Source organism: Sphingobium boeckii, assembly GCF_014199215.1.
GTDB classification, from domain to species: Bacteria; Pseudomonadota; Alphaproteobacteria; order Sphingomonadales; family Sphingomonadaceae; genus Sphingobium_A; species Sphingobium_A boeckii.
Window position 1 is genome coordinate 1 of the sequence record NZ_JACIJC010000009.1, and the last position, 57,061, is coordinate 57,061.

Here is a 57,061-nt window from a genome sequence, read left to right on the forward strand (position 1 = left end):
GCCATCTTGACCCACCAATGAAACTCGAAACATAACCTACAGACGGGTCACTTCTCGATGAAAACCCCGGGTCACTTCTCAGCAGCAATCAACAGCTGAGAAGCATGGCGATGTCCCGTCACGACTCCCGCCGGGTAAACAACCGGTTCGGGGAGGGGACGAGCCCGAGGCTGCGGCAAATCCGGGAAGGTCTCGACGCGTTGGGGCTGAAGAGCGACGCTATTCTGCACCACGCGACGCCCCGGATATTCTACGGGTGTGAGCTGAGCCCTGGTTCGAGGTCTGCGTTGCTGAACCTGACGCCGGCGACTGACACCTACGCGACCTGTCCTGACATCGGCGCCGCTTGGCGACGTCGGTGGGTCATGAACCGGGCCCGCCGCGAGGAAACGCTGCAGGCGCTCGAAAGGCTGGGACCAACCAGTGTCCGTGCGAGCCTGCATGCCGACGCGGATGGTCAGTTTCTGCTGCCCATAGATGGCGGATAAGGCCGGCACGCGCTCACGCATCGCTTAGATGACTTGTGACAAAACCTCTGATAAGAACGCGATCGAACAGAGGATTTGTCACATGTCGCCCGCTCCGGATTCGCAGAGGATCCAACTCAGCAATCTGCTCGATGGCCGGAGCATGATGCGCGCGCAGGAACTGCGTGAAGCTGGCATCAGCGCGCAAACGATCGCGCGCGCCGTCGAGACCGGGGAAATCGAACGGATTTCGCGCGGGGTTTACCAGAAGCGTGGATCTGAGATCGAGGAGAACCAGATCCTCGCCGAGGCCGCCATACGCGTCCCCAAGGGCGTGATCGCTATGGTGTCCGCGCTCGCCTTTCACGGCCTGACTGATCAAATGCCGCGCCGAATCTGGATGGCCATCGGCGCCAGCGACTGGGCGCCCGTGCAGTCCTATCCCCCGATGCGCATGGTGCGGTTCACCGAACGATATCTGCGGCAGGGCGTCGAAAACCATATGATCGCTGGCCTTGAGGTCCCGATCTACTCCGTCCCCAAGACCCTCGCCGACCTCTTCCGCAACTCGAAGCTGGTTGATCGGTCGGTGGCCGTGGAAGGCCTGCGCGCCACCATCGAACAACGCAAGGCGACCCCGAGCGTGATCGCTCAGGGCGCGAAGGCCGGCGGCGCGTGGAAGATCATGCAACCCTATCTCGAGGCGCTGACGTCCAATGGCTAAAACACCGACCAACATGGCCAAGTCCGTCAAGGATCGGCTGCTCAACATCGCCCGCCAGGAAGGCCGGGTGTTCGACGTTCTGTTGGTGCGGTTCGCACTGGAACGCCTGCTCTACCGGCTGTCGGTCTCGGAGCATCGCGAGCGTTTTGTCCTGAAGGGCGGCATGTTGGTCACGGTCTGGGTCGAGGACGACAACCGGGTGACCCGGGATGCAGACTTCCTGGGTCACGGCGATCCCGACCCCGAACGCCTGGCCGCGGACTTCCGGGCGATCATGGCCATCGAGAGCGATGATGGCCTCGTCTTTGATCTCGACGCCCTGGCTGCGACAGCCATCCGCGAAGAGATGGAATATGGCGGCACCCGCCTCAAGACGTCAGCCTATCTCGAGAAGACACGCATCCCTGTGACAATCGATATCGGCTTTGGCGACGCCATGGCCGATGCGACCCAGCAACTCGACTATCCGACCTTGCTGGATTTGCCCGCGCCCAACGTGCGTGCCTATCCGCCCGCCACGGTGATCGCCGAGAAATTCCAGGCGATGGTCGCGCTGGGTGTCCTGAACGGACGGATGAAGGACTATTACGATCTTTGGGCGATCCCGCGCGCGCTCGACATTGCCGCTGACGATCTGGACGCGGCCATCACCGCGACATTCGAGCGACGTCAGACGGCGATCCCGACGGAAAGGCCACCGGGGCTTTCGGCCGAGATGGTCGATGATGAGGTCAAGCAGCGCCAATGGCGCGCCTACGCAGCATCGGTCGAGCTCGAGAATGTCTCACTGGAATCGATTATCGACAAAGTCTGGGGGCTGGTTGGTCCGTCGTGCGCGCGGATAGTGGCGCCGGGGCACGCATGATTTCCGCTAAGGGTGCGGTGCAGCCGGCCGGAAGCCTGAAGTCAGCGGCCCGGCAGGTCGGCGACGAGGGTTGTTAGCATACCATCGATGTCGCCGGCCCGACCCGACAAGCGGCCGTCGATGAGGTGCGAGTGACTTTCCCGGGTTTCGAATTGGTACGAGGCCTCGAAAGTCTCTATTGAAGCAGGATCCGCCTCCACGCCGACTGCGATGAGTTGCTCGTAGGCGTGAACCATGAAGTTGAAGAGGCAGGGATTGATGTTCACCGCCTCGCCATACCAGTGAAAGCGGCGTTCGCAGGCTGCGCGTGTTTCGGCGCGCCACTTCTGGCCCACGGTATCGATCGCCCGCTCGACCTGATCGCGTCGGACGAGGCAGAGGAAGGCCAAGTCGCTGACGGCGGGTGAGGGGATTACACGCACGTTGGCTTCGATTTCGTCCTGATGGTGCGCGAAATTCCGAAGCGCCTTAAGGGCGGCGAATTCGTCCAGATGCTCGAAGTCCTGGACCTCGGCCTTCCTCAACTTGTCATTGAGGCTGTGCATAGCCGTTAACGTGTGGAACAGGGTGTCCGCTCCTGGAGACACGGCGTGCGCCTCATAGGCGCGGAACAAGCGGGCGGCGGCGTTGCCGGCCGATTGCAAGCTGGGACCTTTATCGTCGATGTTCATTGTCGCAGCTAGACCCGAGGGGCATGCTGCCTCAAGCGCTATGACCGTCCGGTTCCTGAAGAGCGGACGGCGGCTTCTGGCAAACGGACGCTCATGACCGGATCTACAAATGGCCTGGACTGGTCGATAATAGCCGGCTGCGATCCAAAGTGACCGTGGCTCGCCCGCCCCAGCCTGAACGCAATGCTCGATTGCCACTACGATTTCCACTAGGGTGCTGACGGTAAATTCCGATTGCCAAATGAATCGGCAACTCCGGTTTCTGGGAGGGCCGATGGTACGGGCGATCTCGATAGATGGCGAAATGACGAAAAAAAATGCGGGCAAATTTTCCCTTAAAAATCAACAGCGTAACTTTTTGACGGTAAGTGTGGCGGCATTTCTACCGAAACGGGGAAAATTTATGTGGAATATCAGCATCTTACCCTATGTCGGAACAATCGAATGGGAATGACGCGCTTGGCATAATGCTCGCCGGATTGCTGCAGGCTGCGATGGTCGCAGTACGCCGGTGCCGGCAGCCCGCGACGCCGGTCGTGGCGCTATCGTGGGACTATGGATCGCCATCCATATCTCGCGCTTTCCGGCCTATCCGCCGGCCGCGCGGTACGAAGAGCTTGAGGGGACGGTCTCGGTGCCATTCCGGGTCAACCGGGAGGGCAAGGTGCTCTCCGCCGAACTCCACCGCTCGTTAGGCTATTCGGCGCTGGACGAGGAAGCCCTGCAATCCGTCCTCCGTGCCCAGCCAATGCCTGTGATGCCGGTGGACCGCCCGGATGAGGTAGCACCAGTGGCATTCCGTATCGAGGCGTAAACAGGGGTTAGCTGGAAGCCGCTGGTGGCCGCCGTTGAACGCTTGCCTTGATCAGATTTTCCATATCGAAAATGATCTGTCGCCCCGCCAATCCATCATCGGTCTTATCATCCGGATCCGCAGCAAAATGCTCGCGCATTCTTCCAGACATGACGACGAGACTGTCGTAATTTTCCTTCCCGACCTTGGGCTCGATGTTTTTCAGACCCTCCAGCAAGGCGAAAAATGTCGTATCAATATTCTGGCCAACAAAATAGCCGGATTTGTCCTCAAATTTGGGCGATTTGAGCATCATCCAACCAAGAAGATCCATGATGTCGCTAACGTCTTCAGGAATATATGGTGAATAGGGGCGTTGCATCATCTTTTTCCAGGACGTTTAATTAGGTATATACTTGGAACACCTCTTTGACTCGGCCTTATAATTGCAGTGGCATCCGGTTTGAAATCTCCGTTGAAAAAACCGATAATTTGCTTCGTTTTCCCTGTTTTTGGAGTTAGCGTCCAGTCTATCGCGAGTTTTCCGACGCGTGCATCTGGTGTTGTATAGGTTCGATCATTCCCTGAAGTATCATATTCTCGACCAACGACGCGAACCTGACTATCATGTTTTGGCGAAATTCCGATCCTATTATAAAATTGTTTTAACTCATTGCGTACTTGACGATCAACATAATTTCCGATGGCTTCATGTGGAGACAGAAATACACTTAATTTTCCAGATTTAAGATGCTGTATACCGTCTTGATATGCCTCATCGACTTTTTGTTGCAAAAATCGTATCGTTTCGATCTGTAGAGGTCCAACTTCTCCAAGAATACGATAGATTGCTTCGGCTCTATCTATTCTCAGACATTGTATTTGATTCTTTTGTCCTTCCATTGTTTTAGGGAATCCCAAAGATTCAAAATGATAATTCGGATCAATATTTTGGATTTGATCTATCAAAACATTGGAATATTCCTTGGTCAAAGCAGATGTTAGTGCGTCGCCAGGCCCAGTAAAATCGAAGATATTAGCCGCAATTGCGATAATGGCTCCGCTAGGTGCATTCCTCAAATTAGGGAAAATGTGTTGCAACGTCAGCGGATCTTGAAATGCGCCGCTATTGTGCCCTCTCCGTGCCCGAGGGTTGGGGCGATATTGCGCCGGCTTTAACAGATTTTGATAGGTGGACTGTTGATTGGAACTAAGATGGGCATTTTGTCTTGTAAAGATTAATTCGGATCCCAGAAAGCGTGGATCCTTAAGAGTGGATGAGTCTCGTTGATTCGAGACAAGAATGTGACTGAGAGATCGCGGACCGCCAGGCGCGAATGTAAATCGACCATTCAGTGGATCATGATAAGGATTGAATTTTACTTCTAGATGCTTAGGCTTAAACATTGACTCCGGCACGCGCCGGCCCGTCCTCAGATAATATGTGAAAGCCTTTCGTGCCGCCGACTTGGCTTCAACTAAGTTGTTGCTTGGCCCCATAGCGATTCTCCTTGCTCATTAAGAACAAAACAGGAACAATCCAACAAGTCAAGAGTTCATCACCGGCGATCGCCTGCCAATCCATTTGCCCCCCCGCCCCCACACGCTATGATCCGCCGATGAAACCCCGCTACCGTGTCGTCCATCAGCGCAAATCCTTTATCGAGGCGCTCTTCAAGGGGCGGACCTGGACAGACTGGTATATCGCGCAGAAGCGCCGCTGGTATGGCTGGCGGGAAATCGGCATTTTTCAGACCGTGACCGAAGCGGAAGAGGCGTGCGAGCTTCATGCGGGCGGGCGGCTGTTGAAGAATGGCACCCGGATCGTTTCTGAATTCAGCGAATTGGAGAAGTGACCCGTGACGACCATGTACGGCATCAAGAATTGCGACACGATCAAGAAGGCGCGGACCTGGCTTGAGGATCGTGGCGTGGCTTATGTCTTCCACTACTACAACGCCGTCGGCATCGACGAGCCGCGATTGCGCGGCTGGGTGGAGAAGCTCGGCTGGGAAACCGTGCTCAACCGCGCCGGGACCACATTCCGCAAGCTACCCGAGGCTGACCGTGCGGATTTGAATGCCGACAAGGCGATTGCGCTGATGATCGCGCAGCCGTCGATGATCAAGCGTCCGATGCTGGAGCATGAGGGCGCGCTGCTGGCGGGGTTCAAGCCCGATGCCTATGCCGCCGTCTTCAAGGCGTAATATGTGCCGGGTAGCGCCGCGCCTATGTTCAAAACGCTCCTCACTCTCGCGGCGCTGGCCGTGACCGCGCCGCTGGCGGCCAAACCGATCGTGATCGCGCATCGCGGGGCTTCGGGCGAGCGGCCCGAACACACGATCGCCTCCTATACGCTCGCGATCGCGCAGGGGGCCGATTTCATCGAACCCGATCTGGTATCCACCAAAGATGGCATTCTGGTCGCCCGGCATGAAAATGAGATTTCGGGGACGACCGATGTCGCGGACCATCCCGCGTTCAAGGATCGCAAGGCGACGAAAACGATCGACGGCGAAAAGATCAGCGGCTGGTTCACCGAAGATTTCACGCTGGCGGAGCTGAAGACTCTTCGGGCGAAAGAGCGGTTGCCGATGCTGCGGCCGGACAATGCCAAATTCGATGGGCAGTTCCAGATCCCGACCTTTCAGGAAATCATCGATCTCGCCAAGGCGAAGGCGCAGGAGACCGGACGGCGGATCGGCCTCTATCCCGAGACCAAGCATCCCAGCTATTTCCAGTCGATCGGGCTGGCGCTGGAAGAGCCGCTTGCTGCGATCCTCAAGACCAATGGCTATGAGGACAAGGACGATCCGGTGTTTATCCAGTCGTTCGAACTCGCCAATCTGAAGCAGTTGCGCGAATTGACCGGGGTGCGGCTGATCTTCCTGATGTCCGGCGAGGGCGGGCCTCCGGGAGACAAAAGCTATGCCGCTTATGCCAGTCCGGCCGGACTGGCCGAGGTGGCGCATTATGTGGATGGCATCGGGCCGGGCAAGGAAATGATCGTGCCGCGCGGGCCGCTGGGCGGATCGAAGCCCGCGACATCGCTGGTGGCCGATGCTCATGCAGCGGGGCTTCAGGTCCATGTTTGGACATTCCGGGCGGAGAATTACTTTCTGCCGCTGGAATTGCGCAAGGGCGTGAACCCGCGCGCGCGTGGTGATCTGGCGGCGGAGCTGAAGCAGTTCGCGGCGCTCGGCGTCGATGGCGTGTTCAGCGATTTCCCAGCGATCGCGGTTGCCACATTGGCAGAGTGATCAGCGCGGTCGATTTCCACAGGCCGAACATCATCGCCGCGCCCACGATCCCGTCCGTGGCGTAATGCCAGCCGAAATGGATCGACCCCACCCAGATCAGGACGGTGTAGACGCACATCGTCCAGCCCAGCCAGCGGCGGATCTGGAAGCCGCCGATCGCAAACAGCGTGGCCATGGCGACGTGCATGGAAGGCATGGCCGAAATGCCGCCCACCGCCTCAAGCTCCGGATCAAGGAAGGTGGAAAGCAATTGTGGCTGATAGCCCAGCGTGCGGATGGTCACGCCCGCGTCCTGCGCCTGCGCGGCAAGCTGGACGAGTTGATGGTTGAGCAGCGCGAAGCTCTCATTGGGGCCGATCAATGCGTTGTAATAACAGGGGCCGGCCGAGCCGAAGAGCCACGCGGCCGCGCTGCCGATCAGCATCCATGACATCAGCCAGCAGGTGACGAGGCGCAGCCGAATCTCGTAATTCTTCGCCATGGTGATCGCGATGGCGGGAAAGCAATACATCAGCACGAACCACATGTTGGTGTAGCAGATGTCCAGCAATTTGGCGGCTTGCCAGCCCGGCAGCAGCGCGTGCGTGATCGTCCAGGGATCATGACCCAGAAACAGCCAGCGATCGAGCGCCGCCAGCGCCGGATCGAACGGAAAGCCACGCGGCGGCATGATGAACTGCTTAAAGATCATGAAGGATGTGATCGTCATCCCGGTGATCAGCGCGGTCACGCCCAGCCAGGCCCCATAATCGAACGGCTCGATATCGGCATTGGGCCGTGCCAGCCGGATGCGATGCGTGGTGAAGCCGATGCTGAGCGATGCGCAGCCGGCGAGCAGGAGATAGAGGCCGAGGAAGATCAGGAAATCCTCGTAATCGGCGTCGGTCAGATTGAGCAGGATGAACCCTGCCACGCCGATCAGCGCAAGCAGACGCACCATGCTTCGGCGCTGATGAACCGGCACATCCATGATCTTGCGGGGATTGAACAGTGTAGAACGCGACCCAATCTGCCCTGTCACTTCGCTTGCCTTTGCCGGACCGGGGACAATCTCTCGCGGCTCCGGGGCGGGTTTTAGCAAAAATGCAACATTGGGCAAGCTTTGCGCGATGGATGGAGTGCAGGGCCGCGATCAGGATATCGCCGTCTCCGCGCAGATGGTCTGGCGGTGGTGCGGTGCTGCGGTTAAGGAGAGAGGATGTCCACCACCTACACGCTCGATACGTCGACCAGCCGGGCCAATCCCACGCCCGCCCCCATGAAGCGTCTCACGGTGCCCGCCATTCAGGCGCGCAAGGGCAAGGATCCGATCGTGATGCTCACCGCTTACACGGCGCGCATGGCGCAATTGCTGGATCCGCATTGCGATATGCTGCTGGTGGGCGATAGCCTGGGGCAGGTGATTTATGGATTGCCTTCCACCTTGGCGGTGACGCTCGATATGATGTGTGCGCATGGTGCCGCGGTCGTACGGGGGAGCTATCATTCGGTGGTCGTCATCGACATGCCCTTCGGCAGCTATGAGGCCAGCCCCGAACAAGCCTTCCATTCGGCATCGCGGATCATGGCGGAAACGGGGGCCGCCGCGGTCAAGCTGGAGGGCGGCGAGGCGATGGCGCCCACCGTCGCTTTCCTGTCGTCCCGCGGGATCCCCGTGGTCGGCCACATCGGGCTAACGCCACAGGCGGTCAATGCGCTGGGCGGCTATGGCGCGCGCGGAAAATCCAATGCCGAACATGCCAAGATCTTGGCCGACGCCCGCGCGATCGCGGGCGCGGGTGCCTTCTCGATGGTGATCGAGGGCGTGCTTGAGCCGCTCGCCCGCGCCGTCACCGAAGCGGTCGAATGCCCGGTGATCGGCATTGGTGCCTCGGCGCAATGCGACGGCCAGGTGCTGGTGGTGGATGATATGCTGGGCATGTTCGAGCGGACGGCGCGCTTCGTGAAACGCTATGACAATCTGGCAGGGCGGATCGGCGACGCCGCCAAAGCCTATGCCGAAGAGGTGCGCAGCCGCGCATTTCCGGGGGTGGAGCAGACCTATCTGCCCAAGGATTGAGACGCTTTCGTTTCCCTGGCTTTGCGGCTAGGGTCCGCCGAATTTCAAGCCTGTCCGGAGAATGTCGTGGCGTCCCAGCCCCCAAGTAACGAAGCCTTTCTGCGCGAGGTCGATGACGAACTGCGCCGCGATCAACTGGCCGGTTTCTGGAAGCGCTGGGGCATTGCGGTGGCGATCGCCGTGCTTGTCGGCTTGGTCGCGTTCGGCGGCTGGCTCTGGTGGCAGCATGAGCAGACCAAGAAGAATGACGTGCTGGGCGAGCAGATGACCCAGATTCTCACTGATCTTGAGGCGGGCAAGGAACAGGGCGCGGAAGCGCGGCTCAAGCCTTTGCTGGAGTCCGGCAATCCGGGCTATCGATCGACGGCGCGTTTCACGATCGCCGGGCTGAAATTGCGCAAGAATGATATCGCCGGGGCCGCTGCCGACTTCAAGGCCGTGGCGGACGATGCCGAGGCACCCAAGCCCTTCCGTGATCTCGCGCTGGTGCGCCAGACAGCGACTGAATATGACAGCCTGAAGCCGGAGGTGATCATCGCCCGGCTCCAGCCGCTCGCGCAGAAGGGCAATCCCTGGTTCGGCAGCGCCGGAGAGATGGTGGCCGTGGCGCATATGAAAATGAACAAACCCGATCTCGCCGGGCCGCTCTTTGCGGAGATTTCGAAGGACAAGGGCGTCCCCGAAACCATCCGTTCACGCGCGGTGCAGATGGCCGGGGTATTGGGGGTCGACGCTGTCGATCAATCGACCGGAGAAGGAAAATAATGCGCGTATACGCGAAGGGCTTATTGATCGGCACGCTGGCGCTCGCGCTGGGCGGCTGCGGCATATTGGGCGGCGGCGGGGACAAGAAGCCCAAGACCCCGACCTTTGGCGATCGGGTTCCGATCCTCACCTCCGAAACGGAAGTCGAGGTCGATTCCGGCATTGCCGATGTCGCGATCGTGCTCCCGCCGGCTGCGCCCAATACCGATTGGGCGCAATCGGGCGGCAATGGCGCCAAATCCATGGGGCATCCCACATTGCCCGATACGTTGAGCGTGGCCTGGACCGCGGATATCCGCGGCACCGACGCTTACGAGCGCTTGGGTGCCGCGCCGATCGTGGCAGATGGCAAGGTTTTCACGGTGGACACCCGCGCCAATCTGCGCGCGTATAATGCTTCCACCGGTGCGCTGGTGTGGGCCACCAAGATCGGCGATCCCAAGGAAATCGCGGGCGGGCGTTCGATCTGGACCGGCGAAATGACGGGCAATGCCGGCGTGCTCTTCGGCGGCGGGGCCAGTTTCGAGGACGGTCGCGTCTTTGCGGTTAACGGGCTTGGCGACGTCGGTGCCTATGACGCCAATACGGGCGCGCAGATCTGGCTCAAGCGGCCGGGCGGTCCTTTGCGCGGTTCGCCGGGCGTCGGTCTCGGCAACGCTTATGTGGTGAGCCAGGACAATCAGATCTACGCCCTGAAAACAAGCGACGGCAGCCTTGAATGGCAGCGCTCGGGGACGCTGGAATCCGCTGGCGTGTTCGGCGTTGCGGCACCTGCCGTGGGCCAGGGCACGGTGATCGCTGGCTATTCCTCAGGCGAGCTGAGCGGCTATCGCTACGAAAATGGCCAGGAAGTGTGGCAGGACGCCCTCTCGCGCACCAGCATCTCGACCGCCGTGGCCACGATTTCCGATATCGATGCCGATCCCGTGATCGATCAGGGCCGCGTCTTCGCGATTGGCCAGGGTGGCCGCATGATCTCCATCGACATCCTCACCGGCCAGCGCTTGTGGGAAATCAACGTGGCGGGCATCGCAACCCCCTGGGTGGCGGGCGAGTGGCTGTTCGTGGTGACTGACGAGGCCAAATTGCTTTGCATTTCCCGCGTCAGCGGCAAGGTGCGCTGGGAAGCGCAGCTTGAGCGCTATGGCAATGAAAAGAAGAAGACCAAGCCGATCAACTGGACCGGCCCTGTGCTCGCGGGCAACAAATTGGTGGTCGCCAGCTCCGAAGGCAAGGTGGTGTTCGCATCGCCGATGGACGGTTCGGTGGTAAACACGATCAAGCTGAAGCACGGCGTCGATCTGCCGCCCGTGGTGGCAAACAACATGCTCTATATCCTGGACGATGGCGGCAAGCTGACGGCCTGGAAATAAGATCGCCATCTCTCTTGCGGCAACGGCCGCAGGAGAGACGCGCGCCGCGCTTGCGGATAGGGGTTATGCTGCGGCGCAATCGCGTCTATGGCGTCGCTTATGCCAAAACACGTCCCTACCGTCGCGATCGTCGGCCGTCCCAATGTGGGCAAGTCCACATTGTTCAACCGCCTTGTCGGCAAGAAGGTCGCGCTGGTCGATGATCTTCCCGGCGTGACGCGCGATCGGCGCGAGGGCGAGGCGCAGCTTCTCGGGCTCGATTTCACGATCATCGATACCGCCGGCTTCGAAGACGAGAATGCGCTGACGCTGCCAGGCCGTATGCGCGCGCAGACCGAAGCCGCAGTGGCGAGCGCCGATGTCGCGCTGTTCCTCTTCGATTCGCGCGTCGGCATCCTGCCGCTGGACGAGGAAATCGCCCGCTGGCTGCGCGCCGGCAGCACGCCCGTCGTGCTCGTGGCCAACAAGGCGGAGGGCAAGGCGGGCAATGATGGCGTGCTTGAATCCCTCTCCCTCGGCTTTGGCGATCCCGTCGAGATGAGCGCCGAGCATGGCGAGGGCGTGGCCGATCTGTTCGAGGCGCTGCTGCCGTTGCTCGAACCCGAAGGCTATGATGACACGCCCGATGAGCCTGCGCCTTATTATGACGAGGAAACCGGCCCGCTGAAGCTCGCCATCGTGGGGCGGCCCAATGCGGGCAAATCCACGCTGGTGAACCGTATCCTGGGGGAGGAGCGGATGATCACCGGGCCAGAGGCCGGGATCACGCGCGATTCGATCGCGATCGATTTCATGTGGCAGGATCGGCCGATTCATCTGATCGACACGGCCGGGATGCGCAAGCGCGCGAAGGTTCAGGACAAGCTGGAGAAACTCTCTGTCGCCGATGCACTCCACGCGATCGATTTCGCCGAAGTCGTGGTGTTGCTCCTCGATGCCACGCTCGGGCTGGAGGTTCAGGATCTCAAGATCGCGGATCGCGTTCTGGAAGAGGGCCGTGCGCTCGTGATTGCGCTCAATAAATGGGATGTCGCCGAAGGACCGAGCAGCCTGTTTAACGGGGTGCGCGCCGCGCTCGACGAAGGTCTGGCCCAGGCGCGCGGCGTGCCGCTGGTCGCGGTGTCCGCCGCAACAGGCAAGGGCGTGGATCAGATGATCGCCGCCGCGTTCGAGGTGCGCGAAATGTGGTCGAAGCGTGTGGGCACGGGCGCGCTCAACCGCTGGTTCGAGCGCGCCGTGGAAGCCAATCCACCGCCAGCGCCCGGCGGCAAGCGCATCAAGTTGCGCTATATCACCCAGGCGAAGACCCGCCCACCGGGCTTTATCCTGTTCGGCACGCGCGTGGATCAGCTCCCGGAAAGCTATCGCCGCTATCTGGTGAACGGCATTCGCAAGGAATTGGGATTCGGCGCGGTGCCCGTGCGATTGACGCTGAGAGCGCCGAAGAATCCCTTCGACGACAAGTGATCTCGTTGCTCGATGCGCGCGGTATGCGCTGTCCCTGGCCGGCCGTGCGACTGGCGCGCGCTGTGCGGGAGGCGGGTGCCGGCGCTGTGATCCGCATCGTGGCGGATGATCCGATCGCGCCGAAGGAGATCGCCGCGCTGGCGGCGGAGCGGGGGTGGAATGTGATCGAGGTGACCACCGATATTGGACCCGGCTTCGAAATTACCGCCTGATCGTCAACCACATATTTACCGGGTTTCTCTACGAAAGATTGCAGGGGGCATGTGCGCATGACCCGCGTAAGGAGCCGTTGACGTGACGCCGACAGTGGAAAACAAGATCGATTGGCCCGCATTTCTGGAGGCCCGGCAGGAGCTGGGCGCCGATTTCATCCGCATTCTCGGCTATTTCCGGGAAGATGGCACCAAATCCGTGGCGGCGATCGAAACCGCGATGCGCGCGAAGGACGCCGCCGCGATGGTCGTTCCGGCGCATACGCTCAAGGGCGAATCACTTCAATTCGGGGCCGAGACCTTGGCCGGTCTCGCGGAACAGATCGAAGCCGTGGCGCGGCATTGCGTCGAAGTGCACGAAGCGCCGGACGAACTGCTTGAGCAGGTCGTCCAGCTTCGTCCGGTATTCGAAGAGGCGCTCCTCCTGTTCGAACGCGAATGCAATCCGTTGGTAGAGCGCCGCAATGGCGGCTTCGGACGCAAGGTAGACGCCAACAACCAGAGCTTCGGTCGGATCTGAAACAGCCTCTCCCGTTGGAGAGGCTCAATCGGCCTCAATCCTCTTCAGGCGCTTTCGACTGAAGCTGGATATAATTTTGAAGACCCATGCGTTCGATCATGTCGAACTGCTTCTCCAGGATATCGACATGATCCTCTTCATTGGAGAGGATATCCGCCATCAGATCGCGGCTCACATAATCGCGCACGCTTTCGGCATAGGCGATGCCATCCTTCAGCAGCGGGATGGCTTCGTTCTCAAGCGCCAGATCGGATCGCAATATCTCTTCGACATTTTCGCCGATCTTGAGCCGGCCCAGAAGCTGGAAATTGGGCAAACCATCAAGGAACAGGATGCGCTCCGCCAGTTTGTCGGCATGTTTCATCTCGTCGATCGACTCATGGCGTTCGAAATGCGCGAGCTTGGCCATGCCCCAATTGTCGAGCAGACGGTAATGCAGCCAATATTGATTGACCGCGGTCAACTCGTTCTTGAGCGCCTCGTTCAGATATTCGATGACTTTGGTATCGCCCTTCACGGCCGCGGCTCCTTGAATTTGAAGCGTTGATTATACGGGCGTGGCGGGGCTAAAGATACCCGAAAAATGGCGGAAAACAGGGATTTATGGTGGGGCTATCGTCAGGCAGTCGCAAGCTCGGCCTTGATAATGCTTTGCGCAAACGGGACGCATTGGCCGCACCGGGCCTTGCGGCCGAGCGCCGCATAGGCGCTGCAGGCGTTGCTCGCGCCACCGCTACGGACGGTTTCGCGCAGGTCTTTCTCACGAATGGCATTGCAGATGCAGACGACCAAAGCGATTCCCTCCAGCTCTCCTGCGAAAGAGATAAGGATAATGATAATAGATCGCAATAGTTAATTTGGTGCTGTGCGTCGCATGGACTGAATTTTTCCACGCGCCAGCGAACGCCAGAGCCATTCAAGCGGGCCATAAGCGAATCGCTCCAGCCACGGCTTCGACCACCAAAGCATCACCGCCCAGCCGATCAGCACGAAGCCATAGACGTGAAAGCGCGAGACATGTCCGAACAGCCCCAGGCCATAGCCATAAAAAAGCGCTGTCATCGCGATGCTGGTGCCGAGATAGTTGGTAAAGGCCACCCGGCCCGCGGCGGCGATCCGGCGGAGCAGGCGGCTCTGCGGTCGGGCCAGAATGATCGAAAGCGCCAGTGCGGCATGGGCGATCACCATGATGATCCGGAAAGGTGTGGACCAGACCAGAACCGCATTGAACGTGGTCACCGGATCGAAACCGCTGGCCAAGCACCACAGGCACAAAGCGATCATCGGCGGGAGACCGCACAGATAGGCACGGATCGCCACGCTGCGATACTGGCTGCGGCTCCATTGCCCGGTCAGGAATCCGTTGCGGAGCAGCGCCATGCCGATGAGCATCAGGCCCAGCGTTTCGAGACCGGTCAACAACAGCGTGGTCAGCGGCGCGTCGATATTGTCGGGTGCCAAGCTGTTGGCGAGGATCTGCGTATAGCTGCCGCGATAGATTTCGATCTCGTGGTGGATGGGCGCTGTATCGGGCGCTCCGATGCTGGCGATCATGCCGCGATAGCTGGCGATCTGCCCCGCGGAGGCATCGGCGGCCATGGCCCCGTGCTGCATGAAGATCAGTGCCACCCCCATGATCGCCCAGAAGACGAAGCTGGTGAGGATCAGGCCGATGCCCAGGCGGAGCAGCGCCGGGGCATCCTTGTGGCTGAAACCATAGGCAATCAGCCCGACGACCGCATAAAGGAAGAGAATATCGCCATACCAGATCAGATAAAGATGGATCAGGCCAAAGATCATCAGCCAGAGCATCCGGCGGGCATGGATGAATCCGCCGCTTAACCCCTTGGCCTCAGCGCCGTCGATCACGAGCAACATCGACGCGCCGAACAGAAGCGAGAAGAGCCCGCGCATCTTGCCATCCACGAGGATGAAATTCACCGCCCACATGCCCAGATCCGCGGCGCTGGTCCCGCCCCAGGCGAGCGGATTGATATAGGCCGGCTGAGGCATGGAAAAGGCGATGATGTTCATCGCCAGGATGCCCATCACTGCAATACCGCGCAGGGCGTCGAGCGTCAGATGGCGGACGGGTGGGCTGGGGGGCATGATTTCCACGATACCGGCCTGTGAACGGCGGGCGGGCTTGAGGCAAGAGCTTGCAGGCGACCCGGCTTTGGGCGAGAGCAGGACGATGAGCGACACCCCCGGCACCTTCACCCAGATCGCGCCCGATGGCCGCCGGGAGACGGTCACGCGACCCGTTGCGATCGAACAGCCGATCGCGATCGAGATGAACGGGCTTGGTTATGCCGTGATGATGGCGACGCCCGCCCATCTGGAGGATTTCGCCTTCGGCTTTGCGCTATCCGAGCGGTTGATCGAGAGCGCTGCCGATATCGTCGCGGTGGACGTTCATCCTGCCGAGACCGGGACGATCCTGCGCATCCATCTGATCGAGGCGCGGCGACCGCTGGTGATCGAACGCGTGCGCCACCGCATTTCCGAATCCTCGTGCGGCTTATGCGGGATCGAGAATCTGGAACAGGCGCTGCGGCCTTTGCCCGTGGTGGAGGGCCGTGTGCCCGCGGCCCCGGCCGTGTTCGCCGCGCTCAAAGCCCTGCGCGCCGCACAGCCGCTCGGCAATGCGACCGGCGCGGTGCACGGCGCGGCGTTCTGCGGCGCAGACGGCGCGATCCGGCTGGTGCGCGAGGACGTCGGCCGTCACAATGCGTTCGATAAATTGATCGGTGCGATGGCGCGCGCGGGGATGGGCTGGGACGACGGCTTTGCGCTGCTGACGGCGCGCTGTTCCTATGAACTGGTGGAGAAAGCCGCGCTGGCAGGATGCCCCGCGCTTGTGACGATCTCCGCCGCCACCAGCCTGGCATTGCAGCGCGCGCAGGATTGCGGACTGGCGCTGATCACGCTGGCGCGACCGGATTCCTTCCTGCAACTGACGTGAGGGAAGCCTCACAGCCCTAACCCGCGTCGCTATGCCCCGCTTCGCCGACCGCGTTGAATTCGGTGGCCTGGGTCTGGTGCGCGGGGGTGCCGCCCTGCTTGAGATAGGCGATCGCGTCCGCGGCGATCGGCGAGAGGCCCGCGCTGTCGGCGAAGATCATCGATTTCATCCGCGGATCCCAGAACATCGCGACATGATCCGCCAGCGCGGCGACCGCCTTGTCATGCGGCATCATCGCCATGTTGCGCGCGATCTGATTGGCCATGTAGATCAGACGCTGCTGGGTGGTCATGCCGGTCATTGGACTACGCCCTGTCCGTCATCCCCGCGCAGGCGGGGATCCCGCTTCCTTTTTCCCTGGTTCGAAGAAGAAGCGGGATCCCCGCCTTCGCGGGGATGACGGGGGAGGGGGCGCCTAGAAAAGATCACTCCGCGGCTTCCACCACCACAATGCGGCGGCTCTGCGTCGCCTGTGCCTCATAATCCTCCTGCCAGTCGCTGGGGCCGTTCGAAGGCGTCACCTGCACCGCGGTCACCTTATATTCCGGGCAATTGGTGGCCCAGTCGGAGAAGTCGGTTGTGACCACATTGGCCTGTGTCGCGGGGTGATGGAAGGTGGTGTAGACCACGCCCGGTGCAACCCGATCGGTGACCAGCGCGCGCAGCGTGGTCTCGCCCGAGCGGCTGGCGAGGCGCGTCCAGTCGCCGTCTTTGATCCCGCGGTCCTCGGCATCCTGCGGATGCACCTCCAGCAAGTCTTCAGGATGCCAGGCGGTATTGGCGGTGCGCCTGGTCTGCGCGCCGACATTGTAATGGCTCAGGATCCGCCCGGTGGTGAGCAACAAGGGGAAGCGCGGGCCGGTCTTCTCGTCGGTGGGGACGTAATCGGTCACCACGAACTTGCCTTTGCCGCCGGTGAAGCCGCCGACGTGCATCACCGGCGTGCCCTCGGGCGCGGCTTCATTGGCGGGCCATTGCAGCGAACCGGCCTCGTCCAGCCGACGGAAGCTCACGCCCGCGAAGCTCGGCGTGAGGCGGGCGATCTCGTCCATGATCTCGCTGGGGTGGGTATAGTTCCAGTCGAGCCCCATGGCGCGCGCCAGTTCCTGCGTCACTTCCCAATCGGCATAGCCGTTCAGCGGGGACATCACCTTGCGGACCGGCTGGATGCGTCGCTCGGCATTGGTGAAGGTGCCGTCCTTTTCGAGGAAGGTCGATCCGGGCAGGAAGATGTGTGCGTAGTTCGCGGTCTCGTTGAGGAACAGATCCTGCACGATCACGCATTCCATCGCGTCGAGGCCCGCGGCGACGTGCTTGGTGTTGGGATCGGACTGGAGGATATCCTCGCCCTGTACATAGAGCGCCTTGAACACGCCATCCACCGCGGCGTCGAGCATGTTGGGGATACGCAAGCCCGGCTCGGCGTCGAGCGTGACGCCCCAATCCTGTTCGAACAGCGTGCGCGTCGCCTTGTCCGAGATGTGGCGATAGCCGGGAAGCTCGTGCGGGAAGCTGCCCATGTCGCACGCGCCCTGCACATTGTTCTGCCCTCGCAGCGGGTTCACGCCCACGCCCGGGCGGCCGATATTGCCGGTAGCCATGGCGAGATTGGCGATGGCCATCACCGTGGACGAGCCCTGGCTGTGCTCGGTGACGCCGAGGCCATAATAGATGGCACCATTGCCGCCAGTGGCGAAGAGGCGCGCGGCGGCGCGCAGATCCTGCGGATCGACCAGGGTGACGGGTGCCAGCGTCTCGGGGCTGTTCTTGGCCTGGCCGACGAAATCGGACCAGTCCTGAAACTCGTCCCAATCGCAATGCTCGCGCACGAAGGCTTCGTCGGCCAGCCCCTCGGTGACGATGACATGGGCGATCGCGGTGAGCACGGCGACATTGGTGCCGGGGCGCAGCGGGAGATGGTATTGCGCCTCGATATGGGGGGTGCGGACCATGTCGATCCGGCGCGGATCGACGACGATCAATTTAGCGCCCTCGCGGATGCGCTTCTTCATCCGGCTGGCAAACACAGGATGACCGTCCGTGGGGTTGGCACCGATGATCAGGATCACGTCCGAATGCTCGACGCTGTCGAAATCCTGTGTGCCCGCGCTGGTGCCGAAGGTGGTCTTCAGCCCATAGCCCGTGGGCGAATGGCAGACGCGCGCGCAGGTATCGACATTGTTGTTGCCGAAGCCGGCGCGGATCAGTTTCTGGACGAGAAAGGTCTCCTCATTGGTGCAGCGCGAGGAGGTGATCCCGCCGATCGAGCGCTGGCCATATTGCCCCTGGATGCGCTTCAGTTCGGACGCGGCATAAGCGAAGGCTTCCTCCCAGGAGACTTCCTGCCACGGCTGATCGGTGCTGGCGCGGACCATCGGCTTGGTGATGCGCTCCTGATGCGTGGCATAGCCCCAGGCGAAGCGACCCTTGACGCACGAATGGCCGCGATTGGCCTTGCCGTCCTTCCACGGCACCATGCGCACCAATTGCTCGCCGCGCATCTCCGCGCGGAAGGTGCAGCCGACGCCGCAATAGGCGCAGGTGGTGACGACCGAGCGTTCGGGCGTGCCGATCTCGACCAGCGCCTTTTCGGTGAGCGTCGCGGTGGGGCAGGCCTGGACGCATGCGCCGCAGGAGACGCATTCGGAGGACAGAAAATCGTCGACCGGGGTGCCCGCCGAAACCTTGGAGCCGAAGCCGCGGCTCTCGATCGTCAGCGCGAACGTGCCCTGCACTTCGTCGCACGCGCGCACGCAGCGCGAGCAGACGATACATTTGGACGAATCGAAATCGAAATAGGGGTTGGAATGGTCCTTGGCCTGGCCGAGGTGGTTCGCGCCTTCATAGCCGTAGCGCACGTCGCGCAGCCCGACCGCGCCGGCCTGATCCTGCAGCTCGCAATCGCCATTGGCAGCACAGGTGAGGCAATCGAGCGGGTGATCGGAGATGTAGAGTTCCATCACGCCCTTGCGCAATTTCTGCAGCTTCGGCGTCTGGGTATGGACCACCATGCCTTCGGAGACGGGGGTGGTGCAGGAGGCCGGGGTGCCGGGTGCGCCGTCGATCTCGACCAGGCACAGGCGGCAGGAGCCGAACTGCTTGAGGCTGTCGGTGGCGCAGAGCTTGGGGATGTTGGTCCCGATCTCGGAGGCGGCGCGCATCACCGTCGATCCGGCGGGGACGGTGACCGCACGACCATTGATCGAGAGCGTGACGCTCTGCGTGGACTTGGATTCGGGGGTGCCGAAATCGGCCTGGCGGGTATAGGTCATGCGGCCTGATCCTTGGTGAAGGCGGCCAGATCTTCCGGGGTATTGAGATTATGGAAGCTGGCATCCAGCGTCACGGTGCGCACAGCCGCGGTCGCCATCCATCCGCGGATGGCGCGATCGGGCTGGGATTCGAGATAATCCTCCAGCGCGCTGGCGAGATCGGCGCGCCACAGGCCGATAAGCTGCTGGCCTTTGACCACGGCGCTGCCGGGTGCGAGCAAAGCGGGAAGATGGGCGGGGAGGGGAAGAATGTCGCACCCCACGGTCAGCACGGTTTCAAAGCCATGGGCTTGCGCATGATGGAGCGCTGCGCAGAGACCGCCCAGCGGCCCCTGGTCGAGGGTCGGGCGGTCGGCAATGGATGTGATGCCGGGCCAGCTTCTTCCGACGACGATGATGGCGTCGGTCTGAGCAGCGAGCGCTTCGGCGACGTGATCGAGCAGCGGCTTGCCATCCACACTCGCCAGCGCCTTATCGCTGCCGAAGCGGCGGGATTGGCCACCCGCGATGATTGCGCCGAGGATCATGAGGGACACCTGCACCAACCGTTTGTCCCGAGCGAAGTCGAGGGACGTGGGGGCACGCCCAAACGTGTCTCGACTGCGCTTGACACAAACGGAGTGGGGGGCAGAATCGCGCTCATTCCGCCGCCTCCTTCAGCCCGAAATCCTCGGGAAAATGATGGAGCGCGCTCAACACCGGATAGGGTGTGAAACCGCCCAGCGCGCAGAGCGATCCGAATTTCATGGTGTCGCACAGATCTTCGATGAGGATCACGGCATCTTCCAGTTCCGTTTGGGCTGAGCGTGTCGAAGCTCTTTCCTTCAAGGCCGGATCGCCGGAAGACGAAGACCCTTCGACAGGTTCAGGATGAACGGAGGAGGAAGCGGCCAGATCGCGTGCCGCAATGATCCTGTCGATCGTTTCCACGCCACGGGTCGATCCCAGCCGACAGGGGGTGCATTTTCCGCAGCTTTCCACCGCGCAGAACGTCATGGCAAAGCGCGCCTGCGCGGCCATGTCCACTTCGGTGTCGAACACGGTCACGCCGCCATGGCCGATCAGGCCATCGGCCGCGGCGAAGGCTTCATAGTCGAAAGGCGTATCGAACAGGGCAGGCGGGAAATAGGCACCGAGCGGTCCGCCCACCTGCACGGCGCGGACAGGGCGGCCGCTCTCGCATCCGCCGCCGATATCATCCACGAGTTCGCCCAGCGTCACGCCGAAAGCGGTCTCGTACAGCCCGCCATATTTGAGATTGCCCGCAAGCTGGATCGGCATGGTGCCACGCGACCGGCCCATGCCATAGGCGGCGTAGGCCTCCGCGCCCTGGGCCAGCACATAGGGAATGGCCGCCAGCGTGAGGACGTTGTTGATGACGGTAGGACAGCCGAACAGTCCTTCATGCGCGGGCAGCGGCGGCTTGGCACGCACCTCGCCGCGCTTGCCTTCAAGGCTGTTGAGCAAAGATGTTTCCTCGCCGCAGACATAGGCACCCGCGCCTTCGCGCACCTCGATCTCGAACGGCGCGATGATCATCCGGCTGCGCGCGACCGCGGCTTCCAATTTGGCGATGGCATGGGGATATTCTGAACGGACGTAGATGAAGCCCTTGCCAGCCCCCGTCGCGAGGCCGGCGATCGCCATGCCTTCGATCAGCATATAGGGATCGCCCTCCATCACCATGCGATCGGCGAAGGTGCCGCTATCGCCCTCATCGGCATTGCAGACGATATATTTGCGGCCGGCGGGGGCATCCAGCACGGTCTTCCACTTGATCCCCGCGGGGAAGCCCGCGCCGCCGCGGCCGCGCAGACCGGAGGCGGTGACCGTCTCGACGATCTGGAGCGCCGTCATCGCCTGTGCGGCGCGTAAACCCTTCCAGCCGCCGGTGGCGTCATAATCGTCGAGGCTCAGAGACCGCGTCTTGCCCGCGCGCGCAAAGGTCAGCCGGGTCTGGCTGGCGATGAAAGGATGATCCTCGATCCTACCAATGCGAAGCGCATCGGCGGTGCCGAAGAGGATCGCGTCCACATCCGCTGGCGTGACGGGGCCGTATCCAATGCCGTCGATTTCCACCAAGGGCTCAAGCCAGTGCATCCCCCAACTCGATACCCGTCGGATATCGGCATCGGGGGCCGCCTTCGCAAAGGCAGTCGTCACTCGATCCGCGCCGCACGCCAGCGCCAGAGCATCGTCGGATATGCGGATCTGCATCACAGCGCCTCGATCAGCGCGCCGAGCGACGCTTCGTCCAGGCGCGCGTAAACATCATGCCCGATCATTGCATTGGGGCCAACGCTGCACAGGCCGAGGCAATAGACGGGCTCGATCGCGATCCGGTTGGCCGCCTTTGCTGCGGCCCAGTTCGCCAGCGGTTCGGAGCCGCGCGCCTGACAGGCTTCCGCGCGGCAGAGCTTGATCACAGGGCGCGCTTCCGGGCGGGTACGGAAATCGTGATAGAAACTGATCACGCCATGCACTTCGGCACGACTGAGATTGAGTTCCAGCGCAACGGCGCGGATTGTGGTGTCGTCGATCCAGCCGAATTCGGCCTGAAGCGCATGGAGGATTGGTAGCAATGCGCCTTCGAGGTGCTTGTTCTGGCGGATGGTCGTGGTGACCCGCTCCGCATCGAACTCATTGTCACCTTGCCGTTCCATGAGATTTTGCGTCCTCCCTTTCCTGGCATCCGTCAAATTGACTGCGCTTATCTTCGATAGAGGGTTTCTATCAACAACTGCGCAGCGGCGATAATAACCGAAGCGTTTCAGCGATTGAAAATGCCGCTTTGGCCAAGGGAGACAGCGGTTCTCTGTCGAGCACCACCAAGCCGATGGTGTTGGGCGGCGCGGGATCGACAATGTCTATCACGCGAAGATCGGGATCACCCGCCACGAACTCGCCATGGCTATCCGTCACGATGCTTGAGAGCCCGCCATGGGAAACCATCGAAAGCAATGCCACATAGGAATCCGCGGTGGCGACGGGGTCAGCCTTCAGGCCAAGCGTCACGAGATGCGCATCGAGGATGCGGCGATTCTGCATTCCTTCATGAAGCAGGCACAAAGGCGCTTCGGCAGCGTCTTTCCATGCGATGCGTTCCAGTCCGCCGAGCGGCGCATCGGCGCGCGTGGCAAACATGTAACGCTCGGCATAAAGCGGCACAGAACGGACCTGCGCAGGGGGTTCATTGTCGAGATAGGTCAGCCCCGCGTCAATCTCATAGTCAAGCAGGCCGCGTTCGATCTCCCGCGACGTGAGCGAGCGGATGGTGACCGTCAGCCGGGGATGGCTGGCGTGCAGCGCCTTCATCAGAAATCCGATGGAGGGCATGGCTGCGGGGATGGAACCGATGCGGAGCTGTCCCCGCAGCGGCCCGGCGGGTGCGTCGATCGCGTGACGCAGGCCTTCATGGTCGGCCAGCAACTGGCGGGCGAAGGGCAGGATCGAATGCCCCTCCGGCGTCAGATCGATAAAGCGCCGATCCCGGTTGACGAGCCGCTTGCCGAGCATCTCTTCCAGCGCGGCGATCCCTGCGGACAGCGTGGGCTGGGTGACGTGGCAGCTTTCCGCCGCACGCGCGAAATGCTTTTCACGGGCGAGAGCCACGAAATAATCGAGGAAGCGGAGCTGCATGGAGATGGTCTAGGCGAAGGGCAGGTGGAGGGGAAGAAGGGGCCACCCCCGGCCCCTCCAAGAAGACTTGGAAGGGCGTAAAGGAAGTGCCCAATGCACCTCCCCTCCCGGCCTTCCGGGAGGGGAGGTGGGCCTTCTAGATCAAATCAACCGCGCGCCATGCCAGCGCACATGATCATCCATGAAGCTGGAGATGAAATAATAGCTATGATCATAGCCCGGCTGCATTCGCAGCGTGAGCGCGATTCCGGCCTTTTCGCAGGCCGCTTGGAGCAATTCGGGCTTCAATTGTTCCACGAGAAAATTGTCCGCCGCGCCCTGATCCACCAGGATTTCAGGCAGGCGCGCGCCATCCTCGATCAGCGCAATGCTATCATAAGCGCGCCATCCAGCCTGATCCACGCCGAGATAGCCGCCCAGCGCCTTATGGCCCCACGGGCAGTTCAGTGGCGAGGCGATCGGCGCGAAGGCGGAAACGCTCCTGAACACGCCGGGATTTTTCAGCGCGATGGTGAGCGCCCCGTGCCCGCCCATCGAATGGCCTGTAATGGATTGCCGCGCCATGTCCGCTGGGAAATTGTCCGCGATGATTCCGGGCAATTCCTCGGTGATATACGAATACATCTGGAAGTTTTGCGACCACGGGGCTTGCGTGGCATCGACATAGAAGCCGGCACCCTTACCGAAATCATAGCCCCCATCATCAGGCACATCATCACCACGCGGCGACGTATCCGGGCAGATGAAGATGATGCCCAGTTCAGCGCAGGCGCGCCGATATTCGCCCTTTTCCATCACATTGGCGTGCGTGCAGGTCAGGCCGGAGAGATACCACAGGATCGGCAGCTTCGCGCCGGGCGCTTCGGCCTGGGGCGGGAGATAGACCGCGAAGGTCATCTCCGTTCCCGTTGCAGTGCTGGCGTGTTTGTAGACGCCCTGCGTGCCGCCGAAGCTCCGATTGATGGAAATCGTTTCCACGCTGTGTGTCATGCAGCCGGGCGGTGCAGCGCACACAATTTATTGCCATCGGGATCGCGCAGATAGGCGAGGTAGAGTTTGCCGAAAGCACCTTCGCGAATGCCCGGCGGATCTTCGCACGCCGTGCCGCCATGGGCGAGGCCGGCCGCGTGCCACGCATCGGCCTGTTCGGGTGATGAAGCGGCGAAGCCGACGGTGCCGCCATTGGCATGGCAGGCGGGATCGCCGTCGATCGGGTTGCCCACCATGAAGAGGCCGCCGTTGTTCATATAGATCAGCCGACCCTTGTCATCGACCATGGCCGGCTTGGCGCCGAACACGCCGAGCGTGGCGTCGTAGAATGTCTTCGATCGTGCGGTGTCGTTGGACCCGATCATTATGTGCGAAAACATGGCATCTCCCTCCTGTTGGATTGCTTAGAATACGACGACGCTGCGGATCGATTCGCCCGCGTGCATCAGATCGAAGCCCTTGTTGATCTCTTCGAGCGAGAGAACATGGGTGATCATGGGATCGATCTGGATTTTGCCGTTCATATACCAATCGACGATCTTTGGCACGTCTGTGCGTCCGCGTGCGCCGCCGAAGGCCGAGCCTTTCCAGACGCGCCCGGTGACGAGCTGAAACGGACGGGTGGAGATTTCCTTGCCCGCTTCCGCCACGCCGATCACGACCGAGACGCCCCATCCGCGATGGCAGGCTTCCAGCGCCTGGCGCATGACGATCGTGTTGCCCGTGCAATCAAAGGTGTAATCCGCGCCGCCGCCGGTCAACTCGACCAGATGCTGGACGATATCGCCCTCGATCTCCTTGGGGTTCACGAAATGGGTCATGCCGAATTTGCGGCCCCAGGCCTCGCGATCTGGATTGATATCGACGCCGATGATCTTGTCCGCGCCCACCATCTGCGCGCCCTGCAGCACGTTCAGGCCGATGCCGCCCAGGCCGAAGACGATCACATTGTCGCCCGCCTGCACTTTTGCGGTGTTCACCACGGCACCGACACCCGTCGTGACGCCGCAGCCAATGTAGCAACTCTTGTCGAACGGCGCGTCTTCGCGGATTTTCGCCACGGCGATCTCAGGCAGCACGGTAAAGTTCGAGAAAGTGGAGCAGCCCATATAATGGAAGATCTGCTGACCCTTGTAGCTGAAGCGGCTGGTGCCGTCCGGCATCACACCCTTGCCCTGTGTCGCGCGAATCGCGGTGCACAGGTTGGTCTTGCCGCTGAGGCAGGATTTACACTGGCGGCATTCCGGCGTGTAAAGCGGGATCACATGATCGCCGACCGCAACCGAGGTGACTCCAGCGCCGATCTCGCGGACGATGCCCGCACCTTCATGGCCCAGCACACTGGGGAAGATGCCTTCGCTGTCCAAGCCGTCGAGCGTGTAGGCGTCCGTGTGGCAGATGCCCGTCGCCATGATCTCGACAAGAACCTCACCGGCCTTCGGGCCTTCGAGATCGAGCTCGACGATCTCCAGCGGCTTCTTGGCTTCAAAAGCGACGGCGGCACGGGTCTTCATGAATGTTCCTCCCTGAACGGAAATCTGATTCTGCCTGTAGCGCGCCTATCGAAACCGGCAACCTTCATAGAAAATGTCTATCAACGATAGATCAGGCCAATGCCGATGCGGCTTTCGCGGTCGCCGTAATGGCCGCCACATCGGGCGCACCCTTGGGCACGACCCAGCTTCCACCGACGCACAGCACCTGTGGGATCGCGAGCCAGTCAGCGGCGGTGGATTCGGTGATACCGCCGGTGGGGCAGAACGCGCATTGGCCAAAGACCGCGGTGAGGCTTTTCAGAGCGGGCGTTCCCCCATTGGCCATGGCCGGGAAGAATTTGAAATGAGTAAGGCCCATATCGAGGCCGCGCATCACATCGCCCGCATTGGCGGTGCCGGGCAGGAACGGGATGCCGCTTTCGATCGCGGCCTTACCCAAGGGTTCGGTCAGGCCTGGCGAAACGATGAATTTCGCGCCGGCGTCGATGCTGGCTTTCAAATCTCCGGGATTGAGCACGGTGCCCGCGCCCACGATCGCGCCCTCCACCTTGGCCATTTCCCGTATGGCATCCAGCGCGCAGGCGGTGCGCAACGTCACTTCGAGCACGGTCAGGCCGCCTGCAACAAGCGCCTCAGCGATCGGGCGCGCATGAGCGATGTCTTCAATCACCAACACGGGGATCACGGGCGCGGTGCGCATGATGGTTTCGATGGGCTGCATTGGTATATTCCTATTCTTCGTGTGATCCTCGCGAAGGCGGGGATCCAGCTTCTTCTTTTATCAGCACCGCCTGGATCCCCGCTTTCGCGGGGATGACAGAAGAGGGCAGAATCTCAGAGCCCGGCCAGCGCCAGCATGGCCGAAGCGCCGCGCTCGGCTTCGTCAGCACCGCGACGCATCAATGCGAACAGCTCTCGCCCGGTGCCGAAGGATTGCAGCGCCATCTCAGCGTGCGACCGCGATGCCCATTCGGCCTTGTCAACAAGCGCGGTGAGCTCGCCATTTTCCGCGCAGACGCGCACGATATCGCCATCGCGCAACAGCCCGAGGGGACCGTCGTTCAGCGCTTCGGGGCTGACATGAATCGCCGCGGGCACTTTGCCAGACGCGCCGGACATGCGGCCATCGGTGACCAAGGCCACGCGAAAGCCCTTGTCCTGCAGCACGCCCAGCGGCGGCGTCAGCTTGTGCAATTCGGGCATCCCATTGGCGTGCGGCCCCTGAAAGCGGACGACCACCACCACATCGCATTCCAGCTCACCCGCCTTAAACGCGGTGATCACATCGTCCTGATCGGAAAACACGCGGCAGGGCGCCTCGATCGTCCAGCGTGACTTGTCCACCGCACTCGTCTTGATCATCGCGCGACCGAGATTGCCCTTTAGCAGCCGCATTCCGCCATCGGTCAGGAACGGCGTGGCGGGCGGGCGGAGCATCGTATCGTCCAGCGTTTCGGCGGGCGATTCCACCCATTCCAGCGTCTCGCCGTCCATGACGGGCGTCCTGCCATAAGCCGTCAGATCGCCGTCCCACACGGTCATGATATCGCGATGCAGCAGACCGGCATCCAGCAATTCGCGGATCACATAGCCCATGCCGCCCGCCGCCTGGAAATGGTTCACGTCGCCAGAGCCATTGGGGTAGATGCGCGTGATCAGCGGGATCGCGGCGGAAAGCCGGTCCATATCCTCCCAATCGATGATGATGCCGGCAGCGCGCGCGATGGCGGGCAGATGGATCGCGTGGTTGGTCGATCCGCCCGTGGCCAGCAGCCCGATCGCCGCGTTCACGATCGCTTTCTCATCGACACATAGCCCGAGCGGGCGATAATCACTCCCCTCCCAGCCGATCTGCGTGATCCGGTGCACCGCGGCGCGCGTCAATTCCTGCCGCAGCTTGGTGCCCGGATTGACGAAGGCGGAGCCTGGGACGTGGAGACCCATCACCTCCATCATCATCTGATTGGAATTGGCGGTGCCGTAAAAGGTGCATGTGCCGGCATCATGATAGGATGCCGCCTCGGCTTCAAGCAGCTCGTCACGCGTCGCCTTGCCTTCGGCGTAAAGCTGACGAATGCGCTGCTTTTCCTTGTTCGCAAGGCCCGATGGCATCGGCCCTGCCGGGATCAGGATCGTGGGCAGATGCCCGAAGCGCAGCGCGCCCATCAGCAGGCCGGGCACGATCTTGTCGCAAATGCCGAGGAGGGCCGCGCCTTCGAACATGCCGTGGCTGAGGCCGATCGCCGTGCCCATCGCGATATTGTCGCGACTGAACAGCGACAGTTCCATGCCGAGCTGGCCTTGGGTCACGCCATCGCACATCGCCGGCACGCCACCCGCCACCTGCACGGTGGAGCCGACCTCGCGCGCATAGACCTTCATCTGCTCGGGATAGCGGGCATAGGGCTGATGCGCCGAAAGCATGTCGTTGTAAGCCGTGACCAAGCCGATGTTCATGGCCTTGCCGCCGCGGATCACCACCTTGTCATTGCCTGCGGCCGCAAAACCATGCGCCAGATTGCCGCAGGACAGGCGTGGCCGGTCCACGCCTTTGTCCCGCTCACGCGCGATCAGTTCCAGATAGGCGCTGCGTCCCTGTTTCGACCGCGCGATGATGCGATCGGTGACGGCGGCGATGTCTGGATGGAGGGTCATGCTGCGCTCACCTCGTCATGCATCCAACCAGTGGATATCGATCGGCTGCTCATAATCCGCCAGCACACGGCCGATCGGCACGGTGGAACTGGGGCCGTCTTCGATTGCGCGTTCGAGCACCTTGCGCTTGTCCGCGCCGGTGATCGCGATCGTGATCGTGCGCGCCGTGACGATCGATTCCTTGGTCAGCGTCACGCGCGCGATCGGCGCTTCGGCGGGCAAGGGATCGGGCATCACACCTGTCGCGCGCCGCGTCTTGGGGCCGTTCAACGCTTCATCCAGATCGGGGCCGGGGAAGATCGAAGCGGTATGTCCATCCGCGCCGATCCCGAGCCACACCAGATCGATCGGCCAGTGCAGATCCTGCAAGCGGGCGTCAGCCGCATTGCCGGCCATCTTGTAATCCTTATTCTCGGTCGCGATCGGCAACACGCGCGCACCCAGCGGGATGAACACCTTGGCGATCGCCGCGATGTTGCTCAGCGGATCATTGACCGCCACCAGACGATCGTCGGTGGGGATGATCGTGACATGCTTCCACTTGAGCTTGGTCGCCGCGAGCTTGGCGAACACGGGGGCGGGTGTCTTGCCGCCGGGAAACGCCACCAGCGCCTGGCCGCGTGCGTCAAGCGCCTGTTCGATGATGAACGCAATGTCGCCGGAGACGGCCTCGGCCCATTCGTCCTCATCCTCATAGTCCCAGAATTCGGCTTCAATCATGCCCGTTCCTAATCATGCCCGTTCCTAATCATGCCACGTCACTCCGTCTCTTTCCGTCAGCGCGATGGCGGCCGAAGGCCCCCAGCTTCCTGCGCCATATGTCTTGGGCGTCATGCCATTGGCGGCCCAGCCGGCGCGAATGGCATCAATCCAGTCCCATTGCGCCTCCACCTCGTCGCGTCGCACGAACAATGTGGGGTCGCCTTCGATCAAATCCAGCAGCAGCCGTTCATAGGCGATCCGCCGCCGCGCGCCGGCAAAGGCATGGGTGAGCGACAGATCAAGCGGCACTTCGCGCAGCACGATCCCGCCTCGGTCCAGCCCCGGCTCCTTCGCCATCACCTGCAGCCGGATATTCTCCTCGGGCTGGAGGCGGATGATCATCTTGTTTGCCTGGAGCTTGCCGCCCTTTTTGGCGAAGATGCTATGCGGTATGTTCTTGAACTGGATGAAGATTTCCGATTGCCGCGTCGGCAGCCGTTTGCCGGTGCGCAAATAGAAGGGCACGCCATGCCAGCGCCAATTATCCACATGCGCCTTGATCGCGACGAAGGTTTCGGTGTCTGATGGCTTGCCCAGCTCATCAGCATAGCCGGGCACGGCTTCACCCTTGCTGGCGCCCGCGCCATATTGGCCGGTCACGCTGTGGGTTGCGGCGGAATCGGCGTCGATCCGGCGGAGCGACCGCAGGACCTTCACCTTTTCGTCGCGCACGGCCGTCGCGTCGAAGCTCGCCGGCGGCTCCATCGCCACCAGGGCGAGCAATTGGAGCATATGGTTCTGCACCATGTCGCGCAACGCGCCCGCGCCGTCGTAAAAGCCCACGCGACCCTCAAGACCCACGGTTTCGGAGACGGTGATCTGAACATGATCGATGCCGTTCGCATTCCACAAAGGCTCGAACATCATATTGGCGAAGCGCAGGGCCAGCAGATTCTGGACGGTTTCCTTGCCGAGATAATGATCGATGCGGAACGTGCGCTCTTCCGGGAAAGCCGCGGCGACGGCGTCGTTGATTTCGCGCGAACTGGCGAGATCGGTGCCCAGCGGTTTTTCCAGACCGATGCGCACGTTGTCGCCAGCCAGGCCCGCGCTTTTCAGGCCCGCAATCGTCGGCTCGAACAGGAAGGGCGCGGTCGAAAGGAAGATCGCCATCCCCTTCGATGTGTCGCCCACCTTGTCCGCCAGCGCGGGGAATCCCTCAGGCGTTGAGGCGTCCAGCGGCTGATAGGACAGGCGCTCGAGGAAGCTCGCCAGCGCCCCTGCATCCTTGCGCTCTTCGGGCAGGAATTCCTCAAGCGCCGCCCGCGCGAAATCCCGATAAGCGCCGTCGTCCAGATCGCTGCGTGCGGTGCCGACGATTCGCAGATGGGCCGCCACCAGCCCGTCGGCGTGTAACGCATAAAGCGAGGGGAGCAGCATACGACGAGCAAGATCGCCGGTCGCGCCGAACAGCAGAAGCGTTTCAAAGGCCATATACGGCCTCATCCCTTAGCTGATCCCTAGGGTCAACTACCGTTACGCAGCCGCCGCGAAATTAGTGGCAATTTAATGCCGGTGCTCACGCTTCAGCGTGTAGCGCCCCTCGCTATACCCGTCGAAAATGCCCGAAATCGCGGGATGGTCGATCGGCTCCTCGCTATCGTCGGTCACCAGATTCTGCTGGCTGACATAGGCCACATAGCTGCTCTCCGCATTCTCGGCGAGCAGATGGTAAAAGGGCTGATCGCGCCGCGGGCGGATGTCTTCGGGGATGGCGTCATACCACTCCTCGCTATTGGCGAAGACGGGATCGATATCGAACACCACACCGCGGAATTCGAAGACCCGGTGGCGCACCACGTCGCCGATCGAAAAGCGCGCATGGGAAAGAATAGGCGTTGCCGGGGGGAGCGCATTGGGCGTGGCAGGAAAACTGGACTGGTTCATTCCCTCAATTTAGGTTCGATTTCGGCTGACGCAAGCGGATAGCTTGCAGCGCAGCAAAGGCTGCGCTAAGGCCCGCCCCTCAATCGACCGGCCGGAGCCCCTTGCGGGCGCCCGTCCTTCTGCGGAGAGGTGGCAGAGTGGTCGAATGCACCGCACTCGAAATGCGGCGTGCCCGCGAGGGTACCCAGGGTTCGAATCCCTGCCTCTCCGCCAAATCTGCTCGCAACTGCTTGTTTTGCTGCAATTAAATCACCGGTTCTCGAATTGGTCCCACTTTTGGTCCCATTATGATTGGAAACAGACCTTTGTGGGATTCCACAAATTTCGAAGCGACAATTCGGTTGGGGAATTAGCCCGGCGCGCCGATCCGCGTCTTCCGCACGCCCGGGATTGCTAGTTGCCAATTCTTCCCGTGAGACAAATCTTGTGGCTATCTGGAGGATCACGAATAGGACCCATTCCACTAGAGCCGCGTAGAGGTTACCAAAAATATCGCCTAGTGCGTTGTTTTTGCTTGATGAATTGGCAATTCTCCGGAATCATCCCCACACTCTCACCTACACATTGTTTCGGCTTTGGTGCGTCCGAATGGCTGTTTTGGCATGGGCTACGGAAGATTATAGCGTTCTCGGATGCCGAAGGTCATTCCAACGTCTTGGGATGGTGGTTTCGCGACCGTCGGCTTTTGGAAAGACGACCGGCGATAGCTGACGCTGCGCGGTAAAAAAATCATTTGGCAGCAATCGCCCAAAAGCTGACGTTAGACACGGAGCCGGGAGGGGCCATTATCTCAAGTAGGGAAGTTGGTGTCTACAAACTCTCGGGCGAATTGCTCGGGATCAACCGAATATCCCGCTGCGTCCGCCTTAGCCTTCCCATTTTCCCATATTTGCTTGATCTTCAGGGGCAGATTTGGGGGAAATTTCATCTGCGTCGCGACCATGTCAAACCATGAGCCGTTGATACCAAGCGCTGATGAAAGCTTAGGGGCCATCATATTTAAGGCGTATTCCTGCTGCTCATCCAGCTCACCTATCGAGCTGAGGACATAACAATCCATCAGCTTGAGGAGAGGCTTCCCTTCGTACCTCGACATGCTCGATTACCCTCGATTTAGCGGCACGCCGTGTTGCGATCTGCATATAGCGTTTGTACCAATGCCAACGCCCGCTTTCCACCATAATCGGTCGTGCAGCGTTCGTCTTGCCATCTGAATGAGCGACGGGTTTCAGGCGTAATGATGACATGACCGAGTGTCCCAAACTGGTCGACATGCGACGGTCCCCTTTCCCAAGGCTCTCAGCTTACCGGACTTCTATCTCCAGAGGACATGGCACAGGTTTGCGCGTACGCTTTGTCTCTTCCCGACATTTCGAAAGCGTCTTCTGATCTCTTTCCGGGATCGTTGCCCCACTGATGACGAGCGCTTCCCTCGTTGGATCGGCCACCTGCAAAAGTCGGAGCCCGGCATCCCATCCGTCTCGCCGCATTACCTTCACGGCCATACGTTCGGGGACAAGCCAGTTCTCGGGAAGCGCACGCGCAACGGCGCCAGGCATGGTAGCCGCGATGAGGATCCCCATAACCAACGCCGCCGCTGCCGTTCCCATCAGCCAGTGCCTCTGTTTCCGCTCAGCGCGTGCCGAAGCCACCACTGTGGTGATGGAGTGCGCGGCCTGATCAGATCTGATCAGCGCCTGCCGCAGGGCGTCATGATCTTCTTTCCTCACCGTGCGCGCAGCCACTTCGATCTGATGCGCAATGGTTTCAGGCGTCAGCGCCACCCCTGGGCGTTCAACCAGACTCCGATACGCTGCGACCAGTTTCTGCTGATATTCGGCCAGTTTTGCAAAATCCGGCGCATAGTCGCGCCCATGCAATTCCTGCTGCCGCACCGCAAAGCCCTCAATCGCTGCGATCAGGATCGCAAGCTTCTGCGCCATGGCGTTGAACGCCACCGCCGGGTCATTGGCATTGGTGGAAGTTTCAGGAGAAGCGGAGATCGTCATGTTCATAAACCAAGTCCTCGAGAGCGGCCGCGGCCAAGAGAGTCGGTCAGTTCATGCTTCACCGCGCGTGACCGGACGTGCGCGGAGAGTTCGTGTCCGATGTCCCCTGACCGGGTGCCGGGGGTCCATTCCTTCGACCATTGTCTGCCGAGGCCAAGCTGCTGGCCGCGTTTGCTGAGCGCGGATCCCAGCGCCGGATCCTTCTCCAGGCCTTGCGCCATCGTTTTCATCTGATTGCGCACCGCGTCACTGCCCTCTTTGTCATAGCGGGTATCCAGCTGCGCCCGACGGGCCTTGAGCTGCTGCCAGCCCTGCACGAACCGGTCGGCGCGCAGTTCGGGATTGGTACGCATCTCGGTCTCGAGCTGAAGTGCGCGGAGCGCACTGGCGGCCCGGCCATTGGCCGCTTCGCTGATCAGGCCAGGATTATGCGCAAACGCCTCTTCGAGATCGCGCGCGCCATGCGGCTGCAGGCGATCGAGCGCCACCGCCGCCGTCGCACGTGCGGTCTTGTGAACCTCCAGCGCAGGCAAGCCTTTGACCGTCATACCCTGCATGTCTTCAACGCTGCGCGCATAGCGCGCGACCGCCGTCTCCAATGTCTTGGCCTGATCGGCTGCACGCGCGGGTAACGGACTGGCATTGAGCTGCAAGCCATCGAACATGCCGCGTGAGGGCGGTGCCTGATGGACTTGGGTGCCAAGCTGCAACCCGTCGAACATACCACGCTGGATTGAGGGTTGGGCAGGCTCCGGCGCAAGCAGCTCAAGCTGCGCCCATCCCGGCATTCTCTCGGCCGCAAACATCTGCGCCATGGCGACCCGGATGTCGCGGCGCTCGGCAAAGGCGCTGGTGTCATAATCGAGCGCGGCATCCTTGGCGCGCTCGCGCGACAAGGTTCGGACGAGCTTGCCACGATCGGCAAAGTCATCCTTGCCATAATAGAGATGCACACCGTCCTTGTGCCGCGACAAAGCGACATAGGTGGCGTGCCGGTCGAGACCCGGTGTGGCGAGCACATGGACCCTGTCGACCGTGACACCCTGCGCCTTGTGGATGGTGGTCGCATAGCCATGATCCACGTCGGCATAGGATTTGGTGTCGAACGCGACGCTGCGGCCATCGTCGAGGCGGACCTGCATATGGTCTGTGCTGACCTGTTCGATGACACCTGCGGACCCATTCTTCACTCCGAGAGAGCGTTCGTTGCGAAGGAACATGATACGATCATTTTGCGAAAACAAGCGCTCGCCCTGTGCTGTTTTGACAGCAATATCAGTGACTAACGTCCCATCACGACGCAGGGCATCGCGTGCCAGCGCATTCAGTTCATCGCATTCATGTCGCGTGTGCGTCAGAATGATCCGGCTGGCCGCAGGTTCGGCTTGCCGGTCCCGATTCCAGCCCTCGATCAGCGCCTTTCTGGCCGAATCACGCTTCGCATGTTCATGCATCATGTGGGCTCTCGCATAAGCTTTGAGCGCTTCACCCGTGCGGCCAGTCGCAAGCATTCTGGTCGCGTCACGCTGCCAGCCTTCCGACTGACGGCGAACCTCGGTGATCTCGATCGCGCCATGCCGTTCGGCGAGCGCGCGGAAGGGTGCTCCGGCCTCGATCGCCTGGAGCTGCTGGACATCGCCGATCAGCACAAGCTTGGCCTCGGCCTTGTGCACAGCGGCGACGATCCGCTCCATCTGCCGCGCGCCGATCATCCCGGCTTCGTCGATGACCAGCACATCTTTCGATGTGAGCAGATCACGCCCCTGGCCCCATTGATGTTCGAGGCTGGCGATCGTGCGTGACCGAATGCCCGAACCGACCTCAAGGTTATCGGCCGAGATGCCGGACAAGGCTGCACCGCGCACGCTGTAGCCTTGTTGTTCCCAGGCCTCGCGCGCGAGCCCGAGCATGGTCGACTTGCCAGTGCCGGCATAGCCGACCACCAATGCAATATCTGTCTTTGTTCCTATATGATGGAGAGCGGCCTGCTGTTCCCCTCCCAGATGCAGGCCGCGGGTTTCGGCTGCCGCGATCCCACGCGCGAGCGCGGTGGCCGGAACCTCATGGCCGTGACGCTCTGCCAGGCCGTCGGTCATGCGCTGCAGGCGCAGTTCGCTCTCGATCATCGAGCGCGATGTGAACCGCGCCTCACCGCGCCCATCGGTGCCCAGTTCAACGAGGTCGGGACTAGCCTTCATGGCGCCGAGCACGCGCTCATATTGATCCTGATCTGCCGAATGCCGATGCGCGAACATCGCCATATCGCGTTTGGTGAACGTGGCTTGGCTGTGCGTCATCGCTTCGACGCCAACCGATGGCTGCAACACGATCTTCGCGCCGTTGCGCCGCGCGATCTCGAGATGATCGACCGCACGCTCGGCATCCTCGCCGCGCTCAAGCCGGCGCGATCCCGCAGGCCCGATCTTGTTCTGCGGTTCGAGGTCGATCCCCTGCGCTTCAAGCGTGCGCCGATTGATGCGCGCGTCGATGTCCAGCGCGGCCAGGCGCGCGTTGACATGGCTCTCCCAGCGCTCGCGCCATTGCTGCAGCAGATCGGTGCGGTTCCAATCGCGGACCTTTGGCCCGAACCCCTCTTCGCTGACTTCACGCATGCCGAGCATCACATGGGCATGCGGCTTGGCCTCACCGTCAGCCCCCACATCCCAATGCACATTGAGATCGGCCACCATGCCATGGGCGACAAACTCCCGCGCCACGAAGTCGCGCGCGAGCGCGATGCCCTGCTCCTGGGTCAGTTCTCTGGGGATGGCAAACTCAACCTCGCGTGCGAGCTGCGCGTCCTTGCGCACCTCTGCCGCTTCGACATCATTCCACAGCGTGGCGCGATCATTCCAGCGCTCCGGCGCGCCGTCCGGCAGCGTGATCTCGCTATGGACGACACCCGCCTTGTTGGAGAAGTCATGCGCGCAGTCCAGCCGCTGGTCATGCAGCCGCGAGGCCGAGCGATAGGCGGCCGCTGCCACAGCGCTGCTGCCGGCAGCGCGTGAGATCACCTTCACCGAGAAATGATAGATCGCCATGTCGGCAATCCAACTACACTTAAAAAAGCACGTCGGCACGACGTATAAGCGCGCTCTCAAAACATTTCATGATTTTCGAGAATGCGTTGTTCCACGGTGTAGCAGCCCGTTTGCATCATCGAAACAATCGATCACTCTCGCATCACCGGGGCCATAAGATGGAGACCGCACATGCGAAAATTGCGTGACTATGATGCTGAACTCAGAGCGCTCGAGAGCAAGACCCGCGACCTCAGGGCGAAGCGGATCCAGCAGCTGGGCGAGTTGGTGACCGCTTGCGGCGCGGGTGACATGGACGCCGAGACGCTCGCCGGGATATTGCTCGAAGGTGCTGGCAATAGCGACAAGGCCATCAGGGAGGGCTGGCGCCGGCGGGGGGCGGCTTTCTTTCAAGGCAGCGGCACCCAAGGCAACGCTCATCGTGGATCTGGGAAAGTCGCGCGCGGCAGCGCGGCGGCTGCGGGCGCAGCGCTACAGGATCCAGCTGAGCAAGGCGCGCCATGACACAAGGGCCTGGGTCGTGAAGCGCCGCGAACGCACCCATCATCTGATCGAGCTCGGCGGCCTCGTTCTGAAGTCGGGTCTGATCGAGCTGATGGAGGATGACCGGTTCGCGCTTTATGGTGCACTGCTCGATATTGCGGCACAGGTTCAAGGGGAGAATGGTGCCGCGCAGATCGCGCTCTGGCAGCGCCGCGGCAAGCGCGCATTTCGCATGGAAGCCGAAGCCATGGCGGAGCGCAAAGTGTGAAACGAACATGCGATGTCCCCGCTGCCGAGGCAGCGGGGACATCGGGGTCAGTCGGCCGGGTTCCAGATAAGGGCGAACTCATCGTCCTTGCCACCGGCAGCACGGCCGAGATTGGCATAGAGCCGGCGTGGACCGAACTCGGGGGCGGCCAGGACCAGCGACACATAGTCCTTGCCCGAGGTCTCGCCGGTGCGGATCCAGGCGGCGCCAATCTCGGTCTCGCCCGACACGATCCGATAGTCGGGATGGCTGGGCGATGTCTTGCTGGCAACGGGGGTGATGGCGATCTCGGCCCGGATGCTGAGCGTCCTGATCTGGCCTTTGAAGCTGCCGTCCCTGGTGAGGGTCACATGTCCGATGGCTGGCATTGTCTTTACTCCTTCATATGGCCCAAGGGACCATCCCCTGGGCGACACGACGGTCAGAGAGGCGGGGCATGAGGCGGGTTCGAACCGCCAGGCCGCAGCGAAGCGCAGGACCGGAAGCGGCGGGTCATTTTGGCGCGCGAGGAGCAGGCGAATGCCTGCGGGGAAAATGATCCGCCAGCGATGGTTTTGAAACTGCGGACCCGCCTTAGACCAAGGCGTCAAAGGCCATGGGTTGCTTCCGGCATAAGATCGGAGTGTGGCAGGGCAGCAAGGATCTGTGGGCTGCACGAGCCTGGCGTCTGGCAGCGATCTTCACAGCCAGGCGTTGTCGTGTCGAGCATATCATATTCAAGGAGGCAGCTATGTTCGTCGCAGTTTATTCGTGGCGGGTCGTCCCCGGCAAGGAAGAGCGGTTCAGGCGCGCCTGAGCACGCGGCACTGACCTCATTCGCGAGCGCTATGGCAGCTATGGTTCAAGGCTGCACCGCGATGCCGATGGACGGTTCGTTGGCTATGCCGAATGGCCCGACGAAGCCACCTGGCGGACGGCGTTCGACCAGAAGATGGTCTATGATGAGCCGGAAACCCGTGCTGCGTTTGAAGATGTCATTGCAGAAGTGCCCGCCGACGCAGATCCGATCTTCACCATGACCGTGACTGACGATCTGCTGGTGCGATCGCGCCCGTCCTGATGAGGCCCGTTGGACGAGAAATTGCGGTGACAGTGTCCAAGGTTTGATCGGCATCCCTTGCTGCAACGAGCATTGCCGGGTGTCTGTTCTCAGCAGTTCATGCAAGCGCTTCGATCCGGCTGTGAGGATGACGGACACAGCGTGCAAAACAGCTTCCCCCACCCTATGTTGCGATCATGCAGATTTTTACCATTGGCTATGAAGGCGCGACCCAGTCCGAAGTCATTGCGACCCTCAAGGACGCCGGTGTCACCTTGCTTGCCGACGTGCGCGCCGTGCCACTGTCGCGTCGGCCAGGGTTTTCAAAGAATATTCTTGCAGCGGGACTGAAGGAAGCCGGCATTGACTATGTTGGTCTGAAGGCGCTGGGAACGCCGCCCGAAGGTCGGGAAGCTGCGCGAAAAGGCAATCATGCCCGCCTGGCCGAGGTTTATGCAGGGCAGCTCGAGCTGCCCGAAGCGATGGTCCAGGGCGCACAGCTGGTTGAGATGGCGCATGATCAACCCACGGCCTTGCTTTGTTTTGAACGCGACCCAATTGGTTGCCATCGGTCGCTGTTTATCGATGCCATTCTACCGGACGCCGAGCGTGTCGATCTTTTCGTAACGGCTGCGCCGCAGGCCGAGTCCTGATTCAATAAAGCTGAACATCTGAAGTCGACCAATTCCATTGTTCAGCCATCGAATTTCGAGCTCCAGGGATCGGACCGTCGTCTATTCGGAGGCTTCCAACCAAATTCTTTATCCCCTGTCGCGATCGCAGGCAGTCGACAAATTTGGTGGAAATGAAGCTTTTCCGAATTTGACTGCCTTAATGCCCAGATTCTGGACATGCGGGATGTCAGTCAATCCAAAGACCGTGCGCTCGATGCCAATCTTCAAGCGCATTTTCGGGGTATCTGCCGTTCAGCGCATCAGGCGGGGCTATGCTCTTCCACCTGCTCAGCAAGCTCTATGAGCGTACCAGCGTCATCATCACCACCAACCTGAGCTTCAGCGAATGGGCCAGCGTGTTCGGCGATGCCAAGATGACCACCGCACTCCTCGATCGGCTCACCCATCACTGCCATATCCTGGAGACTGGAAACGACAGCTTCCGCTTCAAAAACAGCTCGGCCCACCAGGTCAAAACCAAAAAGGAGAAGACGCCATCTTGACCCACCAATGAAACTCGAAACATAACCTACAGACGGGTCACTTCTCGATGAAAACCCCGGGTCACTTCTCAGCAGCAATCAACAAGCCCGACCCCTGTTACCCATTCATCGACAAGTCGGGCATATTGGCGAGTACTGAGATGCCCATTGTGGTCCACTCGGCTCGGAAAGACATAGTCGTCCACCGTGGCACCTCGACGTTCGAGCCATGCCAACAGGCTGGTCCGAGCATCGGGTAGCAATTCAAACTGAACAGGCCGGCCAGTTTTCTGCTGCATCACGATCGCGCGCGTCCGGATTTGCCCGCCGCTAACCAGATCACCGATTTTCATCCGCACAAGATCACAGCCGCGAAGTTTGCTATCGATGGCAAGGTCGAACAGCGCGCGATCCCGCAAGCGGCGTCGCTGATTGAGGTAGAATCGTATCTCCCAGATTTGCTTTGGCTTTAGGGCGCGCTTCGCGCCCACGGCTCTTCCGGCATTCCAGACCTGACGCTTGGTGGCGGTGGCTTCTGTTTCAAGCATCTCCATGATTGTTCTCCAGTGGCCAAAATTGGCCATCTGAAGAACGTCTGTCGGTCCAATCGCTAAATTCTTGGGAGGCTCGTGCCGACCACTTGTCGCCATTCATAAAAAGATTCGCTCCCCCAGGAGCGGTCCTGCTGATTATCCTTACTGGGTGCCTAAAATGGTGCATTGCAGTCGCTAAGCCGGTCGGGCTCCCCGCAACGGCGACGAGCCAGTCGATTTCGTATTTCGGTGCCTTCAGCCAAGGTTAAAGCATCCTCCACATCGACTCGCCGAGTTCATTATACGGACCGGCTCGCCTTCCGCCTAGACCCAGCCTTGCCCCGCGGTCAGGACCAGCAACTGGCCAAGCGGATGCGTGTGCCAGTTGGTATGCGAACCGGGCCTGCGGCATCACCACGACAGACGTCGAAGCGCGCCTGCCATGTGCCGCCAAACTACGATAACCAATCTGGGCATAAACGCGGCAGGCACTTTCGATGTCGCCCAGTTATACATGCGCATGACGGCATGATGAATTCCGAGGCTGCCTTGTTGGTTTGCTCGCGCATGAACGGTCAAGAATAGAGATGTTCGTTGAGGTCGCCGCAGTTTTCTCGCGCCGTTCAGCGGCTAATTTTCTTACGCAATTTTGGCATCCCAATTGAAGCTCGCAGTTCCGGCTTAAGCGCGATTACCCAGAAGCCACTTTCAGTGCACGCGAACCAAATATGGCCTGTCTTCGCAACATAGCGAACATGCGACATGCACGCATCGCCGGGTTTGAAATAAGCGATTTCGACCGGATCCGAGGGATTACGAAGGTCCGCGATACGAAGCCCCGCATACATGAAGGGGAACAGGCCCAGATGGGTATCAGTCGGACTATCGACATCGTTAAAATGGGAGGTCGCCGTGCCGGGCCTGCCGACCACGCCGCCGGTAGCGGATTCGATACCCTCACGCGGTGGGCAGTTTTCCTTGATGTTCATCTGCAACCGGAACTGACCGACGACGACCGGATTCTTTTCGTCAGCGATGTTGCTAATCCTGGGCCAGGATCCGGGACAAGCCACGAGTTCACCAGCGCCCACAAGATATGGCACGCCCTTGATATTGGCACGCACCGCCGAATGCCATCCGCCATGTTGCGAGGTACCGATCAGGCGCATCCCCGGATTGGCGCGGCCCTCAGCAAGATCGCTATTGTCGAGAATATAGATGCCGCCGGCTTCCGGCCCGAGGCCCACAGGATTGGGCGGTGAAATCTTGATGCCCTTGTTAAGATCATCGCCTTTGGATGCGATTACCCCGACATAGAGACGCCGTTCGTCGGGGCTTATCGACAGTTCGTGTGGCGCGAATTCATAGTTGGTGCCGTCCGGCCGAGTCACCGCGAACTTGCCGACGAAACGCGGTTTAGACATGTCGGAGATGTCCATCACCTGGATACCACCGGCACCAGTAAAAGGATTGAGGACCGTCCCGTAAACGCGGCGCCCATTGGGTGAAACTGTAATGGTATGCGTGGGTTCGGGCCATTTGACTTCCGACAACAACTTTGGATCGGCGCAATTGGAGATATCATATAGGTCTAGCCAACCCTCCTTGGGGCCATTGATCCCGGAAACCCCGCCATAGGTCGAGGCGGCGAGAACGGCTCGATCGGAAGCGACGACAGCATTCATTGTTTCGCCGGCGTCGAGTGCTCCCTTGTCTTGAAGGTATCGCACAACCTTCGGAAAATGGGGATCGCGAACATCGATGACCGCTACGCCCGAAGTAGGACCTAAGGACTGTTTGGCCACCTGCCCTGTAGGCGACATCCCACCCGAGCCTGCGACGTAAGCGCAGTGTCCTGCCCAGGTGGTAATGACATTTCCGGTCCGGTTACCAATGGGGCTGTGGCCCACTATCCGGACACCCTTTGAATATGGGTGGCGAAGAACAATAGCCTCTCCGGCCAGTGTCTCTCCCTGCTTGCCGGCCTCAAGACGGTCGTTATCCTTTGCTATTGCAGGAGAAAATGTTGCGACGTGGAGAAGCATTAATCCCGGCAACGCTGTCAGGCTGAATGTCCGGTGCCGTTTTGGGTGACGCAGCATATTTTACCCTCCTAAGATATGTTTTGTTGTTATTGACTTGGTGGGATCGCGTTAGTCGCGGGCTTAATTCGTACCTGGAGATTCGGCCAGTCTGCCATCGATCGCCCAATTTAAGGTTGGAGGTTCAATAGCAGCCGCTTGATGAGCATTGTCGATCCTCCGGTCATCGTCGGCCCCACATCGGGTGCAAGCGCGAACGGTCCAATATATCTGAACCAGGTCTCGTACATAATCCTGAGTTCAAGGCGGGCCAGATGCATGCCGGCGCATAAATGATGGCCGCCGCCAAAAGTGAGGTGCTTTTGCCCTTCGCCATCGCCGCCGGGCTCGTTACTCGCAGGCCAGCACATCGACCAAACGAGGTCGCCGGCCTTCAGCGTTACGCCCTCGATTTCAACATCCTGCTTTACAATGCGCATCGGGTTCACAAAGGCTGACTTGCGGAGTAGTTTCTCAACCAGGTCAGGCATAGCGACAAGACCGGCGCGCGCCTCATCCTGTAGCTCGGGCTGTTGTGCGAGATAGCGCATGCCATATGACATGGCATTTACCACCGTATCGAGCCCGCCCAGAAAAAGCACATAGCAGATCGACAGCAGGCCCTTGGCGCTGATCGCCTCGCCTTTGACTTTCTCGTCTATCAGCGCGCTGACCAGATCGTCCTTCGGCTCCAGGCGTCGTGCCTCAATCAATTCCGAGAGTATCGCCAGAATGCGGGCGTTAGCGGCCGCTGTTGCCGGCGTGTTGCGGTCGTTGCCTTCCGGACTGATAATTTGCAGCGCTAACGAACGAAACTCGTCGAACCCTTCGGCTGGCAATCCCATCAATGCCATGAAGATCGAGATCGGCATCGGCTCGGCGACGGCGCTGACGAAATCACACGATTTCTGTCCAACCAGCGGTGTGATGAGAGACTCCGCCTTTTGCCGGATGAAATCCTCCAACCGTCGCATCTTGGTCGGTGTGAGATGGCGGACGATCGTCATTCGCCACGGCAGATGTTCTGGCGGATCGAGGCACAGCGGTATCATGTCCGGTGCGCCTTCCTGCGCACCTGCGTTGAACAGCGAGGTCGAGAAGTGATCGCCATCGCTAAACGCTTTCAGAATGTCCTTCTCGCGAAATAAGAGCCAATGCCCGCCGCCATGCGGCGAATATGCGATCGGCGGCGAGCTATTGCGCAATTCGTCCATGCGTTTGAAGATATCGAACGTGAGCGCGACGTCACTGGCAGCGTCGAAGTCGATCACCAACTCTCGTGGCACGTGATCGGGCACTAACAATTCCGACAGGGCCTGGTTCACGAGCATCTCCATAGACGTCTTTTTCCGGAGACTAATGCCAAGGGGGAGATGGACCGTCATATCCCATATGGTACTGTGCCTATGAAAACCTCGCGGTGCTCGGCGCACCGCACGTAATGATGGTCGATTGGGTGCATTATGATTGAACGCGATATGGAGTTGAGCCTGATCTGCGCATTGATCGATGGCGGATTGGAGTCTCCGAAATGGACGACTTTTTTCGCGTTGCTTCAGCGTGCAACCGGTGCAGAGCATGTGATGTTGACGATCCGCATTCCCGGTCGGCCTTACGAAGAGGTGATAACCTTACCGTCCGGCGATCTCGAAGAAAAAGTCCAGGCCACATATCGACAATATTTCCACCCGCACGATGGTATGGTCGATACCGCGATGATCGAGGGCCGGCCTTATTCCCTTGATGAGATGCTGGGCCAGCCGGTAACGCCCAACCAGCAAGCACATCGAAACGTCGTTGAGCTCAACGGCATAACTGCCGCGCGCATGGTGCGGATCGAGGAGACGACCGGCGTTAATGCCTGGTTGATCCTTGTTGGCTATGGGGATGATTTCACATCCGATCTCGATGGGCTGCTCATTACGGTCGCGCGCGTGCTCAAAGGCGTGCTCCGCCAATATGTCGCACTGGAGCGCGAACGCTTTGAAGCCTCATTGACCGGAGAAGCAGCCCGACGCCTCCAGTTCGGATGGCTGACGCTGGATCGCGCCGGGACAGTGCTTGATTGTGACAGCCGTGCTGCCCAGGTGCTTGCTCAGTCCGGGGTGTTAAGCCGGTCCACAACGGGCAGATTGACGTGCAGTACACCGGAATTGGAGCGCGAAATTCGCGAGGCGTTGAGCCATGTGGTTGCCAACGCCGCCAGTCGTCCGCGCGCGATCACGCTCAGCCGGAATCCCTGGCTAGATATGCTGCTGGTGCCGGCGGATCGGAAATCGATTTCAACAAAGGCTAAGCCAGCGGCCATCGCCTATGTCCATGGCGATAGCTGGAGTTCGGTCCAGTGCCGTGATCAACTTGCCGAACTATTCAGGCTTTTGCCGCGCGAGGCCGAAATTGCGCTAGCCCTGTGCCGGGGCATGACGATTGCTGAGGTCGCATCCGATTTGGGGCTCACTGTTGGGACGACGCGGAATTATTCCAAGTCGATCTACGCCAAAACAGGCGCACGTGGGCTTCCGGACCTGGTACGCCTCGTTATGAGAAGCGTGCTCGCCATCGGCCCTTCCTCCATCTAAATAATTGTTAATAAATAGTTTTTCGGTTTTACCAAAGCATTATGGTCAGTGGAATATTGTCGCCGTGTTACGCTAAGATCACCGATCCGCCCGCTTTGTCGGTTTCGTCGCCGTGGCATCGGCCATCGATAATGCCGCTTGATGTTGAGCGGGGCTATCGCGCCCTGCAAGTGTGCGTCCTTTTGTGGTTGCCGCCCGTGGTGCGAAAAGATTTTGATCCGGGTTCCCGAGTAATCGAGTGCGGTCTTCTGTAAGGCCTTCGATTGCGGCATGATCCAGGCCGCTGGGATCGCACTCGGCGCGTGCGATCTTGCTTGTGCCGCTGCATGAACGGTTTGGCGACATGGCATGGCGGCACGCACCTTCCGGTGCGGGGGCGAAAACGGAAGGCGAAGGGCCACGCCCGTCGTCTCTTCAAACCTAGCGGCAGACGAAGCTCGATGCTGTGTTCGGATCGCCGGACGTGTACGTCACCTTTTGCGGATAGGCGCATGCGGGGTGACTTCTGCGAACGGGCTTGTCGCCGGGGGAATGCATCTCGATGGCGCTAGGAGCGATCCCCTTTTCAACCCAGTTGATCAGCGCTTGGTAGAACTGTCCTTGAGGGATGACCGGTGGATTGGCGTCCGGGTTCGCCGTCCCGTTCGGCGACATGTGTCCATTGCCGGGGACGTAATACAGTCGATAAAACGATTGGACCGCGTTCACACCACCCATCTTCGCAATCACACTGTCGTAGTAGCGACCGATGCCTTGCGGCGGAATGACTTCGTCGTTGTAGCCCTGCCAGACGAGCATCTTACCGCCTTTTGCCCTGAATGCGGATAGGTCGGGGTCGTTGGTGCTCAGCCTCGAAAAGGTCGTTGCGTCGCGCTGTTCTGAGCGACTGATGATTTCAGAAAGCTGAGCATAAGACAGTGTGCGGAACTTGCTTTGGCCGACACCCTTGGCGTTTTTAAATCCTTCGTGCGCCATCGTCGGATCGCCCGTGACAAGGGCGATCACGTCCGACGAAATCGAGCTTCCGGCACCTGCGTTGGCTAAGCCCGCAGGGAAACCGAACGATCGCGTGAAGAAGGCATTCCACAGCGATGTGCCGCGTGCCGGCCCATACCAGATGTGCTTGCCTGCAATCGGCTCCCAGCCGTTGTCGATCGCGGGATCGGGAACGGAACCATCGCGAGTTGGACCGTACCACATTTTGTTGACGGCCTGGGCCTGAAGTCTCGTGACGCAGTCGGATGTCTGGTTTGTTCCGCCATCACCCCTGCATAGCACGGCGTTGTCCTTGGTCGGATCGTAGCGGCATTGCGCAGGGTCCATCACGAAACCGAGATGAATCCCGCCGATCGCGTCGCAGGCGTTGATCGCCGCATTGGAGACGAGGTCGAGCTGCGCGTTGGTCAGGGCCTTGCCGCCAAGATCTCGCTCGATCACGATCTGGGGATAAACCATGCCCGCGGCAAAGGCGCTCCAATTCAGCGCAGGATAGTTTGCAATGATGCCATCGAAATCGGCTGGGTAGGCCTGAGCCAGTTTGTGACCCTGGCGTCCCCCGGTCGACCCACCTTCCCAATAGCTGCGCGCCGCCGGCCTGCCGTAAAAAGCGGCCGTCAGGGCTTTGGTCTTGAGCGCCTGTTCATGGATCGAGCGGACTGAGAAATCATGGAGTAGCGCCTTATTCAGCGAGCCATCAGGGTTCATCGCGAAGTCGCCGCGCGGATTGCCCGTGCCAAGAGCCGGGCCGCCGGCATGGCCAGTATCGGTGGTGGACGTGACCGAACCTTCTGAACTGGCTGCTATCGCAGCATAGATTCCGCCGATTTGATCCGGCTGTCCCGCCGCACCACCCTGCCAGCCGCCGCCGCCCATGGCGTGGATTCGTCCATCCCACTTGGCCGGCGAGGGCAGCCAGATCTCGATGCCGATCCCCTTGGAGGTGGACGGGGCATTGACAGGCCCGGGATTGCCGGGGCCGACGTTGAGCTTCACCAGGCACAGATCCTGCGCGGCCGGCGGCGACATCGCCGGGTTGTCCTTGGCCAAGCGGATGATCTCGCCCGCGCGAAACTGCTTCACCAAAACGACGCTGGTCTGGGCGTCGGGCTGAAAGGCGGTTTTGAGGCTATCGTCGCACATAAGGCCGGTCGGCGCTGAAGCGTTGGCTGATTGTCCATAAGCAGGTGAAAGGCTAACCGTTGCTGCGAGAGCGCAGCCGAGCAAGCTGTAAGTGGCGATCTTTCGCACGCAATGTCCTCTTATTCCCAATGCGGCTGTTTGGCATGTCCCTGACACCGCCGGCATCCCCGTTTGGAGATGCGCGCGAAAAATGTGGGAAAGGTATTTCGCGCAAATAGCTGCGATCGCTATGCCTTCGATCCGCCGGTCATTTCACGATTATTCATAAGGAGGCCTCGGACTCATCGGGCAAGCCGCTGCATGAGGATTTGGAGCATTCACTGCAGAACTATGTATCGATATCGATGGCCAGAACACTACGCATGACAAGGCGTACCAAGTCGGGCAGTCCGCGCGCTCCGGTTTTCGCGTATATCGATTTGGAATAGGTTCGTGCCGTTGATGTGGTCCAACCAAAATGTTCAGCGGCTTCGGTCAATGTCATGCCTCGACTCAGGGCGAAAGCCAGCTTTGCTTCTCGCGGAAGCAAACCGAATAGTTCACCAAGAAGTTGGCACCGATCACTCGAATGCCAGCTATCACCATGGATATAGGCGATTGCGGTCGCCGGTCGGTGCATGGCGATCGTGGTGCGCCATGCCGGGGTCAACAGCATATCTAGCCACGGCTCGCGCGACAGCGGCAATGCGCGGGGGCGGCTACTCGGATCCTCTGCGAATGCCTTGAGCGCACGCGCGATTTGATCGGCAATGTCGCTGCTTTGCGCGGTGAGTCTGCCCGTGCTGCCCCGGCTTAACACTTTCGATGAGGATAGGACCCGGCCAGCTTGATCGTCATTGTCGAGGATATGCCCGTCGGCATCGAGCGCGATCCAGCCGAAACGCAAACGCCGTGTGGCTTCTTCGGCAACAGATGCAGCAAAATTTGCTCTTTCGCTGGAAATATACAACCTCAATACTCCCCGGAGTATGGGCGCGAGAGATTCGAGCAAAAGCTCGTCCTGAGCGGTGAAATCGATTGCTTCGTGACGCGCGATGCTCAACGTCGCACCGATTCCACTCGGCTCACGGACAAGCATTTGCCGCCCCGCTTTCACGCCGTATTGATCGGCGAATTGGCGCCGACGGGCGGCATCCTCAAAGCTGTCCATGCTGAGCATCCGCTCTAAGGGTACGGCCTTGTTCTCCACCATTGACGAGCCGGCAATTGGCTCTGAGCTTGAGAAATGCCCGAGATAGCTTTGCTTGAAACTCGACACACTACCCACCCCGGCCAAGAGAATCACGACCTCTTGAATGGGACGATTAGGCGGCTGGAACATTAGAATAGCGTGGTCTGCACGCGTCACTGCGCGTAGCCGGTCCAGAAACGTCGACCAAAGCGGCGTCTCGTAGACGCCGACCAGCAGCGCGTCGGTCAACTCAGCGTAAGTGGACTGCAGGCCGCTCCTCCCTTTTTGCACCTTCACCAAATGGGAATTTCTTTCCTTTGCCGTCCGGTGTCTAAACCGATGAACGTGGTGCGCGAGATACCACAGACAAATGGGATGAGGGAATGACAAACGCCGTCCGGCATTTACATCGAGTCCGCGATTTCAACTTGATAGTCGCCACGACTTGCACCCTAGTCGCCATGATGGGGCCGGCGGCCCATGCTGCAACCCTATCATGCAATGACTCTCTCAAGACGGCGTTCCAGCCCGATACGCAAACCACGGTGGTCCTGGTCAAGGCATTCAAGCAGGGCGAGGCGATCGTTCTATCGGAACCGGCGACACCTTTCACACCCAAAGCGCAAAGCGATCTTTGCCTCGTCAAGTTGAACGTCGGGCCGGGCAATCCGGGGCCAGCCGGGGCACCATCGACGTCGCCAGGCATCGGCATCGAGGTTTGGCTGCCCCCGGCGGAACGCTGGAACAATCGCGTGCACATTCTGGGCGGGGGAGGGTTCGATGGCGGCCCCCATGGATCGCCGCGCGCGATTGGCGAGCCGAGAGCAGCGGTCGTCGCAGATCGGGAGGGCGCCGTTTCGGCGACGTCGGACGGCGGCCATCCTCGCCGGGGTGCGGTTCCAGGACAGGGCAAAGGCGGGGGCGATTTCGGGATGCTTCCCGACGGTAGCCTCAACAAAACGCTGTGGTTCGATTTCGCGTCGCGAAGTACGCACCAAACTGCCATCAAAACCAAGGCGTTGGCCGCTCTTTATTATGGCCGGCGTGCCAAGTTCTCATATTTCGAGGGATCATCCAACGGCGGCCGCCAAGCGCTCAACCTGGCTCAGAACCATCCGGATGATTTCGACGGCATCATCGGCAACATGCCGGCCATCAACTGGTCCAGCTTTATGGCGGGTGACCTTTATCCGCAGCTTGTTTTTCAGCACGATCTGGGGGGCGGTGTTCCCTCGGAAGCCAAGCAGGATCTCGTGTCAAACGCTGCAATAAGGGCGTGCGATGTCGTCGGCGGCACACATCTTGGCTATATCGTCGATATGCGGGCCTGCCGCTATGATCCGACGAAGGACACAAGCGTCCTTTGCCAGACGGATGGCGGCACAAACATCACACGGGATTGCGTGACGCGCGCCGAGGCGCGGGCGTTCAACAAGATTTGGTATGGAATGACAAGCGACGGCTCTGTGCCGGACCCGGCGGTCGACAACGGCTGGAAGCGCGGGCTTGGCGGCGTCCGCCGCTGGTTTGGCCTGCCGCGCGGAACGTCGCTGTACAATGCGACGTTCTCGCGAATGTTCAATACCAGTGCGGGCCTTACCAATCCTGGCGGCCCGTTCACCCACGCAACCGACATGGTTGCCTTGATCCTGCAAAATCCAAAGATAGCTTGGGACAATTTCGAGAATGCGACTGGGAACGGCCAGAACGGGTGGAAGATGTTGTCCTACGCTGAACTCGCCGCGGTGGTCGATCGAAGTGTGGCGCTTCAGAAGAATCTCGGAAACATCGATAGCAACAATCCTGATCTTTCGGCTTTCGCTGCTCGAGGGGGAAAGCTGCTAACATGGCACGGCGTGCATGACGAAGCGATCCCCGTTCAAGGCACGATGCAGTATTACGACAGAGTCACCCAGAGAATGGGAGGACTGGCGCAGGTCCAGAAGTTCTACCGTCTCTACATCATCCCAGGAGTCGGGCACGCAACGCCCAACGGCACTTCGAATCCCGCTGCCAATCCGCCGGTCGTGAACCCTGATAATTTCTATGCAGCGCTGGTCGCCTGGGTCGAGCAGGGCTTGGCCCCGAGCCGCCTGGATATACAATCTCCGACCGACCGACCTGTTCGACGCAATCAGCCAATATGCCCTTACCCACAGACCGCGGTCTACGTGAGCGGCGAACCGAACGTGGCTGCGAGTTTCCGCTGCGCGGTGCAAGGGCCGTGACCGTTCGTAGCACCTTCGCCGCCAAAGGGCAGAACTTCAATATCGGCTCTAGTCGGCAAAAAATCGCATAGCAGAACAAAAACATCATTTAAGGGGGGACATATTTATGAAATCGACCGCAAGATTTTTCGTTGGGGTGAGCCTGCTTGTGATTTCTACGCCGGCACTTGCTCAGCAGGAATCGTTGAATTCCGAACCGGCTGAGCAACAATCTTCCGGTGATGAGATCGTTGTAACCGGGACCCTCGTCCGCGGTATTGCTCCCCCAGGTACCAATGTTATCGGCGTGACCGACAAGGCGGTTCAGGAAAGCGGGGCTACGAGCACAGCTCAGCTTCTACAGACGATCCCGCAACTCGGTACGTTCAACGGCTTGCAGAGCCCGGTCGGCGGGTTCTCCACAACAACGACCAATCGCCCAAACCTGCGAAACCTGCCGGGCTTCTCCACCTCGGGTTCCTCGCCGACGCTCGTACTCGTCGACGGCCACCGGGTTGTCGGTGCAGGCATTTCCGTAACGAGTCCGGATGCGGACATCGTGCCACCGGGTGCGATCGAACGCATTGAAATCGTACCCGACGGGGGCTCGGCGATTTATGGCTCGGACGCGGTCGCAGGCGTCATCAACTTCATCACCAAAAAATCTTACGACGGCCTGGAGATCGGCGGGCACTTCGGCTTCGCCGATGATTATTTCACGTGGGATGTGAACGCAACGGCGGGCCATACCTGGAACGGCGGGTCGGTCTATGTCGCGTACAACTACGCAAAGAATGATGCGATCTTTGGCCGGGACCGCGATTACGTGTTCTTCCCGCTGACGACTGTCGATGGGGTGGCCGCGACGAGCCTCACCTGCGTGCGCGGCAATGTGACAACGGGCACCGTCATTCCCGGCAGCCCCATGCAGACATCTCCGTTGAATCCTGACGGGACGATCGGGACCGGCCCTGTCAACCAGTGCGATCCGTCTGACAACGTGACTTTCTATCCCAAGCAGCAGCGCCATTCTGTTCTGGCGGGCCTCACACAAGACCTGACGGACAATCTTACTTTCGACGTGAAGGCTTTCTACACAAACCGCAGGTTGGAATCGTCCCAAGGTTTTTCTGGCAACACGACCAGATTCGGCCCGGCTTTCCTTGCTTCCTTCGGTTTTCTGCAAAGCCCATTCTTCTCTTCGCCAAACCCGCTGGCGACCAACACGGTCTATTACAGCCTTCCCAACGAACAACGGCATACCAACACACTTTCGACATGGGGCGTGTCCCCAGGCATCAAGGCCCAACTGGGTGGCGGTTGGCAACTCCGCGTTCTTACCAGCTATGGGGAAAGCGAGGCCGATTTCAGTGGGCTCAAGTATGATACGGCCGGGCTAGATCGAGCTATTTCGCTGGGGCTTATCAATCCTTACAACCTTTCCGCGAGCAACCCCGCGGTACTGGCCGCGGTCCAAGACTATGAGGAACGCTATATGACGCGCCAGCGGCAGTTCAACGCGCGCGCCGTTATTGATGGAGAACTGTTCGCGCTGCCTGGCGGAGGAGTGAAACTCGCGCTCGGGACCGAATATCTCTCGGATGCCTTCATCCGGCGCAGCTCTCCTTCCGGCGGGAGTTCACGGGTCGGAACCTTCGGCAGCGGATACGCCGGTCTCGAAGACGTCAACGGAAACACGATTCTGAGCGCCTATGGTCCGGCGACCGATCTCGAGCTCACGCGCAATGTCAAATCCGCCTTCGGTGAACTTGTCGTTCCAATCTTCGGCACAGACAATGCGACCACATTGTTCCGTGAGCTGACGATCTCGGCAGCTGGCCGCTATGACAAATACAGCGACTTCGGCGATACCTTCAATCCCAAGTTCGGGGTTACCTGGAAACCTGCCGATTCCGTGCGCATTCGCGGCGCTTGGGGCAAATCGTTCGTTGCGCCCAGCCTGGCCGACGATGATCGCACGGCGGCCACGAGCGCCAATTTCGTCAACTACCCGTTCCTGCTGCCGTCAGGTGGGCTGATCGGAACGGTCGTCAACGGATCGCCAGTCCCCGCCCCGGGCGGACGGGGGCAACTCGTCGTGTTGGGAAGCAAGCCAGGGATCCAGTCGCAAAAGGCTACCACCTGGAGCCTTGGTGTCGATTTCGATCCCGTGTTCATTCCCGACCTGCATTTGAGCACCACCTGGTGGAACATCGATTATCAAGGCGTTATTTCCATCCCGAACTTCACAAATCCGGATTTCTACTCTAACTTCATCGGGACCCCCGCAGTTATCTTCAATCCGACGCCTGATCAGCTTGCTGATATCCTCGCCCAGACAAACGTCCTAAGCGGCACCAGTTGCGGGGGAAATCCTGTCGGACAGCCTCTCAGTGGCTGCTACGTGATTATCGACGCGCGTAAGCAAAACCTTGCCCGGACCAAGGTGAGCGGTCTCGACTTTTCGGTCAACTACGTGAAGCCGACCGGGTTTGGCTCGATCGACCTCGCATTCAACGGCAATTACGAATTGAAGCGCGACTTGCAAGCGACCTCGGCGAGCGCTTTCCGGGATCAGCTTGCGGCTAATTTTAGCCGTTTCAAGTTCAGGGCGAGCCTTGGTGCTCAGGTCCAGGGACTGCGCGCCCAGGTCACTTGGAACCACACGCAAGGCTACGATCTCGATCCCGCCGTCGGGGTCGGGGTGCCGCAGACGCACGTCTCATCGTTCAATGTCTTCGATGTGTTCTTAAAATACGATGTACCAAGCAAAGGTACCTTCGAGAACCTGTCGTTCACGCTCAACGTGAACAACGCGTTCGACCAGGATCCGCCAGAATATCGGCAACAAATGATTGTTCCGCAATCGAACGGCTATATCAACGGCTCCACGCTCGGCCGGCTCATCCAATTCGGAATCAATAAGAAGTTCTAAAGAAAACACAGAGGACTGGCTTTGTGTACGATGCGCGTGACTGACAGCGTCGCGTATCGGCCGCGAAATTCAGCACGGGCGATCGGGGAGTGGGATCGCCCGGCTGCGCGTTCGCTAAGAACGGCCCTGGCGCTCCGGCAGATATGCAAGTTTGAGAGGTGATAATCGATGAAATGGAATGTGATAACGGCCATGGGACGGCTAAAGTTAGCGGTTTTTGCAGGGGCAATCTTGGCAATGCCGACTGCGGCAATTGCTGCGCCAGCAAAGGCGCTGCTGAGCTGCGACGAAAGTCTCAAGCGCGACTTCAAACCCGATAATCTTACTACGGTCACTTTCGTGAAGCAGTTTCGCCGGGGAGATCTGTTGACCCTGTCCGATGGCCAAGTCGGCAACACCGGGATGGTGCTGCCAAGCGCACAACCGACGAACGCCAAAACCGATCTATGCCTGGTAAAGCTGTTGATCGGGCCAGGAAATCCGGGTCCTGCCGACGCGCCTTCCACCTCCAGAGGCATCGGCATGGAGATCTGGCTGCCGAGCAAGCCTTTGTGGAACGAAATCATCCACAACCAAGGCGGAGGGGGCTGGGTCGGCGGTGACGGTTCGTCCCCGACCACGATCAACTGGTCTTATGTGATCGACAAGGCGGACACCGGGCACGCGGTGACCTCGATGATGGATACCGGCCATGTCATCGGCACCGGATCGTTTGCCATGCTGCCCGACGGCACCCCCAATCGGCGCTTGTGGGAAGACTTCGCGGTCCGTTCGCTGCATCAACAGGCCCTAAAAACCAAGGCGCTGGCGCTGGCATTCTATGGGCGTCCGCAAAAATATGCCTATTTCGAAGGTGGTTCGCAGGGCGGACGTCAGGCCCACAAGCTCGCACAGGCTTATCCGCAGGATTACAACGGCATCGTTGGCCTCTACCCGGCCATAAACTGGTCCCCGTTTTTCACGGCAATGATCTACAAGCACATCGTTGCGTATAATGACCTGGGCGGCAAGCCACTGACCGAAGCGCAGGAAGAGCTAGTATCCAACGCTGCGATACGATCCTGCGACACCGTAGGCGGAGCGCACCTGGGCTACGTCATCGACGATGCGGCCTGCCGCTATGATCCGACCAAGGATCGGGACGTGCTCTGCACGAGCGACGGCGGGCGTAACGCCACGCCCGCCTGCGTCACCACCGTCGAAGCGAATGCCTTCAATAAGGTCTGGTACGGCCCCACGCGCGATGGATCGGTGCCTGATCCGGCGCTGGACAACGGCTTCGACGCTAAGCTCGGGCCCAAGCAAATCTGGTTCGGCGTGCCGCGCGGCACCCTGCTCACTGGTAGCTGGTATATCCGCAATTTGATGCGTGGGCGTTCCATTCCCGCTTCGTCGGGGCCTGGGAGCCTTTATCTGGATCACGTGGCGCTGGAATTGCAAAACCCGGCAATCGCCAATCCACAGTTCACTAACGCGTCGGGCAATGGACAGGATTTGTGGAATGACCTCAGCTATAAGGAGTTCGCGAACGCCATGGCGCGCGGCAACGCCCTTGATCCTGTGTTTTCCTACATCAATACCGACGATCCCGATCTCAGCGCGTTCAAGGCGCTTGGCGGCAAGTTCCTGGGCTGGCACGGAACTGCCGATGAGGCGATTCCGGTTCAAGGAACGCTGAATTATTACGATCGAGTAGTTGAAAAGATGGGCGGCGTTGCCAATGTAAACAGCTTCTATCGCATGTATCTTGTCCCAGGCGGCGGTCACGGTGCGCCCCAAGGCACCGCCAATCCGGATGCCAATCCTCCTGCGGTCACGAGCCAGATGTTCGATCTGCTACGCAACTGGGTTGAGAAAGGTCTCGCGCCTGGACGCGTCGAGATATCCTCCCCGACGCCGGGGCCATCAGCGGCGACGCATCCGATCTGCCCGCTCCCCCAGAGAATTACCTATGAGGGAGGTGACCCGCGCGTGGCAAACAGCTTCGCCTGCGAGGGGCCTGTCAAAGGGACAGACGGAACTGACACCGGCTGATGGCCGGGGAGGATGAGCAAGACCCCATCGTCCTTCCGGACAGATGTCGATGCCGCGCGCGAAGAGCAGGTCCTCGACATGCCACAACGACAGCGGAAGCAGTATTACATCATTGGACGCCCCGCAGAACGCAAGCGATTTGCGGAGATAATAGAGCGCTTGATCAAGTGCTGCCATCTGTCCGACCTCGGGGTGCGGCATTGACGCCGCAGGCCTGCATGGGAGTTCGCGGATCGTCTTCAGAACATCATCGCGTGCTCGAAGCACGCCATACGTGAAAGGTTTTGCCGACCCCGACCAACCGACCGTTGCGCCATATTCTCCTTCGACGCTCGTCGACCTCGGGTCGGCTAAAACCGGGTGAAAGCATCGACCTCAAACTGTTTGCGCGTTAAACCAGGTCCATCGGCAGAGAATCTTGATCTGGAGAGGCGTGTATGAAATTAGGAACTTTGCAAATGGTTGGCGTGGCCACCATCGCCCTCGCAAGCCCAGCCATGGCTCAGAAGCCCGCCCGCGTTGCGGCGATGAACGAATATCAGCCGCCACGGCCATTGGCTTTCCAACTGTCGGCAGAAACGGCTACGCTGAGCGAGCTGCAGTCGAATCCTGCTTCGAAGGCGGCGCTGGAAAGCATCAATCCAGCGTTGGGGAATGCCGTGCTGGCGTCGATCTTCGGCTTCTACATCGTCCCGCAGTTCCGTGATATGCTGCCGGGAGCGACGACGCCCGAGGCAATCGCCAAGCTCAATGCCGCGCTCGCCAAGATTCCTCGCGGCGACTGGCCGGTCCGATGAGCAAGGTTGAAGAGCCCACAAGCGCATTCGACCTCGCGCGGCGCGACACTCTACGGCTGGCGGCCGGGCTTGTGGCGCTGTGGTCGGTGCCTGCTGGCGCTCAGACCGGCCATCCCAGCGCAAGCCCAAATGCTGTTCGTGATCGGCCGTTCGATGATGGCTGGCGGTTCCATCGCGGTGACGGACAGGGTTTCGAGACGGCGAGCTTCGCCGACCAGTCCTGGCGCGAAGTCGATCTGCCCCACGACTGGTCGATCGAGGACCTGCCCTCTTCGTCGAGTACCGGAGATGGTGCCCTTTGGCGTGGCGCGTCGATCCCCGAGCGCGTTGGCCCGTTCGATCGGGCCGCCAGCGATGGCGGGCTCGCTACCGGTTTTACGGTTGGCGGCACCGGCTGGTATCGCAAGCGCTTCGCCTTGCCCGAGATGGCGGTCGACGGTCGCGTGGAAGTGCTGTTCGACGGCATCTACATGGACAGCGACGTTTGGATCAACGGACATCACCTGGGTAACCATCCCGATGGCTACAACGCATTTTCGTTCGACTTGACCCCGCACCTGAACGCGGGCGGTGAAAATGTGTTGGCGGTGCGCGTGCGCAATATAGGCCACAACAGCCGCTGGTATTCTGGCTCGGGAATCTACCGTCAAGTCAAGTTGGCGGTGACCGGCCCCGTTCGATTTCCGCGCTGGGGCATCGGCATCACCACGCCAAAGGTTGCAGCACGCGCTGCACAGGTCGACATCGCGACACGGGTCGAGGGGCTACGCCCCGATGTCATCCTCGGCCTGCGCATCATGGACTCCGCCGGTCGGGTCGTCGCCGAACGCCGAGTTGAGGCGGCTTCCGAAGGCCTCGTGTCGCTAGTGATCGCTAATCCCAGGCTTTGGTCTCCCGACACGCCGGCGCTCTACCGACTCGAGGTTGAGCTACGTTCGGGCGAGATGGTGTTCGACCGGGTGATGACTGACTTCGGCATCCGCAATGTCGAGATCGACGCGCGCCGCGGACTGCGCATCAACGGTCGGCCTTACAAGCTGCGCGGCGCATGCGTGCATCATGACAACGGCCTGCTTGGCGCAGCGGCTTTCCCTGACGCGGAGGAGCGCCGCGTCAAGCTGCTGAAGGCGCGAGGCTTTAATGCAATTCGCACGGCCCATAATCCGCCTTCCGCTGCCTTCCTCGATGCCTGCGACCGCGAGGGCATGCTTGTCATGGATGAAGCCTTCGATGTCTGGAATGTCGCCAAGACGCCCGACGACTATCATAAGCATTTCAAGGATAACTGGCAGCGCGATCTCGGCGCGATGGTGCTGCGCGACCGCAATCACCCTAGCGTGATCATGTGGAGCATCGGCAACGAGATCAAGGAAAAGCTCACGCCGGAAGGGAACCGAACAGCTTGGATGCTCGCCCGTGAGGTCAATCGGCTCGATCCCACCCGGCCGATCACCGCCGCGGTCGATGGCTTCAGCGGTCGCCCAGTCGCAGGACTCGACGGCGAGCCCGACCAACCGGCGTTCATGTATCTCGATATCGCCGGCTATAATTACCGTTGGCCGGAGTTCGTTCCCGATCATGCGCGCTATCCTGGCCGCGTCATGATCGGCACCGAAAGCCGTCCGGGTGAGATGTACCCGGTCTGGACGCTAATCGACGACCTTCCCTATGTGATCGGAGATTTCGTCTGGACGGGCATGGACCATTTAGGTGAAGCGGGCTGGGGCTCGCCGAGCCTAGTCAAACC

Annotated in this window: 54 protein-coding genes, 1 tRNA gene and 3 pseudogenes (1 of these 58 cut by a window edge); 28 read left to right on the top strand and 30 right to left on the bottom strand. The window is 60.4% G+C overall.

The features are described 5' to 3' along the window. The first annotated feature begins 365 nt into the window (after positions 1-365). The 3 genes from FHS49_RS19870 to FHS49_RS18835 all read left to right on the top strand — a co-directional run bounded on the left by FHS49_RS19870 (position 366) and on the right by FHS49_RS18835 (position 2,056). Entirely contained in the window at positions 366-488 is a 123-nt protein-coding gene (locus tag FHS49_RS19870; RefSeq protein WP_281397122.1) for a hypothetical protein, read from the top strand. Positions 489-570: 82 nt separating this feature from the next. Further along, positions 571-1,191: a type IV toxin-antitoxin system AbiEi family antitoxin domain-containing protein gene (locus FHS49_RS18830; RefSeq protein WP_184022023.1), complete on the top strand. Its 621-nt coding sequence runs from the start codon at positions 571-573 to the stop codon at positions 1,189-1,191. Between the two features lie 13 nt (positions 1,192-1,204). After that, complete coding sequence (locus FHS49_RS18835) at positions 1,205-2,056, top strand: nucleotidyl transferase AbiEii/AbiGii toxin family protein (protein WP_221240591.1); 852 nt, start codon at positions 1,205-1,207, stop codon at positions 2,054-2,056. A 41-nt stretch (positions 2,057-2,097) separates the two neighbouring features. Here FHS49_RS18835 and FHS49_RS18840 read toward each other — a convergent pair whose 3' ends face one another. Further along, complete coding sequence (locus tag FHS49_RS18840; RefSeq protein WP_184022028.1) at positions 2,098-2,727, bottom strand: hypothetical protein; 630 nt, start codon at positions 2,725-2,727, stop codon at positions 2,098-2,100. Positions 2,728-3,001: 274 nt separating this feature from the next. Here FHS49_RS18840 and FHS49_RS18845 point away from each other — a divergent pair, with 274 nt between their 5' ends. Both FHS49_RS18845 and FHS49_RS19745 read left to right on the top strand, forming a co-directional pair. Then, positions 3,002-3,181 (top strand): hypothetical protein, encoded by a 180-nt coding sequence (locus FHS49_RS18845; protein WP_184022031.1) that lies wholly within the window; start codon positions 3,002-3,004, stop codon positions 3,179-3,181. Positions 3,182-3,238: 57 nt separating this feature from the next. Continuing rightward, positions 3,239-3,541, top strand: coding sequence for a TonB family protein (locus FHS49_RS19745; RefSeq protein ID WP_184022034.1), 303 nt, complete (start codon positions 3,239-3,241; stop codon positions 3,539-3,541). A 7-nt stretch (positions 3,542-3,548) separates the two neighbouring features. On the opposite strand, the gene FHS49_RS18855 is transcribed toward FHS49_RS19745, so the two are convergent. Then, on the bottom strand, positions 3,549-3,905 hold the full coding sequence (locus FHS49_RS18855) for a hypothetical protein (protein WP_246351084.1): 357 nt from the start codon (positions 3,903-3,905) through the stop codon (positions 3,549-3,551). Then, on the bottom strand, positions 3,902-5,020 hold the full coding sequence (locus tag FHS49_RS19750) for a hypothetical protein (RefSeq protein WP_246351087.1): 1,119 nt from the start codon (positions 5,018-5,020) through the stop codon (positions 3,902-3,904). Before FHS49_RS19750 ends, FHS49_RS18855 begins: the two co-directional genes overlap by 4 nt. Before the next feature lie 119 nt (positions 5,021-5,139). Here FHS49_RS19750 and FHS49_RS18865 point away from each other — a divergent pair, with 119 nt between their 5' ends. From FHS49_RS18865 to FHS49_RS18875, 3 genes are read left to right on the top strand one after another with little or no spacing between them, the layout of a single operon-like run. Then, positions 5,140-5,376, top strand: a complete 237-nt coding sequence (locus tag FHS49_RS18865) for a hypothetical protein (protein ID WP_184022036.1) — start codon at positions 5,140-5,142, stop codon at positions 5,374-5,376. A gap of 12 nt (positions 5,377-5,388) precedes the next feature. Next, on the top strand, positions 5,389-5,727 hold the full coding sequence (locus tag FHS49_RS18870; protein WP_184022148.1) for an ArsC family reductase: 339 nt from the start codon (positions 5,389-5,391) through the stop codon (positions 5,725-5,727). Positions 5,728-5,751: 24 nt separating this feature from the next. Then, entirely contained in the window at positions 5,752-6,780 is a 1,029-nt protein-coding gene (locus tag FHS49_RS18875; RefSeq protein WP_184022040.1) for a glycerophosphodiester phosphodiesterase, read from the top strand. Here the strand turns inward: FHS49_RS18875 and FHS49_RS18880 are convergent. Beyond that, positions 6,737-7,801 (bottom strand): phosphatase PAP2 family protein, encoded by a 1,065-nt coding sequence (locus tag FHS49_RS18880; RefSeq protein WP_184022042.1) that lies wholly within the window; start codon positions 7,799-7,801, stop codon positions 6,737-6,739. The two genes, FHS49_RS18875 and FHS49_RS18880, sit on opposite strands and share 44 nt — an antisense overlap. Positions 7,802-7,978: 177 nt before the next feature. On the opposite strand from FHS49_RS18880, the gene panB reads away from it, so the two are divergent. From panB to FHS49_RS18910, 6 genes are all read left to right on the top strand, one after another. Further along, complete coding sequence (gene panB / locus FHS49_RS18885; RefSeq protein WP_184022044.1) at positions 7,979-8,839, top strand: 3-methyl-2-oxobutanoate hydroxymethyltransferase; 861 nt, start codon at positions 7,979-7,981, stop codon at positions 8,837-8,839. A 66-nt stretch (positions 8,840-8,905) separates the two neighbouring features. Beyond that, complete coding sequence (locus FHS49_RS18890) at positions 8,906-9,604, top strand: tetratricopeptide repeat protein (protein ID WP_184022047.1); 699 nt, start codon at positions 8,906-8,908, stop codon at positions 9,602-9,604. Next, positions 9,604-10,977, top strand: coding sequence for a PQQ-like beta-propeller repeat protein (locus FHS49_RS18895; protein ID WP_184022050.1), 1,374 nt, complete (start codon positions 9,604-9,606; stop codon positions 10,975-10,977). Before FHS49_RS18890 ends, FHS49_RS18895 begins: the two co-directional genes overlap by 1 nt. Positions 10,978-11,076: 99 nt before the next feature. Beyond that, on the top strand, positions 11,077-12,444 hold the full coding sequence (gene der / locus FHS49_RS18900; RefSeq protein WP_184022052.1) for a ribosome biogenesis GTPase Der: 1,368 nt from the start codon (positions 11,077-11,079) through the stop codon (positions 12,442-12,444). Further along, positions 12,441-12,656, top strand: coding sequence for a sulfurtransferase TusA family protein (locus FHS49_RS18905; RefSeq protein WP_343053031.1), 216 nt, complete (start codon positions 12,441-12,443; stop codon positions 12,654-12,656). The genes der and FHS49_RS18905 overlap by 4 nt, the downstream gene beginning before the upstream one ends. 82 nt (positions 12,657-12,738) lie before the next feature. Further along, entirely contained in the window at positions 12,739-13,176 is a 438-nt protein-coding gene (locus tag FHS49_RS18910) for an Hpt domain-containing protein (protein ID WP_343053033.1), read from the top strand. A 34-nt stretch (positions 13,177-13,210) separates the two neighbouring features. Here the strand turns inward: FHS49_RS18910 and bfr are convergent, their stop codons facing one another. The 3 genes from bfr to FHS49_RS18925 all read right to left on the bottom strand — a co-directional run bounded on the left by bfr (position 13,211) and on the right by FHS49_RS18925 (position 15,381). Then, the gene (gene bfr, locus FHS49_RS18915; RefSeq protein WP_184022055.1) at positions 13,211-13,693 is read right to left on the bottom strand and encodes a bacterioferritin; all 483 of its coding nucleotides are present in this window, start codon (positions 13,691-13,693) and stop codon (positions 13,211-13,213) included. A 101-nt stretch (positions 13,694-13,794) separates the two neighbouring features. After that, positions 13,795-13,968 carry a (2Fe-2S)-binding protein gene (locus FHS49_RS18920; RefSeq protein WP_184022058.1) on the bottom strand — a complete coding sequence of 58 codons (174 nt, stop codon included), beginning with the start codon at positions 13,966-13,968 and terminating at the stop codon, positions 13,795-13,797. Between the two features lie 60 nt (positions 13,969-14,028). Then, a complete protein-coding gene (locus tag FHS49_RS18925; RefSeq protein WP_343053035.1) occupies positions 14,029-15,381 on the bottom strand; it encodes a DUF418 domain-containing protein in 1,353 nt (450 codons plus the stop codon). Here FHS49_RS18925 and fdhD point away from each other — a divergent pair. After that, positions 15,371-16,141 carry a formate dehydrogenase accessory sulfurtransferase FdhD gene (fdhD, locus tag FHS49_RS18930; RefSeq protein WP_184022062.1) on the top strand — a complete coding sequence of 257 codons (771 nt, stop codon included), beginning with the start codon at positions 15,371-15,373 and terminating at the stop codon, positions 16,139-16,141. The genes FHS49_RS18925 and fdhD overlap by 11 nt on opposite strands. A gap of 16 nt (positions 16,142-16,157) precedes the next feature. On the opposite strand, the gene FHS49_RS18935 is transcribed toward fdhD, so the two are convergent. The 14 genes from FHS49_RS18935 to hspQ all read right to left on the bottom strand — a co-directional run bounded on the left by FHS49_RS18935 (position 16,158) and on the right by hspQ (position 30,842). Next, on the bottom strand, positions 16,158-16,442 hold the full coding sequence (locus FHS49_RS18935; protein ID WP_184022065.1) for a formate dehydrogenase subunit delta: 285 nt from the start codon (positions 16,440-16,442) through the stop codon (positions 16,158-16,160). Between the two features lie 124 nt (positions 16,443-16,566). Then, complete coding sequence (gene fdhF, locus FHS49_RS18940) at positions 16,567-19,413, bottom strand: formate dehydrogenase subunit alpha (RefSeq protein ID WP_184022068.1); 2,847 nt, start codon at positions 19,411-19,413, stop codon at positions 16,567-16,569. After that, positions 19,410-19,940 carry a molybdenum cofactor guanylyltransferase gene (gene mobA, locus FHS49_RS18945; RefSeq protein WP_184022071.1) on the bottom strand — a complete coding sequence of 177 codons (531 nt, stop codon included), beginning with the start codon at positions 19,938-19,940 and terminating at the stop codon, positions 19,410-19,412. The genes fdhF and mobA overlap by 4 nt, the downstream gene beginning before the upstream one ends. 112 nt (positions 19,941-20,052) lie before the next feature. After that, positions 20,053-21,633 carry an NADH-ubiquinone oxidoreductase-F iron-sulfur binding region domain-containing protein gene (locus FHS49_RS18950; protein ID WP_343053036.1) on the bottom strand — a complete coding sequence of 527 codons (1,581 nt, stop codon included), beginning with the start codon at positions 21,631-21,633 and terminating at the stop codon, positions 20,053-20,055. Then, on the bottom strand, positions 21,630-22,076 hold the full coding sequence (locus FHS49_RS18955) for an NAD(P)H-dependent oxidoreductase subunit E (RefSeq protein WP_184022077.1): 447 nt from the start codon (positions 22,074-22,076) through the stop codon (positions 21,630-21,632). Before FHS49_RS18955 ends, FHS49_RS18950 begins: the two co-directional genes overlap by 4 nt. 70 nt (positions 22,077-22,146) lie before the next feature. Beyond that, complete coding sequence (locus FHS49_RS18960; protein ID WP_184022080.1) at positions 22,147-23,052, bottom strand: LysR family transcriptional regulator; 906 nt, start codon at positions 23,050-23,052, stop codon at positions 22,147-22,149. 141 nt (positions 23,053-23,193) lie between these two features. Further along, complete coding sequence (gene fghA, locus FHS49_RS18965; RefSeq protein WP_184022083.1) at positions 23,194-24,042, bottom strand: S-formylglutathione hydrolase; 849 nt, start codon at positions 24,040-24,042, stop codon at positions 23,194-23,196. Then, positions 24,039-24,422, bottom strand: a complete 384-nt coding sequence (locus tag FHS49_RS18970; RefSeq protein WP_184022086.1) for a VOC family protein — start codon at positions 24,420-24,422, stop codon at positions 24,039-24,041. The genes fghA and FHS49_RS18970 overlap by 4 nt, the downstream gene beginning before the upstream one ends. A gap of 24 nt (positions 24,423-24,446) precedes the next feature. Beyond that, complete coding sequence (locus tag FHS49_RS18975) at positions 24,447-25,556, bottom strand: S-(hydroxymethyl)glutathione dehydrogenase/class III alcohol dehydrogenase (RefSeq protein WP_184022088.1); 1,110 nt, start codon at positions 25,554-25,556, stop codon at positions 24,447-24,449. A gap of 91 nt (positions 25,557-25,647) precedes the next feature. Continuing rightward, a complete protein-coding gene (eda, locus tag FHS49_RS18980) occupies positions 25,648-26,259 on the bottom strand; it encodes a bifunctional 4-hydroxy-2-oxoglutarate aldolase/2-dehydro-3-deoxy-phosphogluconate aldolase (RefSeq protein WP_184022090.1) in 612 nt (203 codons plus the stop codon). A gap of 113 nt (positions 26,260-26,372) precedes the next feature. After that, positions 26,373-28,193 (bottom strand): phosphogluconate dehydratase, encoded by a 1,821-nt coding sequence (gene edd / locus FHS49_RS18985; RefSeq protein ID WP_184022092.1) that lies wholly within the window; start codon positions 28,191-28,193, stop codon positions 26,373-26,375. 15 nt (positions 28,194-28,208) lie between these two features. Beyond that, on the bottom strand, positions 28,209-28,913 hold the full coding sequence (gene pgl / locus FHS49_RS18990; protein ID WP_184022095.1) for a 6-phosphogluconolactonase: 705 nt from the start codon (positions 28,911-28,913) through the stop codon (positions 28,209-28,211). A gap of 24 nt (positions 28,914-28,937) precedes the next feature. Beyond that, complete coding sequence (gene zwf / locus FHS49_RS18995; protein WP_246351093.1) at positions 28,938-30,389, bottom strand: glucose-6-phosphate dehydrogenase; 1,452 nt, start codon at positions 30,387-30,389, stop codon at positions 28,938-28,940. Between the two features lie 72 nt (positions 30,390-30,461). Continuing rightward, entirely contained in the window at positions 30,462-30,842 is a 381-nt protein-coding gene (hspQ, locus tag FHS49_RS19000) for a heat shock protein HspQ (protein ID WP_184022101.1), read from the bottom strand. A 123-nt stretch (positions 30,843-30,965) separates the two neighbouring features. Between hspQ and FHS49_RS19005 the strand changes: the two genes are divergently transcribed. Beyond that, positions 30,966-31,055 (top strand) — tRNA-Ser (locus tag FHS49_RS19005). A 577-nt stretch (positions 31,056-31,632) separates the two neighbouring features. Here FHS49_RS19005 and FHS49_RS19010 read toward each other — a convergent pair. The 3 genes from FHS49_RS19010 to traA all read right to left on the bottom strand — a co-directional run bounded on the left by FHS49_RS19010 (position 31,633) and on the right by traA (position 35,892). Continuing rightward, positions 31,633-31,902 (bottom strand): hypothetical protein, encoded by a 270-nt coding sequence (locus tag FHS49_RS19010; RefSeq protein ID WP_246351095.1) that lies wholly within the window; start codon positions 31,900-31,902, stop codon positions 31,633-31,635. Positions 31,903-32,146: 244 nt separating this feature from the next. Continuing rightward, positions 32,147-32,857 (bottom strand): DUF6118 family protein, encoded by a 711-nt coding sequence (locus FHS49_RS19015; RefSeq protein ID WP_184022107.1) that lies wholly within the window; start codon positions 32,855-32,857, stop codon positions 32,147-32,149. Next, positions 32,854-35,892, bottom strand: coding sequence for a Ti-type conjugative transfer relaxase TraA (gene traA / locus FHS49_RS19020; protein ID WP_184022110.1), 3,039 nt, complete (start codon positions 35,890-35,892; stop codon positions 32,854-32,856). The genes FHS49_RS19015 and traA overlap by 4 nt, the downstream gene beginning before the upstream one ends. Before the next feature lie 171 nt (positions 35,893-36,063). Here traA and FHS49_RS19025 point away from each other — a divergent pair, with 171 nt between their 5' ends. Beyond that, positions 36,064-36,396: a conjugal transfer protein TraD gene (locus tag FHS49_RS19025; RefSeq protein ID WP_184022112.1), complete on the top strand. Its 333-nt coding sequence runs from the start codon at positions 36,064-36,066 to the stop codon at positions 36,394-36,396. 16 nt (positions 36,397-36,412) lie between these two features. Then, complete coding sequence (locus FHS49_RS19755) at positions 36,413-36,643, top strand: conjugal transfer protein TraD (protein WP_343053039.1); 231 nt, start codon at positions 36,413-36,415, stop codon at positions 36,641-36,643. Between the two features lie 47 nt (positions 36,644-36,690). On the opposite strand, the gene FHS49_RS19035 is transcribed toward FHS49_RS19755, so the two are convergent. Beyond that, positions 36,691-37,011, bottom strand: a complete 321-nt coding sequence (locus FHS49_RS19035) for a DUF736 domain-containing protein (protein ID WP_184022114.1) — start codon at positions 37,009-37,011, stop codon at positions 36,691-36,693. Between the two features lie 362 nt (positions 37,012-37,373). Between FHS49_RS19035 and FHS49_RS19760 the strand changes: the two are divergent. From FHS49_RS19760 to FHS49_RS19050, 3 genes and pseudogenes are all read left to right on the top strand, one after another. Continuing rightward, positions 37,374-37,703 (top strand): annotated as a pseudogene (locus tag FHS49_RS19760) (antibiotic biosynthesis monooxygenase family protein). Between the two features lie 176 nt (positions 37,704-37,879). Continuing rightward, positions 37,880-38,335 (top strand): DUF488 domain-containing protein, encoded by a 456-nt coding sequence (locus FHS49_RS19045; RefSeq protein ID WP_184022118.1) that lies wholly within the window; start codon positions 37,880-37,882, stop codon positions 38,333-38,335. A 260-nt stretch (positions 38,336-38,595) separates the two neighbouring features. Next, positions 38,596-38,859 (top strand): annotated as a pseudogene (locus tag FHS49_RS19050) (ATP-binding protein); the annotation flags it as partial. A gap of 80 nt (positions 38,860-38,939) precedes the next feature. Here FHS49_RS19050 and FHS49_RS19055 read toward each other — a convergent pair. From FHS49_RS19055 to FHS49_RS19935, 3 genes and pseudogenes are all read right to left on the bottom strand, one after another. Further along, positions 38,940-39,392 (bottom strand): annotated as a pseudogene (locus FHS49_RS19055) (tyrosine-type recombinase/integrase); the annotation flags it as partial. 602 nt (positions 39,393-39,994) lie between these two features. Beyond that, the gene (locus FHS49_RS19060; RefSeq protein WP_184022120.1) at positions 39,995-41,473 is read right to left on the bottom strand and encodes an LVIVD repeat-containing protein; all 1,479 of its coding nucleotides are present in this window, start codon (positions 41,471-41,473) and stop codon (positions 39,995-39,997) included. A 110-nt stretch (positions 41,474-41,583) separates the two neighbouring features. Then, on the bottom strand, positions 41,584-42,777 hold the full coding sequence (locus FHS49_RS19935; RefSeq protein ID WP_184022123.1) for a cytochrome P450: 1,194 nt from the start codon (positions 42,775-42,777) through the stop codon (positions 41,584-41,586). Between the two features lie 138 nt (positions 42,778-42,915). Here FHS49_RS19935 and FHS49_RS19070 point away from each other — a divergent pair, with 138 nt between their 5' ends. After that, the gene (locus FHS49_RS19070; RefSeq protein WP_184022126.1) at positions 42,916-44,031 is read left to right on the top strand and encodes a helix-turn-helix transcriptional regulator; all 1,116 of its coding nucleotides are present in this window, start codon (positions 42,916-42,918) and stop codon (positions 44,029-44,031) included. Positions 44,032-44,451: 420 nt separating this feature from the next. Here the strand turns inward: FHS49_RS19070 and FHS49_RS19075 are convergent, their stop codons facing one another. Next, positions 44,452-46,278: a tannase/feruloyl esterase family alpha/beta hydrolase gene (locus FHS49_RS19075; RefSeq protein WP_343053040.1), complete on the bottom strand. Its 1,827-nt coding sequence runs from the start codon at positions 46,276-46,278 to the stop codon at positions 44,452-44,454. A 220-nt stretch (positions 46,279-46,498) separates the two neighbouring features. Next, positions 46,499-47,641 carry a helix-turn-helix transcriptional regulator gene (locus FHS49_RS19080; RefSeq protein WP_184022130.1) on the bottom strand — a complete coding sequence of 381 codons (1,143 nt, stop codon included), beginning with the start codon at positions 47,639-47,641 and terminating at the stop codon, positions 46,499-46,501. A gap of 83 nt (positions 47,642-47,724) precedes the next feature. Here FHS49_RS19080 and FHS49_RS19085 point away from each other — a divergent pair, with 83 nt between their 5' ends. From FHS49_RS19085 to FHS49_RS19110, 6 genes are all read left to right on the top strand, one after another. After that, the gene (locus tag FHS49_RS19085) at positions 47,725-49,569 is read left to right on the top strand and encodes a tannase/feruloyl esterase family alpha/beta hydrolase (RefSeq protein ID WP_184022132.1); all 1,845 of its coding nucleotides are present in this window, start codon (positions 47,725-47,727) and stop codon (positions 49,567-49,569) included. 106 nt (positions 49,570-49,675) lie between these two features. Further along, the gene (locus FHS49_RS19090; RefSeq protein ID WP_184022134.1) at positions 49,676-52,483 is read left to right on the top strand and encodes a TonB-dependent receptor domain-containing protein; all 2,808 of its coding nucleotides are present in this window, start codon (positions 49,676-49,678) and stop codon (positions 52,481-52,483) included. Between the two features lie 168 nt (positions 52,484-52,651). Further along, entirely contained in the window at positions 52,652-54,517 is a 1,866-nt protein-coding gene (locus tag FHS49_RS19095) for a tannase/feruloyl esterase family alpha/beta hydrolase (RefSeq protein ID WP_221240592.1), read from the top strand. Positions 54,518-54,529: 12 nt separating this feature from the next. Beyond that, positions 54,530-54,721 carry a hypothetical protein gene (locus FHS49_RS19100; protein WP_184022136.1) on the top strand — a complete coding sequence of 64 codons (192 nt, stop codon included), beginning with the start codon at positions 54,530-54,532 and terminating at the stop codon, positions 54,719-54,721. Positions 54,722-55,014: 293 nt separating this feature from the next. Next, entirely contained in the window at positions 55,015-55,314 is a 300-nt protein-coding gene (locus FHS49_RS19105) for a hypothetical protein (RefSeq protein WP_184022139.1), read from the top strand. After that, on the top strand, positions 55,311-57,061 hold the 5' portion of the coding sequence (locus FHS49_RS19110) for a glycoside hydrolase family 2 TIM barrel-domain containing protein (protein ID WP_184022141.1). 772 nt of this gene lie beyond the right edge of the window; only the first 1,751 of its 2,523 coding nucleotides appear in the window; its start codon is at positions 55,311-55,313; its stop codon lies beyond the right edge, outside the window. Before FHS49_RS19105 ends, FHS49_RS19110 begins: the two co-directional genes overlap by 4 nt.

What these genes read in the sequence shown, in the direction of transcription:
- FHS49_RS19045 (WP_184022118.1), top strand. Translation starts at nt 37,880, where the DNA reads ATGCAGATTTTTACCATTGGCTATGAAGGCGCGACCCAGTCCGAAGTC.
- FHS49_RS19085 (WP_184022132.1), top strand. Translation starts at nt 47,725, where the DNA reads ATGACAAACGCCGTCCGGCATTTACATCGAGTCCGCGATTTCAACTTG.
- der (WP_184022052.1), top strand. Translation starts at nt 11,077, where the DNA reads ATGCCAAAACACGTCCCTACCGTCGCGATCGTCGGCCGTCCCAATGTG.
- panB (WP_184022044.1), top strand. Translation starts at nt 7,979, where the DNA reads ATGTCCACCACCTACACGCTCGATACGTCGACCAGCCGGGCCAATCCC.
- fdhF (WP_184022068.1), bottom strand. Translation starts at nt 19,413, where the DNA reads ATGACCTATACCCGCCAGGCCGATTTCGGCACCCCCGAATCCAAGTCC.
- fghA (WP_184022083.1), bottom strand. Translation starts at nt 24,042, where the DNA reads ATGACACACAGCGTGGAAACGATTTCCATCAATCGGAGCTTCGGCGGC.
- FHS49_RS18975 (WP_184022088.1), bottom strand. Translation starts at nt 25,556, where the DNA reads ATGAAGACCCGTGCCGCCGTCGCTTTTGAAGCCAAGAAGCCGCTGGAG.
- FHS49_RS18935 (WP_184022065.1), bottom strand. Translation starts at nt 16,442, where the DNA reads ATGACCGGCATGACCACCCAGCAGCGTCTGATCTACATGGCCAATCAG.
- FHS49_RS19010 (WP_246351095.1), bottom strand. Translation starts at nt 31,902, where the DNA reads ATGGATTGTTATGTCCTCAGCTCGATAGGTGAGCTGGATGAGCAGCAG.
- FHS49_RS18895 (WP_184022050.1), top strand. Translation starts at nt 9,604, where the DNA reads ATGCGCGTATACGCGAAGGGCTTATTGATCGGCACGCTGGCGCTCGCG.
- FHS49_RS19100 (WP_184022136.1), top strand. Translation starts at nt 54,530, where the DNA reads ATGAGCAAGACCCCATCGTCCTTCCGGACAGATGTCGATGCCGCGCGC.
- FHS49_RS19870 (WP_281397122.1), top strand. Translation starts at nt 366, where the DNA reads ATGAACCGGGCCCGCCGCGAGGAAACGCTGCAGGCGCTCGAAAGGCTG.
- pgl (WP_184022095.1), bottom strand. Translation starts at nt 28,913, where the DNA reads ATGATTGAAGCCGAATTCTGGGACTATGAGGATGAGGACGAATGGGCC.
- FHS49_RS18955 (WP_184022077.1), bottom strand. Translation starts at nt 22,076, where the DNA reads ATGGAACGGCAAGGTGACAATGAGTTCGATGCGGAGCGGGTCACCACG.
- FHS49_RS18865 (WP_184022036.1), top strand. Translation starts at nt 5,140, where the DNA reads ATGAAACCCCGCTACCGTGTCGTCCATCAGCGCAAATCCTTTATCGAG.
- FHS49_RS18830 (WP_184022023.1), top strand. Translation starts at nt 571, where the DNA reads ATGTCGCCCGCTCCGGATTCGCAGAGGATCCAACTCAGCAATCTGCTC.
- FHS49_RS18875 (WP_184022040.1), top strand. Translation starts at nt 5,752, where the DNA reads ATGTTCAAAACGCTCCTCACTCTCGCGGCGCTGGCCGTGACCGCGCCG.
- FHS49_RS18970 (WP_184022086.1), bottom strand. Translation starts at nt 24,422, where the DNA reads ATGTTTTCGCACATAATGATCGGGTCCAACGACACCGCACGATCGAAG.
- hspQ (WP_184022101.1), bottom strand. Translation starts at nt 30,842, where the DNA reads ATGAACCAGTCCAGTTTTCCTGCCACGCCCAATGCGCTCCCCCCGGCA.
- FHS49_RS18835 (WP_221240591.1), top strand. Translation starts at nt 1,205, where the DNA reads ATGGCCAAGTCCGTCAAGGATCGGCTGCTCAACATCGCCCGCCAGGAA.
- FHS49_RS19035 (WP_184022114.1), bottom strand. Translation starts at nt 37,011, where the DNA reads ATGCCAGCCATCGGACATGTGACCCTCACCAGGGACGGCAGCTTCAAA.
- FHS49_RS19750 (WP_246351087.1), bottom strand. Translation starts at nt 5,020, where the DNA reads ATGGGGCCAAGCAACAACTTAGTTGAAGCCAAGTCGGCGGCACGAAAG.
- traA (WP_184022110.1), bottom strand. Translation starts at nt 35,892, where the DNA reads ATGGCGATCTATCATTTCTCGGTGAAGGTGATCTCACGCGCTGCCGGC.
- FHS49_RS19070 (WP_184022126.1), top strand. Translation starts at nt 42,916, where the DNA reads ATGATTGAACGCGATATGGAGTTGAGCCTGATCTGCGCATTGATCGAT.
- FHS49_RS19105 (WP_184022139.1), top strand. Translation starts at nt 55,015, where the DNA reads ATGGCTCAGAAGCCCGCCCGCGTTGCGGCGATGAACGAATATCAGCCG.
- FHS49_RS19025 (WP_184022112.1), top strand. Translation starts at nt 36,064, where the DNA reads ATGCGAAAATTGCGTGACTATGATGCTGAACTCAGAGCGCTCGAGAGC.
- mobA (WP_184022071.1), bottom strand. Translation starts at nt 19,940, where the DNA reads ATGATCCTCGGCGCAATCATCGCGGGTGGCCAATCCCGCCGCTTCGGC.
- FHS49_RS18855 (WP_246351084.1), bottom strand. Translation starts at nt 3,905, where the DNA reads ATGATGCAACGCCCCTATTCACCATATATTCCTGAAGACGTTAGCGAC.
- FHS49_RS19060 (WP_184022120.1), bottom strand. Translation starts at nt 41,473, where the DNA reads ATGCTGCGTCACCCAAAACGGCACCGGACATTCAGCCTGACAGCGTTG.
- zwf (WP_246351093.1), bottom strand. Translation starts at nt 30,389, where the DNA reads ATGGCCTTTGAAACGCTTCTGCTGTTCGGCGCGACCGGCGATCTTGCT.
- FHS49_RS18870 (WP_184022148.1), top strand. Translation starts at nt 5,389, where the DNA reads ATGTACGGCATCAAGAATTGCGACACGATCAAGAAGGCGCGGACCTGG.
- eda (WP_184022090.1), bottom strand. Translation starts at nt 26,259, where the DNA reads ATGCAGCCCATCGAAACCATCATGCGCACCGCGCCCGTGATCCCCGTG.
- FHS49_RS18840 (WP_184022028.1), bottom strand. Translation starts at nt 2,727, where the DNA reads ATGAACATCGACGATAAAGGTCCCAGCTTGCAATCGGCCGGCAACGCC.
- FHS49_RS19095 (WP_221240592.1), top strand. Translation starts at nt 52,652, where the DNA reads ATGAAATGGAATGTGATAACGGCCATGGGACGGCTAAAGTTAGCGGTT.
- FHS49_RS19015 (WP_184022107.1), bottom strand. Translation starts at nt 32,857, where the DNA reads ATGAACATGACGATCTCCGCTTCTCCTGAAACTTCCACCAATGCCAAT.
- fdhD (WP_184022062.1), top strand. Translation starts at nt 15,371, where the DNA reads ATGAGCGACACCCCCGGCACCTTCACCCAGATCGCGCCCGATGGCCGC.
- FHS49_RS18845 (WP_184022031.1), top strand. Translation starts at nt 3,002, where the DNA reads ATGGTACGGGCGATCTCGATAGATGGCGAAATGACGAAAAAAAATGCG.
- FHS49_RS19090 (WP_184022134.1), top strand. Translation starts at nt 49,676, where the DNA reads ATGAAATCGACCGCAAGATTTTTCGTTGGGGTGAGCCTGCTTGTGATT.
- edd (WP_184022092.1), bottom strand. Translation starts at nt 28,193, where the DNA reads ATGACCCTCCATCCAGACATCGCCGCCGTCACCGATCGCATCATCGCG.
- FHS49_RS18960 (WP_184022080.1), bottom strand. Translation starts at nt 23,052, where the DNA reads ATGCAGCTCCGCTTCCTCGATTATTTCGTGGCTCTCGCCCGTGAAAAG.